The sequence below is a fragment of the Bradyrhizobium sp. JYMT SZCCT0180 genome (assembly GCF_018130165.1).
GTDB lineage: Bacteria > Pseudomonadota > Alphaproteobacteria > Rhizobiales > Xanthobacteraceae > Bradyrhizobium.
Genome location: NZ_JAFCLZ010000006.1, coordinates 1 through 57,356 on the forward strand (window position 1 = coordinate 1; position 57,356 = coordinate 57,356).

A 57,356-nucleotide genomic window follows, 5' to 3' on the forward strand; every position below is an offset into this window, starting at 1 on the left:
GCGTCGAAGCTGTAGCTGCCGTCGGCGCTGATGGTCAGCCCGGCGATCGCACTGGTCTGCGCATAGCTCAGGATCGCGCCGTCATCGACGTCGCTGTCATTGGTCGCAACCGTGCCGGTGATAATGGCGTCCTCGAGCCCTGCATTGGTGTCGGCGACCGCGACCGGCGCGTCGTTGGTGCCGGTGACGGTCAACGACACCGTCGCAAGACTGCTCGCCGCAATGCCGTCGGTCGTCACATACTTGAAGCTATCTGCGCCGGTTTGGCCATTGGCGAGACTGTTGAACACCCCGTTCTGCACATAGCTGAAAGTGCCGGTCTCAGTATCGAGCGTCGCCGTTCCACCCGCCGTGGTGGTGAACTTGATCGAGCCATTCATGACTCCATCCAGATCGCCTGCTCCGCCGTCGGTGATCGTGTTCATACCTACCTTGACGGCCGCAACATCCAGATCCCCACCATCGAAATCCGTGTCGTTGCCAAGCACGCTAGCCAGAGAGGCTGCAACGTCCTCGGTCGCAGCACGGTTATCTGCGTTTGCGACCGGCACATGGTTAGTTGTCAGGTCAACGCTAACCGGAGCGATCTTCTCGATCGCACTAACCTTCAGGTTGATGCTCTTGAACGCATAGACGGTCTGATCCGCTTGCCCCGTCTGATTGTTCTTGTGAGCCGGATACCACACCGTATTGAAGTAGTTGATTTCGTCGTTAAGCGCCTGCATGAACGCGGCGTCGTTCTTTTGTTGAACGCTGACGACAATCTTAAGAGTGTCGATGTCCGCGGTTTTGCCCGACACCGAACCGTTGCCACCGTCGTAATCGTCGAATCCCTTGAATGAGATTCCGCTCTGCAGCACTCCGTTGTCATAAAGCGCGCCGCCAGTGAGAGTGCCGGGCAGCGCACCTGACCCTGCAACGTATGTGCCGCCGAGCTTGTACTCATTCTCGTATGCCTTGAAGATAAGCGTATCCGCGCCCGACCCGCCGAGGACGTTGTCAAAACCACTCCCCCCATCGAGCGTATCGCTCCCGGAACCGCCGTTGAGCCGATCATCTCCAGCGCCTCCGGAGAGATTGTCGTTGCCCGACCCGCCGACGTAATTGTCGTTGCCGCTGGTGCCTGTGAGGGTGGTGGTGCCGCTGGCGCTTGCCATGAAAAATACTCCAATAATTTGGTACAATTCGCGCGCAATTACTGTGTCGCCTGCCTGTTCGATGAATCGGACATCGCGATCGCCGCCTGGAATCTTGCAATGATTTCTGGAGAAGGTGGGAGCGAAACGACGCCCCTGCCTGGCGCGATCACTGACGGATCATTCACGACAGCCGCAGACGACGCGATTGGGAGGACTGAAGAAGACGATGAAGCTGAAATGTCCTTGAGGGGCGTCACAATACGGAGCCAGTCGACCCGCTCCGCACTCTTCGTAAACAAAAAGCGTTCCAATGCTCACTCCCCAACTCTGCTGACGCAGAGCAGGCGTGACTGCACCCGAAAATCAGTTCACATGAATTCAACGCTCGTCTAAACGATCGCGCTGGCGTTCGACCGAGAACGACACCGTCACTGACGTGTTCTTCGGCTGAAGTGAAACGATTCCGACCACTGCAATGCTAACCCTGCCCGTTTTCTGCCGTTCCGCCCCTCATTTTTTGCTCAAATCCTTCGTAATTTTCTTGAGGATCTTGACCGCGCCCTCCCCGGGGTGATGACCAGTTCACACGCAGCATCGATCCTGACTTACGAGCAAATTGCCGAAAATTCCCGAAAAGTCCACACGGCGGAGGAGGTACCCCGAAATAAAGCGGGAAAACTTAGCTGGCAATCGCCCCGAACGAAGTGTCCGTAGTGCGCATCTGAGCCGACAGCAGACCCGATGCGAGCCGTTTGATCCACCCACATACCTTCGTTACGTTCCCATCTTGAAGGCGTGAGAGCTCTTTTCCCACAAGGATCTGCTTAGCGAATACAGACACGCCGCGTAAAGCAAAGCGCCTCCTCCATAGACACACACATAGGCGACGATGAACGTGTCGACGTTCCAATGAAACAGGAACATAAGAGCGCTGATCAGCACCATCCCCGCAAGGGTGATGCTGGCGCGACGGGCGAGCGCCTTCCGAAACTTGCTCCTCAGAAAAGCAGACCCTTGAGAAACACTCCACTCTGCAATGCAAAGCCGTGCGGGCGGGCGAGCCAGACAAGAGCCGCGATCGACGTCACCCATATGAACAAGCTCAGCGCGCCATATGCGACGAACGAAGGGCCAGAAAGCATCGCGACCGTCACCGCCAGGATCGCAACGCGTCTCACCAGATCAACGCCCTCCGTCCAAACAAAGCCATCCCTGGCGTTGATGGCCGCGCGAAGCGGCATACGCGGCAAGGGACAGACGGCTCCGGCGAAAATCAGGAAGTACGCGATGCCGTGATGTGCGACAGGAACAATGCCGGCAATGAACGCCGCACCCAGAATTGCGACGGCGATGGGGGCGATCGCGGTGTAGATCGTCACGGTTGCTCGCACCAGGTCGTGGTCGCCCCGGCTCGCCTTACGTTTGTGAGCCTCGCTCAGGTAGTGAGACCGCAGTTCGGAAAATGTCAGAACGGTAATTCCGAGATCGCATTGCACCACAAGAGCAGCGACCGCCAACAAGCCCGCAATAAATGCATACGACTCGAGGCCAATTGTTCGAATCAGCACATACGCCAGGACAAAATTCGATACCGCCATAAGTGCGGCATTGAGCCCCTTCAGCACAAGAAGAGCCGGCCAGCTATGCGTGCCGCGGCCCAGGCCCGCGAGTATTGCGCTTCTCAGGCCTCGTTTGCGAACTGCTGGTAGCGGGTGAAACCGGAATAGCGACATAGCAATTATCCGCGCCCATCCGGGCCTGGCCGGCGACACCTGTTACATGACGAATCCTCGCCCGGAGAAGTCGGCACGTATGCAAAGCAACGCCTGCCTGCGAGCATTTTCGCAGGTAAGGCCCTGCGCCTACCAGAGCTCTATCGCCTGCCCGATACGCTGCCAACGGATACAGAACTCCATAGGCAGAATTCACCCACCCGTCCGAGGTACTCATCATTGCCAGTTGTCCAGTCAACTGGGAGGCGTGTGTAATCTTTGCCACTGGCGATTGCAGTGGCTTGGTGTAGCGGCGGCACACAGCGCTCACATTTTGTGGTCACGGGAGGCTCGTGTGACGCATTTGCTCCTGGAGAACGCGACCTCGGCTCGCGTGATCTGGCCCGAGGGAGCCTCGTCCGTCCGCGACGGCGCAGACCCCGAACTCCAATTCACGCTGGGCCAGGTCATCGGTCGGACTGCCAGCCGGTTACCAGACCAGCCTGCGATCGTCTCCACCAGGTTTGCGCCGCTGACGTACCGCGATCTTCAGCGCCAGTTGGACGGTATCCGACGGCAGCTTCGTTTGGCCGGGTTCGATTGCAATGCCCGTATCGGGGTACTCATGCCGAACGGCGCGGAGGCGGTTCTCGCCATCGTGGCCGTGGCCTGCTGCAGCATCGCGGTTCCTCTCGATCCGCGACTGTCCGAGGCGGAATTCGATCAACGTCTCGACATGCTGCGCCTGGACGCTCTTCTCGCGCCGCAAGGCAGGGCCTTTGAAGCGCGTCACGCGGCCGAGCGGAGACGGATTACCGTGATCGAAGCCGTTCCGATCGGACACGGTCAGCTTGGACTAAATATCGCCGTGCAGGCCTCCGACTCCCCTGCGATCGACGCTGAGCCTGATCCGGGCTCACCTGCCTTCATCCTGCAGACGTCGGGCACGACCGCGCAGCCAAAGCTCATTCCGTTCAGTCATAGCAATATGCTGGCGGCGGCCGCACGGCTTCAGGCCTGGTTCGGCCTTACGCCTGAGGACCGCTGCCTGAGCGTGTCGTCCCCTCATTACTCCCATGGGCTCAAAGTAACGGTCTTCACACCACTGCTGACGGGCGGCAGCATTGCTGTGCCGGCGAACTTTGCCATCGTGGCGCTCGATGAATGGCTCGATGCCCTGCGGCCGACCTGGTACTCAGCGGGTCCCACGCTCCACACGGCTGTGCTCGACAAGGCAAAAGGTCTTGAGGATGCGCAGGCTGCGCACACTCTGCGGCTCGTTGTATCGGGCGGCGCGCCGCTTCCGAACGAGGTGCAGAACGACCTGCAGCGCATTTTGGGCGTGCCGGTGCTGGAACATTATGGCTCCAGCGAAGCCGCGCAAATCGCCACCAACCAGCCGCCACCTGGTCCAAACAGGCCAGGGACTTGCGGGCAACCCTGGCCTGATACCGTGGCCATTGTTGGTGAGGATGGACATCCTTTACCAGCTGGCGAGCGGGGCGAGGTCTGGGTTCGTGGCCCCACCGTGATATCTGGCTATCTCAATGCGCCGGAACTCAATCAAGCTGCGTTCAAAGAGGGTTGGTTTCGCACGGGCGATATCGGCAGCCTCGACCAAGACGGCTTCCTGTCGCTGCACGGGCGCCTGAGCGAACTGATCAACCGCGGCGGTGAGAAGATCGCCCCTGCTGAGGTCGAATCCGCACTACTGCGCCATCCCGCCATAGCCGAGGCCGCTGCTTTCGCAATCCCCCATCCACGCCTTGGCGAGGACGTCGCAGCCGCCATCGTTCCCCATCCTGGTGCGCAGGCGACACCTGCGGAGCTTCGCCAGTTCCTGCAACGCGGGTTGGCCTCGTTCAAGATTCCGCGGCGCATTCTGATCCTCGACCAACTGCCAAAGGGGGCGACGGGAAAGGTTCAGCGGCGACGGCTGCGCGAGTCGTTCGACGGGCTGTTGGGCGATCAGGGCGCGATGCCCGTGCCTGCTGTGAACAAAGGGCCATTGGATCTGGAAGCTGAACTGCTGACCCTGTGGCGGAGGCTGCTCAAGTCCGAGGCTGTGACGGTCGACGATGATTTTTTCGCCAGCGGTGGTGACTCCCTTCTGGCGATGGAAATGCTCATCGAACTCGAGCGGCTCATCGGCCAGCGCGTACCGGAAACGATTCTGTACGGGGCAGAAACGATCCGCCAACTTGCCCCAAGAATCGCCATGCAAACAGGCACCCCGGCGACGCCGTTCTTCCAGTTCGGTGCCAGTGGCGATCGGCCTCCCCTGTTCTTCTTCAATGGAAACCTCGTTACCGGCCACTCGGGTATGCGGCGGATAGTCGAGCTTTTCGGGCCCGATTACCCGATCATTTCCATCGATCCCCATGGTCTTCGTGGGGAGCGGATTCCGCCGTCGATCGAAGAGATGGCCGCCGACCGCCTGCCGCTTGTTCTGGAGAGGCAGAGCAGCGGTCCTTTCCTCCTGGGCGGCAAATGCAACGGCGCCATGGTGGCGTTTGAAACGGCCCGCCTGCTGATCGCAGCCGGCCACAAGGTTGATTTGGTTGCGATGGTCGACCCGCCGACCGTCAGTGCCCGTCCGGTGCCGCGGGCGATCATCAGGCTGATGAAGCCCCTGCTCCCGCCTTACCTTCTGAGCCGGGCATTTGAAAAAATGGCGGAGCTGGAGCGTTACGCCAAGGCGTCGACGAGCGCGCCGATTACGACCGCCGAGCTCGAGATTCCGCCGGCGTTGTGGCACGCTTATTCATCCGCAATGGCGCAATATCTTCCGGCACCGCTTGAGGTCCCCGTGACTTTTTACGCAGCCGAACACGACGGCCGGGCGTGGCGGCATCTCAGTTCCCAACTCGACGTCGTCGAGGTGCCATGGGGACATCACGGCTGCCTGACTGTCGGCGCTGAATATCTGGTTGATCATCTGCGGGGAAGAATTGACGTTCTGGTTGACGGCGCGCGCTCTGCCGTTGAACCGCACAGGTCGCCGATCGGCTCTCACGGGACGCAAATCGGTGGCCCCGTACTGGGCATCGAGACCTAAGGATCGGACCAGGGCGGCAGCGACGCAAGTTGCGCCGCGCCGGCGCCTTGCGACGTTCAGCCAACTGGTCCGGGGATCCAATAGTCGCCGGAAAGCGGCCTGACGCTTACGCCATGAATTACCCCGAGCTGCAGGCTTGGATCGAAATGGCGCATCGTCCGCTCATTGAGGTCAATGATGCGGCCAGGCGTTAGTGGACCTACGTCATTTATCTTGACGATGACCTTCTTGCCTACAGCCTCAACGAGGGCATATTTCGGCCTCGCGCCATATCGGACCCCACCAAATTTCTGGCGCAAACTCGTCTTGATGGCAGCCGCCCATGCGGTGGGCTCATAGCGCTCGCCGGAGGCTGTGTTCGGGCCGCCCTCCCGCCATCCGGGCCGGAACGGATTGTACGTGGATGCTGCGCCAACGATCGCATCCCCCGAAGCGGCATTGACGACGGCGCTTGAATGAACTGCAGCCATTTCACTTCGAGCAACGGTAACAGAAATGGCAAGCAGCACTACGACACCGCAAATTGCGGCGCCCGAGCGAAACAACATCATAACTCCTCGATTGATTTTCTGGATCGTTCAGTTCCCGATCCCACAGAAAATGGTCAAGCGAACGCGGATGCGTTGACGAGCTTGCGCCGATTTTTGCGGGTTCGTGCCGACACTGGCGACGGAACCGTTGTGGGAACCAAAGTGGTCCTTCCACAGCTGTCTTTCCCACCGACTAAGAAAGAAATTGCGTCATCAGCATGACTGAATAGAGGCACTTGGTGAGCGCGTGAGCAGGCGCGCGCCTGACCGATGTCGGCCCGGGTCAACAGCAGACGTTCCAGCTGATCCATGAGCAAATCTTGCGACCTCACCAGCGGACATACGCGGCGACGGCTCCACGTGATCAGGTAAGCGTCGAATCCGGATGTGAGTAAGTGAGGTTTGCCTCTGTCCATTGAGAAACGGTCGACGACGAATTGAGAGGCATCACATGATCGGGGAATTCTTCGGCCCGATTCCACTGCCGGCTCAGCGCTCGGCGGGATCGAAATTTGTCTCCGTTGAAAGCCTCCCTAAAAACGGGCGTTTCCGCGGTTAGCTGAGTGGAGCACTCCTGCGGTCCTTGGCTGCCCTCGTGTGTCAACGTCCGCTTTGCATCGTAGGCGGGCAAGCCAAACATCAGTCGCATGGTGTCACTTCCAGAAGGGTACGGGTTGCTGCAAACTGCATCCGTAATCTCGCGATTCGTAGATGTCTTGAGGACCCATGAACGAGACCTTGATTTCCGCCTGCACGATGTTTCTCATTCCAGCAACGCTCTTGTTTGGCGCTTTAGGTGTCGCGAACTCGTCCTTTCTCAAGATGCTGGTCTGCTTGCTCGGCATCGCCACGACAGGGTTATGGCTTTACCGGATATGGTGGTGGACCAACCTGTCTTTGATTGATCGCAGAACGGCGCTTGGTCTCGCGGGCATGTTTGCGTGCGCATGGCTGGTGACATTCCTGGTGCAGTTGAAGAATGTGTTCTCGTCGCGCTGACCGGCTTCGTTCTGTGAGGCGCATCGGCTGACAGCAGCCTGGCTCACAACGTCGTCGGCGAGGGCGGTGTAACCGTTTCGGTCGACAGCATCCGTTATCGCGCGCATCGATCCGCGCCACCGCCGCCTTGCCGAATTGCGGCTCGTTATTGGTGCCCGGCAAGGATTTGCGCGGCAGCCCCGATGCCTTGACGGAAGGCCTCGTCGAACGTGACAGCCGCAAGCTGCCATTGCTGCGACCTGCCCTGCCAATCGAGCTGCCAGTCCGAGTTCCACCGCAGCTCCTGATCGTCCCAGACGAGGCGGGCGATCAGCACAACCTCTCCGCCCCGCCCGGCCACGGCTTCAGCGATCTTCGCGGGCGCAATGCCCGCAAGCGGAAGCTCATTGGCGCCGACGCCGGCCAATGCTGCGGCATCGGGCAGCACGATGGGCATTCCCCGCTTGGCCGCGGCCGCCAGAAGGGCAGCCCGCTGCAGATCCGTCTCTTTCGAGTCGCCTGCAACCACGTATCGTCGCGCGCCCGGCTGCATCTCCACGAAGACGCCAAGCACCGGGCGGCGGGCAAGCCATGGCTTGACGCCCAGCTTGGCCAGCATGCCGTTGATGGCGGCCTCGTCGAACTCGGCCGTCAGAATGAAGGAGCGGTCGCGGGTGCCCTGCTCGTCGTTCTTCGGCTTGCCGCCCTTTTCATCGCGGTAGGAAAAGTCCCGAACCAGTTTTGCAGCATCGGCCTTGTATGGGTCGAGACGCGGATCGCCTGCGAGCCGCAGCATGCCGCTTACCTTGATGAGAACGTCTTCCAGGCACGATGCGAAGCCGAGGATACGGTTTGTCTCGCCCTGCCCCGTCACGATGGTCTGCCCGCGATAGAGTTCTGCCGGTGGAATGGCGTTTGCCGCGTTGGCGAGCCCCGGCGCGGGTTCGGCGGCGACGGCGGGCAGCGCAAGCAGCACTACCGCCGCGATTGCCGCCAGCAAGCAGGGAATAGAGCGTGTCGTCGCTGGATGCGTCCTCAAGGCCAAAAGCCCCCACTTGATGCTGGCTGGCGACGCAATGCTGATCGCACCCGTCTCCAGGCAAATTCCCTCCTGGCAGGGTATTCTACAGGGAAACGGACGATATTGGGACCAGCGTGAACATGAGAGTAGCCCAGCAGCTGGCTGCACTGCAGCCGCCTTTGGGCCAATTCCCCCTTCAGTTAACAGGGAAATATTTCCCGGTAACAGGGAGCTTTTCTGAAGAAACAGGAGAAAGAGCGCCGCCGAACGGTCTTCGAATGTGTCGCCGCGGTCGTACCAAAAACCTGAATCTGCTCCGGGTCACGGAGCGCAGAGCGAATGAAGGACCTTATTCCCTGACCGCGATCAAATGTGCATCGAAGCCAGCCCACTCGTCGTGAGGAAGCCGGCCCTTGATCTAGATCAAGGGCGGCCTCCGCGATGTTGAGAGCCTCGTAAACCAGCAGCCAAGCGCTTGTGGCAAACGCGCACTGAAGCACCGGCTGTAAAGCAGGACGAAAAAATGGCGGTTCTCGGCAAGATAAGCCACACCACCACTTACCGGTATGCGAAGCCTGTTACCTTCGGTACGCACCGGGCCATGTTCTTGCCAAGGCGCGGCGCATCGGCGCGTCTTGTCAGTTGGTCCGCAACAAGCAGCATTCCTGCGAAAATGCACTGGACCACCGATGCTCGCTCCAACACGGTAACGGTGATGGAATTCAGTGAACCTGCCAGTGAGCTGACGATCGTTTTTGAAGCTCGCGGCGTATACTACGGCGTAAAAGGGATCGAGGCGTTTCCGCTCGAATCCCGGGCCGATGAAGTGCCGGTGCAATACACTCCCGACGAATGGACCGATCTGGCCGGTTATCTGCGCCCTCATGCCGAGGATCCGGACGCAACCCTGGCCGCGTGGACCAAGAGCTTCGTTGCCGGCGACCAGGATCGAACCATCCATGTCTTGCACCGGATGCTGCACATTTTTCGCGACACGTTCACCTATCGTCCGAGGGACGCCGAAGGAACCCAGTCGCCCGGTGAAACCCTGCGCACCAGATCCGGCACTTGCCGCGACTATGCCTGGCTCATGATCGAGGCCTTGCGCCGGCTCGGGTTCGCGTCCCGCTTTGTGACCGGTTACCTTTACGATGCGGCGCTGGATGGCGGCGCAGTCGGCGTGACCGGGTCCGGCGCAACCCACGCCTGGCTCCAGGTCTTTCTCCCAGGTGCCGGCTGGCTGGACTACGATCCGACCAACCAGATCAGTGCCGGTTTTGATTTGATTCCGGTGGCGGTGGCCCGACATCCGGCGCAAGCAATCCCGCTGGAAGGCTCGTGGTTTGGTGAAGCGAACGACTACCTGGGCATGACGGTCAACGTCGCCGTGCAAAAGATCGGGAACGCGCCCGATCTGTCGGCGCGATAGAAGCAATTCCAGCACCGCGCCGCACGAACCAATACAATGCCGGCAAGCGGCCTTCCGTGGAATGCGCCGCCTTCTACACTCCGGCTTCCGAGAGTATCACCGCCGGGAACGCGATGATTCCGCAGCCATGCGACTCGAAGGCACCAAAGGGCTGCGGCTTGCTGATGGCGAAACCCTGGACGTAGTCGACGCCAATCTCACGAAGTGCCTCGAGCAGGGCTGGGGTTGCAACGAACTCCGCAATCGTTGCGATCCCCATGACTTTCCCGATCTTATCAATCATCTCGACCATGGCGCGATCGACGGGACTGGTCAGCATGTCTCTTATGAATGCGCCGTCGATCTTGAGGTAGTCGACCGGCAGGTTCTTCAGGTAAGCAAATGACGACATGCCGCTTCCAAAATCGTCCAGCGCAAAGCGGCAACCCGAGCTTCGCAACGCCGAAATAAAGCGCCGTGCGCTGTCCAGATTCGAGATGGCGCTTGTTTCCGTTATCTCGAAGCAAACGACGTTGCCCGGAATACTGTGGGCATCCAGTTCGCGTCGAACAAATCCAACGAAGCTGTCATCGCCAAACGTCTGGCCGCTGAGGTTGATGCTGCACTGAGAAATCGGCATCGACCGCCGCCTCGTCAACTGATCCGCCAGCTGGCTGAAGGCGCTCCGGACAACCCAGCGGTCGATGAGCGGCATCAAGCCATATCGCTCCGCTGGCGGAATAAACTCTGCCGGCGCAATGATGCTTCCCGATCTATCCTTGAGGCGTAACAGCAACTCCAGGTGCCGGCCACCCTTGTCTCCTTCACGCACCGGAATGATCTCCTGTTCGTAAAGACAGAAGCGATGGTTTTCCAACGCCTCCTGAATGCGATGAACCCACTTCATTTCATCCACCCGCTGCTGCAGCTCGGTGTCTCCGCTGTGGAAGACCTGTACGCGATTTTTGCCTTTTTCCTTCGCGCCATAGCAGGCGATGTCCGCCTGACGTAACGCTACCTCGGCCGAAACGCCGGGCTCGTCGATACACGCGCTGCCGATGCTGGCTGTCACGCCAAATGACCGCCCCTCCCAACTGAAGCTGAAGGTCTCGATGGCCACGCGCAGACTTTCGGCGATCTCTGTAGCACGTGCTGGTTGGCAGTGAGGGAGCAAAAGACCAAATTCGTCGCCGCCCAATCGGGCAAGCACGTCGTCGGGCCGAACCTGCTGCTTTAGAATATCCGACAGCTCGCGCAACAGCTGATCGCCGGCCAGATGACCACATGTGTCATTCACTATTTTGAACTGGTCCAGATCGAGGAAGATGAGCGCGTGCGCCACGTCGCCGTTCCTGAACCCATCGAGACGCTCCTTGAGCCGCGCCTCGAACTCTCGCCTGTTCGCCAGGTTTGTCAGCGGATCATGGGACGCCTGCCAGGCGAGCCGCCGCTTTTCTGCGTACAAGGCCGCCTCGAACGCCTGACGCTGCAGTATCAGCCGCCGCGTATGCCAGATGATCAGCAAGACCAGAAGGGTTGCCGTCGCCAGATTCACGAACGTCAGCATGACCTTCACGGCTCGCGACCCGGCGCCAAGAACGTCCGAGAAAGCATTGGCCCGAACAGTCAGCTCGCTGTTGAGTTCGTAAAGTCGTGACGAGAGAAACTGAAGCCGGGAACTGTCCGTCGGCCGACCTTCGTTCATTTCGGAATGAATGGCATCTCCAAAGATAGCCAGCTCCAGCAGCATGGAGTCGGTCGCGGCCCATTGCTGTATCGCACTTTTCAAATACGTTATTTGGCCGAAATACCGAAACAGCCAGATCATGCCGGAGATGTCGTCCGGATGATTTGCGCCTTGCAAAAATCCTGCCCTGGCGACCTCAAGGTCTGGCTGGTCCTGCTCCAGTGCCCGTCGCGCCAACTGATCGCCCAGCGGAACAGCCAGCGCAGCACGATACTCATCAAAAAGAGATTGCCGCCCCGAATGCAAGTAAAGATGCAGGAAGTACACCGCGTTCTTCTGCGACCTCGACCAGCTTGCCTCGCCCGCGACGTATGCTCTGACCGCCGACAGAATATCGAGACTGAGCCCGGCAACGAATGCCTGGAGCAGAACGACCGCCACGAATGGCGAAACCAGCCTCAACAGGCGGTAACGGAAGTACTGCTTGAGCCAGTTCATCGGAAACCAGGACTCGATGGCAAATCCTTTCGTTCAAGCCAGGGCTGCCGCCGCGCGCTGCATATTGGCCGACATGTCGCCTGTCACCGTGCTCTGCTCGTTCACGGCAGCCGCGGTACTCGTCACGTATTCATTGACATGTCCAATAGCCGCTTTGATTGTACCCAGAGTGCTGACGACGTCGGTGGATACGCTGTTGAGCGCATCGATCTCGGTCCGGATTTTGTCGGTCGCTTGTTTGGCCTGGTTGGCGAGGCTTTTTACCTCGGATGCCACAACCGCGAATCCCCTGCCGGCTTCGCCAGCCCTCGCCGATTCGATCGTTGCGTTGAGCGCGAGCAGATTGATCTGGCCGGTGATGCCGTTGATCAACTCAATGATGCTTCCCATCGATTCCGCTGCAGCACTCAGGCGCGTGGCCTGAGCGTCTGCAGATTCAACGTGGCCGACGGCGGAAACCACGACGTCCTTGGATTTCACCATCGTTTCTGAAATCTCGCGTATCGATGCGGTCATCTCCTCACTGCCGGCCGCAACCGACTCGATCAACCCCCGAGCCTCCTCCGCCTTCATCCTGGCGACGGCCTTCACCGTGACGTCGGTCGCGTACTTGACGACTTTGAACGGCTTGCCATTCAAATCGAGAATCGGATTGTAGGACGCTTCTATCCAGATATCGCGCCCGCCTCTGGCCAGGCGCTTGTACTCGCCGGCCTGATATTCACCGCGGTTCAGATCCTGCCAGAACTGAGCATACGATGCCGACGCGCGGTCGGTCGTCGCCAGGAACATGCTGTGGTGCCGGCCTTCTATTTCAGCGCACGAATATCCCATCGCATCGAGGAAGTTCTGGTTGGCGCGTATGATCGTGCCGTCCATCTGGAATTCGATCACGGCCTGTGATTTCTTGATAGCGTCGATTTGCCCCCTCGTATCGGCCGCCAGCAACTTCTGTTCCGTAACGTCGGAAGCGAACTTGACGACCTTGAACGGCGCTCCGGTCTCGTCGAGGATCGGATTATACGAGGCCAGGATCCAGACCTCCTTACCGCCCTTGCCGAACCGCTTGTATTCTCCCGCAAGAAATTCTCCCCGATTGAGCTTCGCCCACGACTCCAGATAGGCCGCACTGGCGCGAAAGCCGGGTTCGACAAACATGCCGTGATGATTGCCCCTGATTTCATCGAGTGTGTACCCCATGACTTTCAGAAAGTTGTCATTTGCGGTGATGATCGTTCCGTCCAGATTGAACTCTATCATGGCCTGAGCGCGACCGATCGCGGCGATCTTGCCGGCATCCTCCATCGCTCTGCGTCTCTCCACTGTAATATCCGTAGCGAACTTGATTACCCGGGTCGGTTTGCCTTTGTCGTCGAGAACGGGATTGTAGGACGCCTGAATCCAGATGGCGTTTCCGTCCTTGCGGACACGCTTGTACTGCGCGGATTGAAACTGGCCTCGATTGAGCTTCGTCCAGAACTCGCGATAGGATGCGCTGTCCCGCTCAGCCGTCGGCACAAAGATGCTGTGATGCTTGCCCTTGATCTCGGCGAGCGAGTATCCGAGGGCTTGAAGAAAGTTCTCGTTGGCCTCGACGATCGTGCCGTCGAGATCGAATTCGATGACGGCTTGCGATCGGCTGATCGCATTGGCCTGAGCCAGCGCACTTTCAATGAGCTTGCCTTTGCGTCCGAACATGAGTATCCCCCAATCAAAAGAAGCGGTGCGTAACGTCTCCTGCCTGATCCCGGACGTTGACGGTCGACATCCGGCAGCGGAGCAAATCGTCTTCAGTTGAATTAAACCGATTCCAAATCTTCAAATCATTAAGCGTTTTTGCTGGATTTCAGCGCACATCCTGCACCACAGCGACCGAATTAGCGGTCATTGCAGGTCAAGGCACGCTTACCGCGACAAAAATTGTGCGCGATGTACAAAGCTGCGGCTCTGATCCGCAAATTTTGCTGTTTGAGAAGCGCCTCGCGGCCAAATCGAAGCGGGGAGAATCCGTTCTATCGGAACGTGACAGTCGGCTTCAGGCTATTCGGAAAGATGAAGACCGCTCCTCGATCCTCCAGCTCGGCACGAAGACGCCCGCTTTCGGCCGAACCGTCTCTCGATATGCCGTCCAACTCCTCCAGGCGGCGTATGACCGCGATCGACACTCCCGTCAGCTCGCTGAGCCGTTGCACCGACATGCGCAGCATGGTGCGTGCCACCCGCAATTGTGTTCCCGTCGCAGGCCTGGCGGGGTTCAGCAATGCCTGGCCCGTCCTGTCGTTGTCGATATCGAAGCTGAGGGCAAGCCATTCCGCTATCGCCCCCTCGGCCGATCGGATCGGCGCGACATGAATTTGACGCCAACTCAGCGCCCCATCGGGAAAGCGAACCCTGACCTCCGTCCTGAATTCCTCTCCACGGCTTACCGCGTCTCGCCAAATCTTCAGCATGCCGCCGCGGTCATCGGGATCGACCCAATCGATCCAACGCGTACCCAGGACGCTCATACTTCTGCCAAAGGGCTGCTGATACAGCACGTTGGTCACTTTGCCGTCGGGAGCCGCGACGGTTACGGTAGCCTTCGACAACCTCGCAATTGCTTGCAGGTATCTTGCTCCGGCGCATAGCAAATGGTTTCTGTTTTGGTCCGCGGTCGCATCCGCCATCAATACGAGGAGCGCGTTGGCCCGTCCCTGGTCATCGACGAGGAACTCGCCATACGCGCGCACCCAGCGAACCCGGCGGTCCCCGAGGATGATGCGAAAGGTGTCGTCAAATGAGATCCGGTTCTGCAGGGCGACATTGACCCTCTCCCGATCTTGCCGATCCCTGGGATGCATCCTGTCCAGCAATGCCTCGCGCGAAGGCCGTACGCTACGCTCGAAGCCGAACAGGTCGAATATCCCTTCCGACCAGGCCATTCGCTTCTCTGCGAGATTCACCCAGCAGACGCCGACCTTGAGCTGCCGCTCGAGGAATCCGAGGACGTCGTGGGGAATTGTCTGGTGCTGCGCAATAACGCTCATCTCATTGATCTGGGCTTCGAAAGATTCGGCGACCCGGAAGGCCTGATCGCGAGGCTACTGATTTCGGCAGTCGCCGCCCACGAGACGATTTCGCGGTCAAGACGCAAGAAGCACCCATGCAGCGGCACTGCATAGGCCAAAGAACCAAACAATCGAAAACCAGAACAATGCATCGTCGCGTGACATGAAGCTTCCGGCAATTCCAGCCTGGTGCGGCGCCTGTGCGGATATACCGGAGCGCTGCCATGCAAATCTTGTTATCGCGCGCCAAGAACTTGGGATTCCGCGCCGAAAACTTTGCGAAGATGCCTTTTCAACGATGCCCGTGGCTTTGAATGAGGGGTCGGAGCAGCCCGACCTTAGTTGTCGCCCTGTCGCTCGTCGTCGGCCTTTTCACGGGCTTCCAACGCTATCGGTGCGCCTCTCGCCGGAACGCAATTGGACAGCCGGAACTCTCTTGGCGTGGTTCCTGTCCAGCGCTTGAATGCGTGAGTGAAGGAGCTGACTTCCTGATAGCCCAACAGCCACGCTATTTGAGTGACAGGCAGTTCGCGATCACTGAGATAGCGTTGGGCAAGAGCTGATCTCAGCCTGTCGAGTATTTCGGCGAAGGTTACACCCTCGTCTCGAAGCTTCCTCGATAACGTACGCGAACTCATGCCAAGCTGACGGGCGACTTCCGAAAGTTCGACTCGCCCGTGCGGAAGCAGTTGCGGTATTATTCCCTCCACCCGTGAATGATTACTTCCGCGCAATCCCGGTCGGTGAGCAAGCGCCTCCTCCGCATACTGCCGCAGCAGATTGTTCAGATGAGGATCGTGTCCGACAATCGGCATCGAAGCGGCCAGCGCCGGAAGCATTATCACATCCGTATCGGCGTCAAATTCCACTTCGGTTCCAAAGAAGGCATTGAACGCCGCCGGCGAGCCGGCCCTGGCATGTCTCACCTTCAATCGACGCGCGGCTATTCGACTGCCGGTAAGCTGTCGGCATATGCGCATCAGCGCAACCAGCCAAAACTCGATCTGATGCCGATCGGAGCCTCGGTCTACGTTTACGTAGTCGATCGCGATGTTCGCCGTTCCGTCCAGTTTGAAGCCCAGGCGCGCTCCGTCAGTGTTGATCCTGCTATAGCGTTCAGCGTTGCGAAACGCATCCGCAAGATGTTCTGAGGATGCCATCACATAGTAAACCAAACCAATCTCGCGCAGGTCGAAGCTGCTTGCCAAATGAAACCCGAGAAGGTCATCCCGAAGTTCTTCGGCGGCCAGTTCCAGGAGCTTGATCTGGGAATGCACCTCGAGACGAACCGTTGGATCGGTAATCTCCTCAGGTCTCAACCCCGACTTCGACAGAACGGTTTTTACGTCCTTGTCTTGCTCGCGCAGTCGCGCGCATGCCAGGCGAGCGATTCGTCCGGTGGCACTCGGGATCGAACGAAATCCAGCAGATCCATTTGAACTCATGAGGTTGGACCTCATTTCCCTTCCGAACTTGCGTTCTCAGGACCAACATTTTCCCGATAGAAGGCTTGCCTCTGACAAGAACCGGGTCGTCGCGGGCGACCGACCTTGATCTAAATCAAGTAAATCAAGCCGGATGCCTCCAATGGTTCCAAATCAGACTGATCCCCTTGGTCACCGAGCTCATCCGATGCAACCCTTTGCTCGAACGTTGATCGCGATCGTCGTGGCGCTTACGTCGCTGGGCGCGATCACCGAGCGCGTGCGCGAACCGGGCGTGACCGACACCGAAATTCGTATCGGCAATGTTATGCCCTATAGCGGGAGTTTGGAAGCATTCGGAGCGATCGGAAAGGCCGAAGCGGCGTATTTTGAGATGATCAACGAGCGTGGCGGGATCAACGGCCGCAAGGTGCGCTTCATCTCCCATGACGACAAGTCCGATCCGTCGACCGCGCTGGAACTTACGCGCGGCCTGATCGAGAAGGAGGACGTCCTCCTGATGTTCGGTTCGTTCGGAACTCCGGGCAATTTTGCCGTCCGCACATACTTGAACGAGCGGCAAATTCCTCAACTCTTTGTCGCCTCCGGAGACGATCATCTGAGCGATCCATCGCTGTTCCCCTGGACAATGAGCTGGCAGCCCTCGATCCGGGAAGAGGGGCGCATCTACGCCAACTACATCCAGGCGTTCTACCCCGGAAAACGGATCGTTGCGCTTTGGCAGAACGATCATTTCGGCCGTGAACTATTCAGGGGACTGCAGGACGGTCTCGGTGACATCGCCCGGATGATCAGGCTCGACATCGCGCACGATGCCGCAGACGATAATCTGGGCAAGCACGTATCGGTCCTGAAGCGATCAGGCGCCGAGATTTTTGTATTTGCGGGCGCGCCCGCAAACCTGACGAAAGTCATCCGAAGCGCGGCGGATCTGAACTGGCACCCTGTGTTCATCCTGAACCACATGTCGTCATCGATCGCGACGGCGCTAAAGCCTGCCGGCCCGGAAAATGCCTTGGGCGTGATTACGGCGACCTTCCTGAAGGACGCCAGTGATCCGGCCTGGAAGGACGAGCAAACCGCCAAGGATTGGCCGACATTCGTCGAAAAATACAACCGGGCTGGAGGCAAAGACGACAACGCCGCCGTGTTCGGATACGCGGCCGCCGAGACACTGGCCCAGGTGCTCAAACAATGCGGCAATGACCTGTCTCGCGACAACGTCATGAAGCAGGCAGCGGCCCTCGAAAACTACCAGAGCTCGATTTTGCTGCCTGGAATCAAGATCAACACCGGACGTTGGGACTTTAGGCCAATCAAGCACCTGCGACTGGTTCAGTTCGACGGCCGTAGCTGGCAACCGATCGGCGACGTGCTTGAAACCGCTTTCTCCAGATCCCAGAAGTAGCGGCGTCCGGGCAAAATACAATCGGGGAGAGGCGGCACGCGGCTATGGCGGTTATTGCCCGCCCTATGGCGGCTACGCGGCCGCGCGCTATTGCGGCTGGTGAGATCGGTTCGCCGACTTTATTTGGGAAGGCATTCCACATTGAAGGCAATGATGATCTGCGCCGGGTCGCCCTTGCCGATGCTCTTCAAGTCTTCCAAACCACTTTTCAGCTTGGCTCCCGCTTCCTTCAAGCTGCCCTCGAGTGTCGACTTCGCCGCCCTGCATCGCTCTTCATTCGAGAACTCCTGAAACACCACGGTTGGGAGGAGCCTCCATTCCGCCCTGTCGTTGGTAGCGGCCGGACTGACCGAGTAGGAGAACACGTACATCAGGATCCACATCTAGCTTTGTCCATGAAATGCTGCGCGTTGGGTAACATCGCTCGCTGACGAACTCGCGGTCAGCTAAACCGGGAACTGCGAAGCGGCGGCGGTAAAGAGCGTCCAGACCGCCGCTCGCCTTTTTCCTGCGCACATCAGTACGGATATTGATACTGCCCGGGGCAAATCCAGTTGCCGTAGGTATCGTAGTAGCAGCTGTTGTAGCCACCGTAGTAACCATAGGCTCCGGCAGCGGCTGCTGCCCCGACGGCCGCCGCGCCATAAGCCGCACCGCGATAAACCCGGCCTGGATACCGCCCGGGGTAGCCAGCTATCGGGCGACCAGCTATCGGATGCGCCGGTCGGACGCCTCCGGCGTGAATACGTCCAGCGTGAACGGCGCCGCCTCGGAAGTGAGCACCGCCACCCCCGTGGAAACCTCCACCACCACCACGGACACCAGCACCACCGCCTCCTCGGCGCGCGAACGCGTCATCGGGAATAAGACTGGCGGCGACAAGAACGATTGCAGCGAGTATAGCGAGAGCAAACCGAAACATGGTGCTTCCTCCCTACTAGGTGCGTTTCGCCTCGCATGGCGATTTGACGCGAACGTGCCGAACTTGCGGCGCACTCATGTTGGCTGCTTGATCTAGATCAACGGCAGCAGGGCTAACTTGGCCTGCAGGCGCGCACGGGCACCACGGCATCGATCCGCTCGGCCGGTCAGCATCTCACCGCTTGATGGAAAGCCAGGTTCAAAACGACATCAATAATATCGCTGGTGGCACTGAAGCCAGGCAGATTGAAGCCATCACGACAAACGTGCTGGATTTGCGCCTGGTAGTCAGCCGCGCGGTCTCGGCATAGAGACGGGCGGCTCTCTCGCATGAAATCCCACCGCTCCCGAAAGCGTCATAGTATCTGTTCATGCCCAGACGGCGCACGTCGTCAGGCAATCCTCGCGCAAGCCGCGATCGAACGAGGTTGCTTTCGCGGTAGACGCCATCCACGCTTCTTGCCAGCGAAGGGACCGGCAAGAGCTGCGTCAGCGACACACGTATCGGCCATTGACAAGAACGCGGACGCAAGCGGTTCCTGCAGCTGCGGCGCCTACAGCCGCTCCGCCGACGACCGCCCGGCGCGTTGTTCGGCGTGCAACACCGGCAACGCTGGCGGGGGTAGCCGGGCGTCCTATCCTGGCTTCGGCGCTTTGGATGGATAATTTCGGGCCGTCGCCTGACGAAAAGTCGATCGAGCCGAACATTCCAAAACCCAGGACGGCGACGACCAGCAGCATCCGCTTCGTGCGCAAGGATTTCATGGCGACCTCCATTGGCGGCTTGAATCCAGTGGGGTCAGTCTTTGGATGCAGTAGGTCCCCGGCTTGATCTGGATCAATCAAAAGCGGGGAACAGTGAAGCTGCAGCAAAGTGGCACAAACTGCATAGTCCAGAGCGCGATCATCAAAGCGGCGTGGTGGGCAGCGCGGACGAATGCCTCTAGTGGCGGCCTCAAATCTTGATTGATCCGACGCGTGCACACTTCTTCACCGTAGAATCCCTGACCAGATTTGTGCGGGGCTGACCTGACCTTGCAGGAGTGGTCAGAGCCTCTCCTGACGCCGATGATGCGCTGCGGCGTGGGGCCGACCGGAAATTCGCGCATTGACTGTTTGGGAATGGACTAAAATGGTGGCGCTGGCGCTTCTCATTTCGAGCGTATTGGCCATCCCGCTCGCGGTTTGGGTGTTCACACGATAGAGCCTCGTCGGCCGCCTCTCCTGACGGTCCCAATAATCTGGGCCGTGGCACAAACTGCACTGGGCGGCCCGCTGATCCGGGCATATTCTGACAGGTCTTATGAGAGACGATCGCGCATTCCAGATTGGCGTCATCGGGCTGGGGTTGGTGCCGATCGCACTGACATTCGCCGTGCTTTTCATGCGCTAGCGTCCCCGGTGCATCACATGCCCGACTCTCGTGCGCGTCCGGCACCATTGCTTCTTGCCATCGAGCGCCCGCGCTGTTCGAGGTGCCATGCCGGTCGCATGGTGCTGACAGGGATCAGGCCCCTCCCCAATCACTCCGATCTGCGGACCTTTCAATGCCCCAACTGCGAGCATGTTCACAAAGTGGAAGCCGAGGACCCGCTGACATCCGCTGGCAGCAGGGGCTGGCTCAACGGCGACCTCAGCCCGCCAAAGTAAAAGCTTCGGGCCAATAATGCCGCGCCTAGTCAAGGAGCCCGTCGATGTGAGCAATCTCGATGCTGAGGCAATTGCGGCACTGGAGGAAGCCCGCAACCTCCCGCCCGGACCAGATCGAACAGAGGCATTGAAGAAAGCCGGCATTCTGCGCAAGGCCGCCGATCTCCAACGTCCGCTGTTGCCAAAGCGCGGCAGACCACGAAAGTAGGCAGCTCAGTTTGCATCCATTCAATAAGCCGGGCGATTTGGCTATTGCCAGCCTGGAACGCCGCGCATGTCGGGTAGATGGTGGGCGATACCCTTGTGGCAGTCGATGCAGGTTTTCTCGTTCGTGAACAGAAAGCGCTGATGCGCGGTGGCCGCGCGTGGCGATTGCCGGGTGATGTCCATGGACTCGGCGCTGTGGCAGTTGCGGCATTCCAGCGAATCATTGGCCTTCAGGCGCGCCCATTCGTGCAGGGCCAGTTCGAGCCGGTGATCGACGAACTTCTCTCGCGTATTGATCCTGCCGAACAGATGACCCCAGACCTCCTTGGAGGCCTGCATTTTGCGCGCGATCTTGTCGGTCCAGTCGTGCGGCACGTGGCAATCCGGGCAGGTCGCGCGCACGCCGGAGCGGTTGGAGAAATGGATCGTGGTCTTCAGTTCCGCAAACACGTTGTCGCGCATCTCATGGCAGCTGGTGCAGAACTTCTCGGTGTTGGTCAATTCCAGCGCGGTATTGAAGCCGCCCCAAAACACCACGCCGGCGACGAAGCCGGCGAACACCAGCACGCCAAGGCCGAACACCGAACTCGGCCGTCGCAGGACCTCCCACAGTTCGACGACAAAGGCCCAAAACCGGGCGAGCCAGGATCGTCGCGACACGCCTTGGTCAGCAGCGCTCATCGCCGCCCCCCGGGTGCGGCGCGGCTGAGCAGGGTGTCGATATCGACGAAATCATTGTCGACTGGCGGCTTCACCACATTCTGCGGAACGTGGCACTCGGTGCAGAAGAAGCGCCGCGGCGACACCGAGGCAAGGAACTGGCCGTCCCGATCCATGAAGTGGGTGATGCTGACCATCGGGGCCTGCGACTCTCCGGTCCGCGCTCGGGCGTGACAGGAAAGGCACTTGTTTCCGTTCATATCGATCTGATAGCCGTCGGTGGTATGGGGGATCACCGGCGGCTGCTCGGGATAGTTTCGCACCTCCTTCTCGGTGGTGTTGCGCAACGGCGTCATCGGCGCCGCCGGCCCCTCTTCATTGAGCGGCGTCGAGCCACGCAGCCCGGAACTGACGGTTTGCGCGACCAGCGAAGTCGAGGCGCTGGCGGAGAGAACGGCCAGTGCCACAAGCCAGTGTTTTCCGGTCATGTGCTTTGCACCCGCTCGATACGCACCGCGCATTTCTTGAAATCGGTCTGCAGCGAAATCGGATCGGTAGCGTCCAGCGTCACCTTGTTGATCATCTGCGCTTCGTCAAACCAGGGCACGAACACCAGCCCGCGCGGCGGCTTGTCGCGGCCGCGCGTTTCGAGGCGCGTCCGGATGTAGCCGCGGCGGGATTGCACTTTCACTTCGTCGCCACGCCGCAGCTTCAGTTCGGCTGCGTCGTCCGGGTGCATGAAGCACACGGCTTCCGGGAACGCCTTGTAGAGTTCAGGGACGCGGCGCGTCATGGTGCCCGAATGCCAGTGCTCCAGCACGCGGCCGGTGGAGAGCCAGAAGGGGTATTCGCTATCAGGCACTTCCGGCGGTGGTTCATAGGGCAGCGCGAAGATGCGCGCCTTGCCGTCGGGAAAACCGTAGAACTCGACGCCCTTGCCGTTCTTCACATAGGAATCGCTACCCTCGCGGAAGCGCCATTTGGTCTCCTGGCCGTTGACCACCGGCCAGCGCAGGCCGCGTACCTGATGATAAGTGTCGAACGGCGCCAGATCGTGCCCGTGACCGCGGCCAAAGCCGGCATATTCCTCGAACATGCCCTTCTGGACGTAGAAACCGAACGCCTTCGACTCGTCGTTCAGATAACCGTCCTCGATATCGGACACCGGGAACTTGTCGATCTGTCCGTTGGCATAGAGCACGTCAAACAGCGTCTTGCCGCGGTATTCGGGCTTATTGGCAATGAGCTCCTCGGGCCACACTTCCTCGATTTTGAAGCGTTTGGAGAACTCCATTAACTGCCAGAGGTCCGATCGCGACTCACCCGGCGCGGTGACCATCTGGTGCCAGAACTGTGTGCGCCGCTCGGCGTTGCCGTAGGCCCCTTCCTTTTCGACCCACATCGCGGTCGGCAGGATTAGGTCGGCGGCAAGCGCCGTCACCGACGGATAGGCGTCGCTGACCACGATGAAGTTATCGGGATTGCGGAAGCCGGGATAGGTTTCCTCGTTGACGTTAGGCCCGGCCTGCAAATTGTTGTTGACCTGAACCCAATAGGCATTGAGCAGCCCGTCCTTGAGCATCCGGCTCTGCAGCACCGCGTGATAGCCTGGCTTGTCCGGAATGGTGCCCTCCGGCAGCTTCCAGATCCGTTCGGCGATGTCCCGATGCGCCTTGTTGTTCACGACCATATCGGCCGGCAGGCGATGCGAGAACGTGCCGACTTCACGGGCGGTGCCGCACGCCGAGGGCTGGCCGGTGAGCGAGAACGGGCTGTTGCCGGGCTCGGAGATTTTCCCCGTCAGCAAATGGATATTGTAGACGAGGTTATTGCACCAAACGCCGCGGGTGTGCTGATTGAAGCCCATGGTCCAGAAGCTCGTGACCTTGATCTTCGGATCGGCATAGAGTTCGGCCAGCGCCTCAATCCGGTTGACCGGCACGCCCGACATCTCGGCCGCTTTCTCCAGCGTGTAGTCGGAGACGAACTTGGCGTATTCCTCGAAGGTCATGTCGGTCGCGTCATTGGCCTTGGCCGCGCCAGTTGCTTTTTTCTGCAACGGATGTTCGGGGCGAAGGCCGTAGCCGATGTCGGTCTGGCCGCGTTTGAAAACCGTATGCTTCGCAACGAAGTCCTTGTTCACCCGGCCGGTCTTGATGATGTGGTTGGCAACGGCATTGAGCAGATAAAGGTCAGTCTGTGGTTTGAACACCATGCCAATATCGGCGAGGTCGAACGAGCGGTGTTCGAACGCCGACAACACGGCGACGCGAACATGCGGCGCGCTCAGCCGACGGTCTGCTATGCGCGTCCACAGGATCGGATGCATCTCGGCCATATTGGAGCCCCACAGCACGAAAGCGTCCGCAGCCTCGATATCGTCGTAGCAGCCCATCGGCTCGTCGATGCCAAAGGTACGCATCATGCCGGCCACCGCCGACGCCATGCAGTGCCTTGCATTGGGGTCGATGTTGTTGCTGCGCAAACCAGCCTTGAACAGCTTGGCCGCGGCGTAGCCTTCCCAGATCGTCCATTGCCCGGAGCCGAACATGCCGACACCGCTCGGCCCGCGCTTTTTCAGGGCGTCCTTATACTTCTCCGCCATGATGTCGAAGGCTTCATCCCAGGACACCGGCTCGAACTCGCCGTTCTTGTCGAATTTGCCGTTGGTCTTGCGCAGCATCGGTCTGGTCAGGCGGTCATGGCCGTACATGATCTTTGAAAGAAAGTAGCCTTTCACACAGTTCAGCCCGCGATTGACCTCCGATTTGATGTCGCCGTGGGTTGCGACCACGCGGTTATCCTTGGTCGCCACCATGACGCTGCATCCGGTGCCGCAGAACCGGCATGCTGCCTTTTCCCACTTCAATTCGCTTACGCCACGGTCGGTGACGAGGTTGGCGGCGGCAGCGGCGGCAGGCATCCCGCCGGCGAGAGCGGCCATCGCTGCTGCCTCGAGCTTGAGAACCTGACGGCGGTTCAGCCTGGATTCGGTCATGACGGTCCTTCCGCAATCAGGAGGTCGCGTCGAGCGCGTGGAAAACGAGCGAGGCGGAGTAAACGTCGGGCAGCCGTGCGATGTTGTTGAGCGTGGTCCCGAGTGAGCTGGACTCCGGCGAATCGATCACGACGACGAGCTTGCCTATGGGATCACGGCCATGGATCTCGCATCCCTCCATGGTCAGGATGGCAGCCTCCACGGCCGCCAGGCGCTCCGGCCGGGCCTGCACCAGAATGCCGGCGATTTCGCCACCGGGCGGCGCTATCACGCGGTCCGGCTTGATCAGTCGGCCGGTCATCAGTGCACGGCGGTCGATAGCGGAGTGAGACGTGGCCATGTACCTACCTCCGAAAACCCGGGAGTCATCGATCCGGTGGGCCCGGCGGGCCCGTAACGATCTGAGTGATCCAAACCGCGAGCCCATAACTGCCGACAACGGCGACGGTCAGCGCGGGCATCAGCACGGCGGTCAGAAATAGAAACGCGAAGATTTCCATGCGCCTGCGGCGCGAACGTCCGCTCGTGTCATCGCTCGCCAAAGACATGCGTGATCCCACTCAGGATTTTTAGGATTGGCGGCATCGGGGCCGCTGCCGGCACCCAGCATGGCGCGCCGAGGGTGACTAGCTTTGATCTAGATCAAGGCAACCCGCGGAGTCTTGAAGGCACCGGGTGGCTGGTCTCCAAGCTGTTCGAAAAGCCGGCTCACTTCAGCGAGATCGCAATCCTGCTGACGTTGGCGGCGAACTCCATTCCCGCCTTTGGACCTCGCAGCGCGAGGACCACGCCCTTCTCATTCCCGAGTTGGACGCCTCCGGCGCCACCAACGAAGGCGCCGCCGGCCCCTATGGAGCTGTAGGTACCGGCAAAATCGCCGACCTGCTTGATGCCTGACGCCCAACCTTCGAGACGATTGACAGATCCTCCCGCCGTGACACCGAGGCTGAGACCGGACACTCTGAATGGATAGTCGCGGCCGCGATAGCTCAGGACGCCGCTGCCGCCGCCGGCGCCGAGCATCAGACCTGCCTTGGCGAACTTGAGCCTGACATATCCGGAGGCTTGCGCGAGCGATGATGTTGTCGAAACGATAATTGCGAACACCGCGATCGCGGCGACCCGGACTGTAGACGGCATTGCTCCAACCTTCCTCCGCTCAAGGGGCCGCCACATCCACCTTCTTCCAGGTCTGATCCGGATCAAACAGGATGATGCGCGCGACGATCCTCAACGTCCGATCTCCAAGGTCCTTCTGGTAGACGGTACCGGCATGATTGACCATGAAGGTCATAACGCCGGAATTTCCATACTCTGCGGGATATGCGATCAGCGCGAAGCCGCCGATCATTTTGCCCTTGACGACATAATTGAACGCACCGCCCGGCGCATCCGACCCCTGTCCCCGCAAAATTCGAAAATAGTATCCGTGATAGGGCTCCGCCTGCTCCGCCTTGTATCCCTCGGCAGAGGCTTGCGCCATCAGTTCGCCAAGCGGGCTGGGGTCGCTGTCGTCGCGCCAGAACAGCCCATCCTTCTTGCCAGGGCTACTGACAACACGTTGCGCGTAAACGCCTGCTCCCTCGCCGGTGCGATCCTTTTCGGCATACTCGTTCTGGGCATCCACAAAGGCCAGGCTGGTCTGGATCGCGTCCAGTTCATTGCGTCCGATACGACGGTATAGAACTTCACGACGCCCGGCAGCCGTGTCGAACTCCCAGCCAGTCCTGCCATTGACCAACGGAATCGGGAATGGAAAATCATCTGCGCCCAGTATCAGCGTTGCTTTCTTGTTCCCCTCGGTCCGAATGGAATTCCTGGCGTCATAGGCCGACAGAAAACGCTGGCGCATCTCCGCGTCCGCAACATCATCGCCGGACTCGACAATGTCGGCCCCGGCATTGCCAAGGACCTTCAGAATAGCGCTCTTGGTGCCGGTCTTGACCGCTGCAACCAAAGCCGCCGCAGCGTTCTCCGGCGTGGGATAGGCCTGTTGCGCCTGAGATGCCGAAGACAGCAGCGTCACCGCCACGATTGTGCCGAGAACCGCCGAAGTTATCCGACAGAGCGATTTGCGGATGATCATGGCAAGACCTCCCGTGGCGTGGGAATCCTTGCGCCGCCGGCAAGCCAGTCGGTGTAGGAGCCGAATTTCAATCCCAGCTGTTCATAGTAGACGCGCAGATAGCCGTCCCGGCCGCGGGTCACCGCTTCCGGCATCAGGCTCTGCACTTCCTGCGCGATGACGCCGACATAGGGCTTGGTGCTGCCGAGATAGCTGAAGCGGTAGTAGCCGAGACCGTTGGCGAGATGACCGAGCAACACGACATCGTGCTTTAAAGCGATATCCGAGCGCCGTCCTCCGCCGCCGCCACCACGGAAGCCACCACCGCCGCCACCGCCGCGGAACCCGCCGCCGCCTCCCATGGCGGCCCTGCCGCCAAAGCCGCCTCCGCCGCCTCCAGCAAAGCTCGCACCGCCACCGCGCGGGCCCATGCTCGCCATGCTGGCCCGGCCGCGGGCCGCTTGCGCAGCGGCGGCCCTGCCCGACGACACATTCATTGCCCCGCCGCGAGCGCCTCCACCTCCGCGATTGGCTGCCTTGGCACGATCTCCGCCAGCCTTGGCGGCCTTAGCACGATCGCCGCCACCCTTGGCGGCCTTGGCACGATCGCCGCCGCCCTTGGCACGATCACCGGCCGGCCGATCACGCGTGCCCGCGCGGTCGCCAGTACGATCACCTGCACGATCCCCGACCCGGTCACCGGCACGATCACCGGCGCGATCTCCCACGCGATCGCCGCCGCCCGGACGGTCCTGCCCCGGTCGAATCACCTGCTGCCCGTCGCGACCGCGGAAATCCATGCGGTTCGAGGCACCGGCCTTCAGATTGTTGTTGCCGAAGCGCTGCTGAACATTGACGTTGTTGTACCGCACGCCCTGGCGATGCGCCGGATTGTGCTGCCAGCTATTTCCGATGTTGGTGGTCCTGTTGAAATGGTTGACGTAGAGATTGCGGTTGCCCCAGTTGAATCCGCCGCCCCAGTAATTGCCCCAGCGGCCGATGGCCCAGGCCGCGCCGAAGGCAAGACCCGTCGCGATGACGCCCGCGCCGATATAGGACGGATAGCCGAAATAGTACGGCGGATATTCCGCGTAGGGCCAGTCTCCGTAGACCGCCGCCGGTTCGTAGTACGGCACATACATCGTATTTGGATCGGCCGACTCGATGACAATCGCCTGCTTGTTCTCCTGTGTCTGAACGCTGACCTTCTGTTGCTTTGTGGTGACCAGCTTCTTGTTGTCATAGGCCTTGGAACGAAGGCGCTGGATCGCGTCCATCACATCCGGTTGCTGCGCGAGCACGGCATCGCCAAGACTCTTGGTCCAGTCGACCTTGTCGCTCATCATCGAAATCACGGCCGGCGTGCTGGCAAGTGCCTTGACGCTGTCATCCCAGGATTGCTTGTCGACTTCCTTTTTCAGGGCATCGCCCTTCAGCGTCTTGCGCTCCTTCAGCCAGCGATCGGCCTGCACCACTTCCAGCGGGTAGGTCGACGCCGCCAGCACATTCGCCAGCAGTTCGTCGGGATAGAGCGCGATCGGTGCCACCAATGCTTCGAGCTGGGCAGGCTTCAGCAGCTCTGCGGTCGGCTGAGGCTGGCCGGCCGCCGGCTGCGCCGTACTGCCGGCGGCAGGTGGGTTATCCGACGTCTGCGCCGAGACGGCGAATGGCATCGCCACCATCAGCACGAACGCGATCAGGGTCTTGCCGCAGCGAAACATCACACCCTCCTTCGGGATCCATCGCCGCAAGCATCGGTCCGGGGCCGGGTCGTTCTTTGATAAAGATCAAGGAATCGAGGAGTGGGGCGCGGCCGGCCTGGGTCAGGCCGCAATTGATCGACCGCGGGCGATCGGCAGTCTGATCGTGAATAGCGTGCCACCTGCCGGCTGGTTCTCAGCCGAAATCTTGCCCTGGTGCGCTTCGACAATGGTGCGAACAATGGCAAGCCCCATGCCCATGCCCTGCGGCTTTGTCGTGAAAAACGGATCGAAGACCTTCTTCAGGTTCTCCGCTTCGATACCGGGGCCGGTGTCGCCAACCCGGATTTCCGCGGAGGCGCCGGAGAGGTTCGTGATTACGCTGATTTCGCGCTTCCTTGGCTCGGCTTCGGATATGGCGTCCATCGCGTTGATGATCAGGTTCAGAATGACCTGTTGCAGCTGAACGGGATCGCCCTTGATGCGCAGATCAACCGAGGTTGAGGCATAGCTCAGTTGGATTTCGCGCCCATGGGCCAGGGCCGAGACAAGTCCGATAACTTCCCGAACCGTCTCGTTCACGTCGAGTTCTATCATTTCGAACGGTGTTTTCTTCAGCACGCCGCGAAGCCGGCGTATCACCTCGCTGGCGCGCAAATCGTCACGCCGGATGTCAGCCAGAATCTCCCTGAGCTCATCCAGATTCGGCGAAGCGCCCTTGAGCATCGCTTCTGCCGTTTCGGTGTTGGTCAGGATGGAACCGAGCGGCTGGTTCAGTTCATGCGCTAGAGATGTCGTCAATTCTCCAGCTGCCGCATAGCGGTTGACGTGCGCAAGCTCGGCCATGCGCTGGCGCGATTCGACTTCGGCAAGACGGCGGCGCTGCCGCTCATGGAGCAATCCGCCGATCAATACGCCCTGGACCAGGATGACGCCGCTGATCAACGCCAATTGCCAGCCAAATTTTTCCCAGATGCTGGGCTCACGAAACAGGATCGCGCTCCCTGGGGGCAAATTGCTTCGGCTGATGTCCCAGCGCTGCATCTGCCGCCAGTCGTACTTCGGAGACGCAAAACCGATCGGCTGTGCCTTGATATTGCCCGGCTTCTCGCCACCGAGAATGCGGATCGTTGCGCTGGCGGTCTGCCGGCTGGATTCGGCGATCGAATGCATCGGACCGCCAACGGTAGCTCCATCGAAAAACGCTTCCTGGAAGGAGAAGATCGGAGCGTTCGCGACCGCATGGAGGCTACGCAAAGCGAGATCGCCTTCATGGGCAACACCCGCCGCATCGACTGACATCAAGCCCCAGAACAGGACCGTGTGCGGTGGGAGCACTCTTGCCTGCTTCAGAATTTCCTCAAACGGGAGGTCCGCGTACCAGGCGAATCCGACCCGATTCTCGAAGGCCTTGGCTTCCCGCTTTGCTTCATCGAGCCAGAACTTCTCCAGCGGCGACGCACCGATGACGACGGCAATCGTCTGTGTGTCCGGCAGGACCTGAAGAATGCTGCTGAAAAAGGCTGAGAAGTCGTTATAGACCGAGACGACCGTATCGTTGTCGGTCAGCAACGAGCGATCAACCAGTCGCTGCTCGATCGCCGTCAGCACCATGGGTGCGTCAGGGAAAAGCTGTCCGCGATATTTCTGGACGAATCGGGCCGCGGGCGCCCCAATGCTCAGCACGATATCCGGCTGACGGCCAGCGTACAGCGACCGTAGATAGTCGACAAACGGTGCTTCCGGTCCCGGGTTTTTAAACCGTGCCGTCAGCAAACTATGCTCCTGAATATCCAGCGGCCATGGCGATTGCTGCTCGAGCGCCCCTTTGATGCTTAGGGCATATGCGCTCCAAGGCCGAAAGTCGTGTCCGAAAGAATGCAACATCAGGACGCGTTTGGGTTCGCCCTGCGGCGCACTGCGAGCCGATCCAGGCAACATCGCAGCCAGAACCAAGAGACAGACGCATAGACGAACGGCCAGGACTGGCCAGATCGCTCCGATCTGGAGGCGTCCACTCATGCTGTTACCCCCGGTAGTCCGAGCGGTGCATTCGAGCACAATTCGAGCACGAATCATACTGCAGCGGACGGTCTCACCCGAGTGGAAACGCTGCCTTCTGCAACGCGTCGTGATCGGGACGTTGCACCCTAGATCTGACAGCGGTGATATTTTACTTCCATTTCTTCCATCCCCGGAAACTGCCGGGAGATGGTGTTGTCATCGAGTATTTTCAGGAAAAACTGGACGTTTGAAAGCAAGATGCCTGAGGCACAAGCGGCGACCATATTGACGCTTTGACTGGTTTCCTTCTTCGACTTGATCGAGCATTTCTCGAACTTTCCCCTCAGGCGATTGGCCTCGACGATGAAGCCGCCGCCGTAGACGCCGGAAAAGTTCGTAAAGGTGACCTGGTTCGCGCGACCTTTCCGGGCGAACACTTTTTTGCATTGCTCCGCACTGGTAGCCCATGCGCCGGTTAGTTCGAACGCCTTCACCTCCTGCGGCGACAATAAGCCGGCGCCGGCCGTGATCGCCGTGGCAAGCATGAGCTTTCGAAGTGCAGCCATCGGCTTCCCCTTGAATCCCAATCAGTGGCCGCTCAATAGAAGGGCAGATGATGCTTGCCCATCAGTTGAAACTGCGCGTTCAATGTTCTCTCCCCGAAACGACCCAGGCAGCTCGAGATATCCCGTGCAACGTGCGTATGCCGGCTGCCGATTGCTTGATTTGAATCAAGGAAACGATGTCGACGCCGCCTAGCCTTCAGAGCGCTGATCCAAGATAGCCGTTCAGGAGCCTCGGCCATGTCGCGCAACATCGATGACCTGATTCCCAGTGCGAAGAAGATCCAGCAGGAAGCCGCCCTCAAGGAGGCCGAAAAGGCAGAGCAGTACGCGCGACTTGCGGCTGCGGCCGAAGCCGAGAAGCGGGCGCTGATCGAGCGGCTTGCCCGACCGTCAGGCAAGTCCGAGGAAGAGAAGGTTCAGCTTGCTTCGACCATTATCCAGCGGGCGGTGCGAAACGGACTGACGGAAGTGCAGGTGTATCGATTCCCCAACTCGCTATGCACCGACAAGGGGCGCGCGATCAATCAGCAGGAGCGGGGTTGGGAGAACACGTTGACGGGGATTCCAAAGGAAATATTCCAACTCTGGACCGACTACCTGCAACCGCGCGGCTATCGCATCAGCTACCAGATCATTGACTACCCGGGAGGTGTGCCGGGCGACATCGGCATCACCATCGCCTGGGGCGACTGACGGTAACTCGAACAGATCTGATCTGACGGCAGGTTGGTATGTCAGCCAAGGCGCCCACCGCGGGGATGAAACGCAAGGCCTATGAGAAAGAGCTGGGAAAGCTCCAGGTCGAACTTTGCCAACTCCAGGAATGGGTGAAGGCGAACAATCTTCGGGTCATCGTCCTGTTCGAAGGCCGGGATGCCGCCGGCAAGGGCGGCACGATCAAGGCGATCACCGAAAAGGTCAGTCCTCGCGTGTTTCGGGTGGTCGCCCTGCCCGCACCGTCGGACCGTGAGAAGACGCAACTGTTCCTTCAGCGGTACATGCTGCATTTTCCGGCGGCGGGCGAAATCGTCATCTTCGACCGGAGCTGGTACAATCGCGCCGGCGTCGAATATGTGATGGGTTTCTGTACGCCGGCAGAACACAAGCGATTTCTTTCACTGTGTCCTCAGATGGAGAAATACGTCATCGAAGGCGGCATCATCCTGATTAAACTCTGGCTCGAGGTCGGAATGGACGAGCAGGAGCGCCGTTTCAGGGCCCGCATCGATGATCCGCTACGGCAATGGAAGCTGAGCCCGATGGATACGGAATCGTACCAGCGATGGTACGATTATTCGCGGGCGCGAGACCTGATGCTCAAGGCCACCAACACCAAACACGCGCCTTGGTACATCATTCGCTCCAATGACAAGCGCCGGGCACGCCTGAACTGCATCGCACATCTGCTGAAAATGATCCCGCACAAGCGCGTGAAAAGAGCCAAGGTCGAGCTGCCGAAGCGTTCCGACAAGGGGCGCTATAACGACCAGACCGGGCTGCGGGGGATGAAGTTCGTTGCGGAACGGTACTGAACGGATCGGGCGCGCTTTGGCGCGGCCCGATCCGTTCAAATTTCATTCTCGAAACACTACTTCAGGCGTACCGTCACCCCGCCGACCGCAGCCGATACTTCAGCGCCGACCCTCGGGCCACTGAGTTGCAGGATCACGCCGTTGGCGTTGCGCAGTTGAACGCTCCCCGCACCGGCCGCGACGGCCCCGCCGGCTCCGACCGCGCTGTAGGCGCCTTCGATCGAAGCTGGTCCTTTCAGATTGAGCGCCCGACCGACAAACTTGGTGGTCGAGGCGCCGATCGTAAAGCCGACGCTCATGCCCGATACGGTGAACGGATAGCGCTTGCCGCGGAGAACCAGCACGCCCTCGCCGCCACCTACCCCAACGATGAACCCGCCCTTGGTGAAGACGACGGCGACCTGGCCGGTCTCGGCCCGCGAGGGCGTACTGAGACCTGCCACGCCAACGGCAAGGGCAATCAACGCAACGCTGAGGCTAAACCTTCTCATGTTTCTTCCTCTCGTGAGACGCAGTGCAACACGCACTATTGGGCCAGGAGCATCGCGAAATATCCGAACACCGTGAGCAATATTCCTGATACGGCGTAGGCGACCGGGAACCCGATCCAGGGCACGCTGCTCTGGATTTCCACGGCGGCTTCGCGGCAAGGACCGGAGTGCGAGCGCGCACCGGCAACGCCGCCCATCAGTACGGCCGGGTTGATCTTGAAGACGTGATAACCGATCGCCCACACGATGAACGGCGGGATCGTGCAGGCGATGAACCCGACGAGGAAGATCTTCAGTGCGAGCGCCCCGGTCAGTTGCGCCAACAGTCCGGCTCCGGCATTGACGCCGACGATGGCGACGAAGACGACGAGGCCGAGATCCTCCAGCACGTTGCGTGCCGCGTTTGGCGTGTTGCCGAAGAAACGCAGCCGCGAGACGACGGACGACACGATCACACCGGACAGCAGCAGGCCACCGGCGTTTCCGAGGCCGATCGAGGCGCCGAACGCCGGAAACGAAATCATACCGATCAGAAGTCCCAGAATCAAACCTGCGGCGAGTGTGAGGAGGTCGGTGGCCGTATTGGTCCTGGCGACACGGCCCCACATTTCAGCGAGTTCATTCACGGCGGATTTCAAGCCGACGACCGAGACGATATCCATCCGCTGCAGTTCGGTCTTCAGTCCGGCCGGAATCGGCACGCCACCACGCTCGACCTTGGTGACCTGAAGCTGACCTGCCATGGCTTCGCTGCGGAACGATTCGAACGTGCGCCCGACGACCGCCTTGTTGGTGACGAGGATTTCGGCCTGGTCCAGGGGAATGCCGAGCGTCTTGGCGTCGGCAACCTCCGGGCCGATCAGCCCCATCTTCTCGGTCAGGTGTCCGGTCGCACCACCAAGCGCGACGATATCGCCTTTCTTGAGCACGAGATCGGGATCGGCGCCGAGCTGTTCGCCGCCGCGGGACACATTGACGATACGATATTCGGGATTGCTGACGCGAAACTTGGCAATACTCATGCCGACCTGAGCCTGATTCTCCAGCCGGTAGGCACGAAGGCCAAACTGCCGGAACCCGGTCAGACCACCGCCTTCGAGATCTCTGACGCCGAACTCGGTTTCATATTGCTTTGCCGCCGCCTTGGCATCGACACCCCACCAGCGCGGCAAATATTTGCAGATCAGGATGATGCCGACGGTACCCCAGATATAGGTGATGCCGTAGGACAGCGCGATCATGCCGGTGGCGTCCTCGGGCTTCACGCCCGCCGGCAACTTGACGACGCCCGATGTGATGGCCTGCTCCGCCGAGCCGATCGCGGCAGACATGGTCTGTGAACCCGCAAGCATGCCGCCGGCCGCGCCGGGCGGCAGCGCGAACAACTTTGCACCGAGGACGACAAGCGCAAGCCCGAGCACGCTCGACACCACTGCGAGAATGCAAAACTTGAGACCGTCTCCCCTCAGGCTGTTGACGAAGGACGGCCCGACGCGCAGGCCGACGCCATACATGAACAGGTAATAGAACAGGCTCTTGGCAAAATTGTTCAGCTCCAGCTTCACACCATATAGCGACGCCGTCACCGACAGCGCCGCACCAACCACGATGGCGCCGGCAACCATGCCAAGGCCATAACCCTTGATGTTGGCGCGCCCGATCCAGACGGCGAGGCCGACAACAAAGAACAGCAGCAGATAAGGATTCTGCTGCAGGAATGTGAAAAAGCCCTGCATGGTCGTCGTCCCTTGTTATGACGCAGCTTTCAGTTTCGGTGCGGCGCCAGGCTTCGGCCTGCCGATCTTCGCCAGGGCTTCGGTGCGCACCAGCTTCAGGCCTTCCTTGGCGTCGTAGCCGTGGATTTCCTTCACATCGAGCTTGCGCATGAAGTCGATGGTTTCCTGGGTAATGACCTGGCCCGGCACCATGATCGGGAAGCCCGGCGGATACGGGATCACGAAACTGGCGGAGACGAGATCGGGACCCGCCTTCAGGCGCCGGTCGATCTCGGCGTCGCCGAGGCGGATGTATTCGCAGCCTGGAGCGTCATACGCCGCATAGAAGCCGCTGCGGATGTCGCCCTCGTTTGTCTTGGCGCCCGCATCGCCGCGGAAGCTCGGATGGAAATGCGAGAAGTTCGGCAAGTCGGGCACATCGGTCATCAGGCTCTTCACCCGCGCCTCGAACGTCTTCTTCGCATTGGCGCCGCCCTGCGTCAGGCCGCGGTCCACTTCACCGGCGATCTCCGCGAGCACCCGCACGAGGTGAGCCACGTCGCTGCGCGTGTTGTTGATGTTGGACTGAAGCAGAACCGAGTTGCGGGACGTCTTGTTGATCTGGATGTTGTACTCGCTCGCCAGAATGCCCTTGAATTGCGTCCCGTCGAATCCAGCCATGCCACAGACCAGGGTCATGCGGGTCGGATCGAGGCAGAACTCGTCGTCATCCAGGCTCTTCAGGGCGGTTGCCCAGTTCGCGCTCGGGTCCAGATAGTCTTTGAAGCCGCTTTGCCGGTATTGCGCAGGCACCATGGCGTCCGCACCCAGAATCCGGAAATATTTCGAGATCAGCGGATTGGTGTTGACCGCCCGGCGAATGGCGACCGCGATCTCGATCGCATTGGCCACGAGCCCATAGCCCTCGAGCTCCATCTGGCGTCTCGAGACGTCGAGGCTTGCGATGAGCTGCTGGTTTGGACTGGTCGAAGCATGCGTGAATACCGCCTCCTTGAATTGCTGCTCGACGGTGTGGAATTCGACGTCCTTGACCGACAGCATCGAGCCCTGCCGGATCGCCGACATCGACTTGTGCGTCGAATTGGTCTGGTAGACGCGTAGCCGGATCTGCCGCGGGTCGGGGATCAGCCGGGTCTTGAGCAGCACTTCGTTCGACGGATTCTTGCCAAGTTCGGACTGCTGCTTTTCATAAGCCGCAACCGATTTCGGGTCGTGCATCCACGCCTCGATCTCGTTGGCGGCCCCCAGTCCGGTGCGCCGCCTCAGGAACGGCGAAAACCGCGCGAAGCCGAACCAGGCCTCATCCCACAGGAAGATCAGGTCGGGCTTGATCGCGAGACATTCCTCCATCACCCGGCGGGTATTGTAGATATGGCCGTCGAAGGTGCAGTTGGTCAGATCAAGCATCTTGACCCGATCGAGCCGGCCGTCGGCCTTGGCATTCAGCAGCGCGTGCTTGATGGTGTTCAGCGGCACCGCGCCATACATCGAATATTCCGTCATCGGGAACGCCTCGACATAGAGCGGCTGCGCGCCTGCCAGAACCATGCCGTAGTGGTGCGATTTGTGGCAGTTGCGATCGACGATCGCAATGTCGCCCGGCGCGAGCAGCGCCTGAACGGCCATCTTGTTCGACGTCGAGGTGCCGTTGGTCACGAAGAAGACGCGATCCGCGCCGAGCGCGCGGGCCGCCTTGTCCTGCGCCTTCTTGATGTTGCCGGTCGGCTCCAGCAGGCTATCGAGACCGCCCGTGGTCGCACTGCTCTCGGCCAGGAACAGGTTCAGGCCATAGAACTCGCCCATATCCCGGATCCAGTCCGATCTGAAGACGGACTTGCCGCGCGCGATCGGCAACGCATGGAACGTCCCGATCGGGCGCTGCGCATATTTCTTGAGATTGTCGAAGAACGGGGTGTCGAAGCGATCCTGGATTCCTTCCAGAATCGACAGATGGAGCTCCAGAAGCTCCTCGATCGAATAGAAGATCCGCCGGAACACGTTGGCGTCGGGGCTTCCAGCCATCTGCTCGACATCTCGATTGGACATCAGATACAGGTCAAGCTCGGGTCGCACCTGGTTGATGATATGGGCGAGCCGCAGCGCTGATGCATCCGACTCTTCGTTGAGGCCGATGGCAGTCATCATGGGGCGGAGCACGGACGCGTCATGGCGCGAGCGAAGGGCAAAGCCTTCATTGATGACGACGGACGCGATGTTGGGATTCAGCATCACGGCGCAGAAGGCGTCTTCCAGGCTGCCGACGATGACCGGCTCATAGATGAACGCATCGACTGAACGACGCAGCTTGCGCCATTCGGTCGCAAGCGCCGGCCAGTCGCTGGTTGAAAGACCGGTGACGATCAATGTTTCGAAATAGGGACGGCGGCCGGCTTGCTGCACGAATGCCGTCGGCACCAGGTCGGGATCCTCGCCGTTGCCGTCATCTTTCAGGCTCCAGTCGCTGGCGTGCTGACGGAACGACCTCGTCGTCAGGGCCTGCATGATCCGTGTCGCCAAGGCGAGCGAGGCCGCCGCGTCTCCGGCCGAAGCGGCTTCCCGCAACGTCGCCATCAGTCGCAGGCCGGGATAACCGTGAAACTCCTCCGTCACCGACAGAACGGCCAGCGCGGCATCGTAGTTCGCTCGATCCCCGCCTCGAGCCCACACCTTGGCGCCTTCGACCAGATCACGCCAGTCGTCCGCCCGTCCACCGGGCCCGGAAAGGAACTGATCGATGCGCTTCTGTGCGGGCTTGGTGTCCTTCGACATACTCTTCTCCCGATCCTTGCAGGGGTGATGGCTCTTGGGAACGTGCCCGGCCTGCCCGTCCACTCCCTTGATCCAAGTCAAGGGTCGGACGCTCACGGACTCTTCAAGCAGCCACGAATGCCGCGTGTCGCAACGCGATGGGCGGGTCAGGTTGTGACTTTGGTATCAGCACCGCCTCGCCTGGATCGGTGCCCAGCCGCCCGCTCTTTACGGTGCAGTCGGCCGCTCCAACGGGAAATCGGTTCGTTCCCCGGCCTTGCTCTCTTCCAGCACGCTGTCGAGCGTCCGGAGCCATGCGCCGCTGTCCGTTTTGTCCGCCAACCCTTCCGCCCTTAACAGATCGCGCAGCTGCGCATGAGCGCCGACGATGCAGAACGTCACATGACGCGATGCCAGCTCGTCATGGAGGTCAAGCAACATGCGCGCCCCGGCGAGATCGATGTAGGGGGACGCCGAGAGATCGCAGGCAACCAGCCTGACGTCAGGCGATTTTCGGAACGCCGTCACAACCGTATCCAGTATCGTCTCGGCATTGATGTAGAGCAGCGAGGCTTCAGGCCGGAAAGCGATAACACCGACCAGCGGCTCCACGCCTTCGTGCCTGGCGCTGTCGGAATAGCGGCCGGTCCCGGGAAGCCGCCCGAGAAACGCGATGTTGGGCCGCGACGCACGGGCAAGCAGCAGGAAGATGGATGCAAGGGCGGCAAGCAGCACACCTTGCAGGATTCCGAGCAGCAGCACGGAGACCAGCGCGGTCGCCGCGGCGTAGAAGTCGATCCTGCTGACCCTCCACATCCAGATCAGCGCGCGGACGTCGACCAGCTTGTAAACGGCAACCAGGACAATGCCGGCCAACACTGCTTTGGGAAGATTGGTCAACAATCCCGTAAAGAACAGCAGGCAAAGCGCAAGGGCAAACGAGCAAACCACCAGTGCCAGCGGCGTGCGCGCTCCTCCCGAGTCGTTGACGGCGGATTGCGACAACCCGCCGGCGACGGGATAGCCATGGCCAAACGCGACTGCGAGGTTAGCGGCGCCCAGGCCCAGGAATTCCTGCCGCACATCAAGGCTGTATCCATGCTTCGCTGCAAAACTCCGGGCCGCCGAAACACCTTCTATGTAGGCCAGCAGCAGACACCCGGCCGCTAATGGAAATAGCTCCTGGAATTCGAGCATCCCGAAAGTCGGCACCTGGAAAGCCGGCAGTCCTTCCGGAATGCTGCCGGTAACTTGTATGCCCAGCGACGGAAGACCGAACAAGGTTGCCAGGAAAATTGACAGTGCCACCACGGTCAATCCGACCGGCCTGCCCGGCAGAAACCGGCCGCCGAGGAGCAAGAACAGGATTGCAGCAACCCCAATTGCCAATACGAGCAGATTGCTGTCGCCGAGTTGACTTGCAAGCCGGATGGCCCGGTCGAAGAAGTTGTGGCCTCCGCCCGCTACGCCGAACAGGCTCGGCAACTGACTCATGATGATTGTCAGTCCGGCCCCTGCCTTGAAGCCGACAAGGATACTGTCGCTGACCAGGCGGACGAGAATGCTGAGTTTGAAAAGCCAGGCAATCAGGCAAAGCAGCGCCACAGCGCAGGCTGCAAGGCTGGCGATCTGCGCGAATCGAACCGCGTCGCCCCCAGCCAGGGACCCAACGGTGCCGGCAATCATCAGCGAGATCGCGGAGGTCGGGCCGACCGCGAGCTGGCGCGACGAACCGAGCAAAGCATAGCCGATGCCTCCGAGCATATAGCCGTAAATGCCGACCTGCGGCGGCAACCCGGCCAGGCCTGCATAGGCCAGCGATACCGGGATCGCATAGGCGGCGAGCGTCACACCGGCAATCGCATCGTGGCGCAGCCAGGACGGCTGATACTCGGCAAGCCAGATCGACGGAGGAAAAATCCGTATCCAGCCCGTTCGCTGAGACGAGCATGGTTTCATGGACGCTCCTCGTTGGGGCGAATCTCGCAGCGAAGCAAAACGATCAGCAGTGCGACTACCGGCAAGCCAAGCGCGAGGTCCGGGATGAACTTCGTTGCATAGGCGCCGACCGCCGCCCCTACGCCAAAGGCGACGCACAGCGCGGCGAAGATACCCGGGCGGCGAAGCGAGCCAAATTGTCCGGACACCACGGCGAACAGTCCCTCAATCGCCTGGCGAAGATTGCCCGTTATCATCACCGAGCTGTAGATCACGCCTTCGACCTTGGTGAAGATCGCGGCTTGCATGGCGGCAACGAACGAAATGCCAAGCGTGCCCGCCAGATCCGGCAAGCGATTGTGCAGGATGCCGACCGTGATAAGCATCACAATCTCGATAAGCGTGCTGATCGCACTGGCACGCTCTCCTGTCGCGCTGCGCAGAAATGTGGCCATCACGATCCCCACCGCGAATGCCAGCATCGGAGGAACAAAGTGAAGCGCCCGCGCCCATTCGCCCGTGGTGCCATAAACCCAGAGCAGGACGAGGTTCGCCGTCTGCGCGTTGGCCATCACGCCGTGGATGATCCACGTATAGGCGTCGAGATAGCCGCCGGCGAAGGCAAGCAGCAGCGCGACCTGCACCGTTTCGTCGCGGCGTATCGGCGGACTTGCGGCGATATCCATTGAAGTCATGTCAATACGCGGGCTTGTCGCGGGTCCGGCTCTGCTCGATAGGCAACGCCTCAACCCCGACGGGGCTTGATCTGGATCAAGCCTTCAGGGAGTTCCCGGCAATCAACTCGGTACGCAATCGAACCGTGTGCCCGGGAATGCGAGAATGGCCAGTGTCAGCGGGATCACCGTCCCGGAAAGCTCTCTGCTGCCGGCGGAGACTCGCGTTCTTCTCCTTGCGCGTACCGACGTCGGCCATCTGAACCTTCGTTGGTTGAGCATTTGCTTCAGGTGCTACATCGAGGGAGACGCGCCATGAGTCAGCAAAGCTTACGTAGCCTGATCGCCGCGCTATTGCTGCTATTCGCTACCCTGATCACGCCGTCGCACGCCGAAGATCAGGCCGCCGCATCCCGTCCAATCCAGGAAGAGGTCTGGGCGCTGCCGCTGCCGCTCCCGATGTTCGCCTATGTGGTGCGGCCGGTCGGTGACGGGCCGTTCCCGCTTGCGATCATGAACCACGGCGTCTCAATGACTGCGACCGGCCGCAGCTTTTTCCCGCTTGTGGAATTTCGCGACGCCGCCAAGTGGTTTGCCCAACGCGGCTATCTCGTGGTGGCCCCCGTCGGCACCGGATACGGCGCGGCCGCCATCGACATCCCCGAGCATGGGCTCTACGGCCCGTTCTTCTCGAAAGTCGGAAAGTGCAGCAATCCCAACTTCCACGCTCCCGGCCTTGCGGTCGCTCAAGTCGACCTCTGGATCATCGACTATATGGCGGCCGAGAAACGCACCCTGCCCAAGGACGTCATCATCGTCGGGCAGTCCGCCGGCGGCTGGGCCTCGATCGCGCTTTCAAGCCTGAACCCGCCCCAGGTCAAGGCAATCATCACCTTTGCCGCGGGCCGAGGCGGCCGCGTCGACGGCAAGCCGAACAACAATTGCGCGCCCGACAAACTGGTCGAAGCAACCGGCGAGTTCGGCCGCACATCGCGGGTGCCGATGCTGTGGATCTATATCGAGAACGATACCTTCTTTGGCCCCGCCCTGTCGAAACGCATGCACGAGGCCTTTAGCGCGGCAGGCGGCAAGGCCGAATACCATTTGGTACCGCCGTTCGGTGGTGATGGACATTTCTTTATTGGGTCTGCCGACGCCATCCCGATCTGGTCCCCGATCGTGTCGAAATTTCTGAATGAACAAAGGTAGGGAACGGCCATAGCCTGGAGGAGCATCAATGACGAGCTCACATCGCGCCGAATCGCGGTTCAATTATGCGAAGCCCTGCTTTAGACTGCTTGTTCTGGCGGCGGTCGCGAGCACCGCGTTCGGCCAGTCAGCCGTATCACAACAATCATCGACGACCGCGCCGGCGGGGACCGAAATCGCGCCCCGTGGGCAGCGCGAAGTCAAGGATCTCACCTATAGTGACTGGAAGAAGCTCTGCTTCAGGCCCGGCGGCGCGAAAATGATCTGCCGGACCTCGATCACCGGAACGTTCCCGACCGGTCAAATGGCGGTCCGCGTCGATATCATCGAGCGTGAAGGCGACGCCACGGCGCGGCTGCAGGTGTTCTGCCCCGTGGGCATGTATCTGCCGAAGCCGGCCACGCTTACGATCGACCAGGGCAAGCCTCATGATGTGCCCTATACCTGGTGCCTCACCAATGCCTGCATCGCAGGCGCCGCGGCAGACCCGAAGATGGTCCAGGAAATGAGTTCAGGGCAAATGCTGCGGCTGGAATTCGTTGATTCAGGCCTGCTGTCGGTCTCGACGTCGCTCCCGCTCGGCCAGTTCGCGTCCATCCACAAAGGTGCGCCGGCGCAGACGTTCGAACAGGACATCGATGAATGAGACAAGTTTGCCTAAGCGGCAGCGCTTACTTTTTGGATGGGCTCGATGAGCGAAGATGCGGTAAACGGCTTGATCAGGTATGCGATGCAGCCCGACCCTATTGCCGCTGCGCGGTTCGCCTCACTATCGTTTCCGGTGATGTAAATAACTGGCAGGACGCACCCATTGTCGGCGAGGTAACGCCGCAACGCGATGCCGGATTCCCCCTTCAGGTCGATATCCAGGACAATACAAAATGCTGCGCCGAAATCCGCGTAACTGAGCAGCTCCGCACCAGACTCGAAGAGGATTGCGTTGAAGCCGTGCTTGCTCAGCAACCGCTTCATGCCCTCGCGCATTGAAGAATCATCATCAACCACGAAAATTGACTTGCGGATCGACACAGTGCTCGGCCTTCAGGTTTCATACAATTCAAAACCATTCGGCGACCGCGCCAAGTATACGGAAGTATGAGTAAGCCGCGCGAGCGCCACTGGGGCATCCCTAGTTAGACATCCGCCCGCAAACTTTCATATTGTCCTCATGTGCAAGGTGGTCGGAACGGGATCCAGCGGTACCCCAATCTGCCTATTTGCCGGAGTTGGTGTCCGGAAGCAGCACGCCCATCCGCACCGCCCTCGAAACCAATTCCGCAAGCGAATGCGCTTGCAGCTTTTCCATCACCTGATGGCGGTGCGCTTTCACGGTGCGTTCGGTCGTTCCGAGATCGTTGGCAATCTGCTTGTTCATCTTGCCGCGCACGATCAAATCGAACACCTGTCGCTCGCGCGGAGTCAGTGTTGCAACGAGGGCGAGAAAGGAATCGAGGTCAGTCTGTTGGCTGCGGGCCAGGTCGCAACGAGCCAAAGCACGCTCGATTGCGCCAATCATTTGTTCTGACGGTATCGGCTTGGTCAGAAAATCCTCAGCCCCCGCCTTGATGGCTCGCACGGTCGTCGGGATATCGGAATGTCCGGTGACGAACACGATGGGCAGGATCGATCCGAGTTCGACGAGACGATTTTGCAGCTCAAGACCGCTCACCCCCGGCATCTGTACATCGAGCAGGATACATCCCGGTATTTCTGCGCTGCCCGGCAGGCAATCCAACAAATGCTGCGCCGATGAGTGGGTTTCTACTAGATAGCCCGCATGCCTCAGGCGCCGTTCGATCGCCGTTCGAAACGAGGCGTCGTCATCGACCACGTGAACAAGGCCAGGCATTTCCCCTCCTAGCCGCCGAACCAAACCCGGCGATCCGAACGGGTTCAAGCAACTTCGCAATCAATGTGCAAATGCCCCCTAGCGGACATATGGTTTGGCGCGGCAATGTGCGCGTCTCAATGGCAGCAACATACTGCCGGTTGTCCTTTGGTACAATGAACATTGGGACAATAGTTTCAGGTAGGGCTTTCGTCCAAGGTGAACTGCGGTCGAAAACGAAGGGCAATGCCCGCATTCTCTGCGACGAACTGCTTCACCCAAACGTGGCACCACGTAGCGCCCAGTACAGGAGTTGGCCCATGTTTGTGCGGATCACGGCCGATTCGGCGTCCCGTCCCAACACGCTCGATGCGCTCGGCATGGAGAGCTATTCAAATCCGCTCGTTAGTTTAAGCGAATTCAATTACAAAAAAGGGACCGAAATATTCGGAGAGAAAGAGCCTGCGGAATACGTCTATCAGGTGAAAGCCGGTGCGGTGCGGAGCTACAAGTTGCTTTCGGACGGCCGTCGCCAGATCGGCGCGTTTCACCTTGTGGGCGACATCTTTGGACTCGAGAACGGAAGCGAACACCGGTTTACCGCGGAGGCGATCGTGAACACCACGGTTCGCCTGATCAAGCGGCGCAGCCTTGAGATCGTGGCCGAGAGCGATGCGATGGTCTCGCGCAACCTGCTCAGCATGACCACGAGCAACCTGCAGCATGCCGAGGACCATATGCTGTTGCTCGGCCGCAAGACTTCGCTGGAGCGGGTCGCCGCCTTCCTGATCGAGATGGATCGACGGCTTACGGCGGCGGGCGTCATGCCGCTACCGATGTCGCGCCGCGACATTGCAGATTATCTCGGCCTGACGCTCGAAACGGTCTCGCGTGCGCTGTCGCGGCTGCATGAGCTCGGCATCATCGGCTTCATCGGCACCAATCAGCGCCAGATCGTGCTTATGGACCGCCAGGAGCTGGCCAATCTCGACCTGCAGCACTGAACCCCGGTGCGCCGGTTGAGGCGAGATGCTCGTGCGTCTTGCGCAGCACCTCGAACAGGACGGCGGTCGACCAGCCGAACATCAGGATGCCGTTCATCGCGGTCATCGGTCCGCTCAGCCGCCACGCCTGCACGGGCGTGATGTCACCGTAGCCGAGCGTGGTATAATTGACGAAAGAAAAATAAAGCAGATCGCTGCCGGCAGGCGCTGCACCGACGATCGCGTAGGCCAGCGCCCAAACAAAGATCTCCAGCGTGTGCGCCACCATCAGGGCCACCGCAGTCGCGACCATCACGGCCATCAGGTGCACTCTCGGCCACCTCATGTGCCGCTGCCCGGCGGCGCGGGCAATGCCGGCCGCGCCGACGGTCACCAGCGCATGGATCATGATGTTGAGCACGCTGACGACGAAGCCTACCAGCAATTCAAGCGCCATCGCCGTCTCTTGGATCGGCAGAGGCGCGACCCATCCTCTGATTACAGTGCAGCCGATCTCAGCTCTTCGGCGTGAATGCGCTGGTCGCCGCCTTCATGGCGGATTCACCCATGCTCCTGGCCTGCTCGGTCAGCGCCCGCATCTGGTCCTGGTAGAACTCGGACTGGATCTTGAAAGCGTCCTGCGCATCCTTGGCTTGAATCAGCCTATCGCCGAGATCGAATGTCGCAGTCACATTACGCTGCACCTGACTGCAGAACTGCTTGACCTGATCGGAAGCCGGCAGCTGCGAAGCGCCCTTCTCGAGCAATTCAAAATACTCCACCATGGCCTTTCGAATGCGGCCGTTGGCTTCGGAAAGCATCGCGCGAACGCTGTCAGCGGAGGGATTGATATCGGCCATGACACTGCTCCTTGTGAGAGAACGGACTAAACCTTATCGCGCAAGCCGCCAAACCAGGCGCCGAAATAGCCGGCGTAGAGCGCAGGCAATTCGAGATTCATCGAATGCCCGATGCCGGGCACAACCACCAGGCGGCAATCCGGCATTGCAGCCGCCATCGTCCGAAGGTCGCTTGTTGGAATCCAGCCGTCCCACTCGCCCCACAGCACCAGATGCGGATGTCGGATCTCGGGCATTCGGCGCTCCAGCTCGCCGCTTTCCCGTTCGTGGGTGAGATTGACGGGGGTCCCGATCCAGATTCCTTCGGAGACGCCAAAGGTCTGCTCCAGGATCCGTTCGAACAGCGCTTCGATCTCTCCAAGTCCAACGCGGAAGCGCGGGACGGTGTTCGGCGCAAGGCTATCCGGCACGAACAGCGAGGCCGCCGCAGTCGCCATGATTTCCCGGGTCAACTTCCTGCTCGCCATCATCGAACGGAAGAGACCGATCTGATCGGCATTGAACGCCATGCCGAGCGGCGTAACCGGATCGAGGGCGAACACCCGTCCGAACCGCTGCGGCTGCATCAGCAGCATCCGCGCGGCGATGATGCCGCCGGTCGAATGGGTCGCCAAATGACAGAAATTGATGTCGAGCGCATCGAGTGCAGCCAGCATGTCCTGCGCATGCTGCTGCATCGAGTAGTTGGAATAGCCCACCGCAGGCTTCGGGCGGTCGCTTTCGCCGCAGCCGCGCCAGTCGATCCCGATCACACGCAGGCCGCTGGGAAATAAAGGCGCGGCCAGTTCGATCCAGTCCTTGCTGGCGAGATTGCCGTGGATGAAGACGACGGTAACGTCGCCTCCACCCCACTCTCGCCAGCCCAGCTGGACCTCGCCTGCCCGTACCCGCGCCATGACAGCTCTATTTGTTCAGGCCGGCCGTCGGGTTCGGCCCGCTCGGCGTCGGTGCCTCCGGCATCGCCGAAGCGACTACGCCGTTGATCACGCGGTCGATCTCGACCGGCGAACTGGTGTCGAGATAGCCCGTGGATACGAAGTCGGTGACGTCGGCCGAAAACTCCACCGGATTGTCGGTATGGATGAAATGTCCGGTGTCCGGATAGATCTTCAGGATCGGGCGGTTATTGGCGCCCGTCATCCGTGTCATGAACGGCGTGATGATGTCGCGGCCAAGGTCTTTCAGCCCATTGAATGCCGTGCCGGGGATAAAGGGCTCCTTGTCGCCGAAGGCCAGGAAGATCGGCGCCTTGATCTCCGTCAGGCGGCGATAGAGGTTCTTGGGATCATCCTGCTGCAACTCCGACACCATGCCGTAGATGTCGAAGATGTACACATTGGTCCACTGCTCCAGCTCCTTCGGGTTGCCCCTGGTCAGGCCGACACGCTGTTCGGTGTGCAGCCGCGCATACTGGCTGTCGTTCATGAAGTAGCCGCTCTTGCTGCGTCCGACCACGCCGGTGACCGGATCGCGCTTCTTGAAGTAGAAGAACTCGCGAATGTTCTGCTCCGGCCGGGCCATTTCGCTCGCAAGTACCTGGGTCGGCCCCCAGACGTCCTTCCACTTGTCGAAGTCCCGCGCCAGGGAGGCGTCGAACAACTTCGCGGTCTTGCCGGGCGCGATCGTGACCTCGCGCGGATATTCCTCGAGCCCCGCTGGCGCCTCGAGGATCAGGCTCTGCACTGCGTCCGGATAGGTCAGCGCGTAACCCATGATGAGCTGGCCGCCAAGCGAGTGGCCGAGATAGGCGGCTTTGCCGACCTTGAGCTGGTTGACCACCAGGTCGTGGACGACCTCACGCATGTCCTGCATGGTTCGCGCCGGGCTCTTGTCGATATTGCCCGGACCGGACATGCCGTAATGCGGCAGATCGGGCGCAATCACGCGCAGGCCGCTACGCAGCGCATACTGCATGATGTTGCCGTAATGGCCGGCGAACGCGCCCTTGCCGTGGACGATAACGAGAACCTTCGGATCCTTGTCGGTGCCGCTGTACTCGTCCATGTAGCCGATCTGCCAGGACGTGCCGCGGCTGTCCTTTGCGGTGGCGTACTTGACCGGGTAGGGGTAGGTCACAAAATCCTTCCAGAACGACTTCTTCGGATCGATGTCCGACGCAACGCCGGGTACGCGGTAGTTCTTGTCGGCGAACTGCTGCGCCCTGTCGAGGCTCGCCACGTCATCCATGAACGAGACGAATTTCGGATCATTCTTTCGGCGGTTGATGATCGAGAACACGCCGTAGTGCGCGACCGGGCTCTCTTCGGCGATCAGGTCGGCACCCGGGATGCGGTCGACCGCCTTTTCCGCGAGCTTGAAGTTGAGCCAAAGGTCGTTGGTGATGTGCATCACCATGGTCCGCGCCTGGATGCGGCCGAGTTGGTCATTGATGTTGTGAAGCTCTCCGACGCGGTTGCGCCAGACCAGATCGACCGCGTCGTACATCTTGGACCGGTTGATCACGTTCAATCCGGCCTTCTCGTTCGGAGGATTCCAGTAGAAGATTTCCGGCTGCACGGAGGTGAAGGCCTGCGAGGTCCGGTATTCGAAGTCATACCCGGTCAAGCCGAGAACCGACCAGCCGAACGCCATGCCCATCAGCGGGTGCTTTTCCTTCGGCATCTTGTAGTAATCGCCCTTGGTCTGCTGCCAGACCGGATCGGACTCGATCGCGGCTGTCATCAGCTGGAAGGTCCAGTTGCCGACGGGATCGCCGGCGTCCGATTGCGTGGTGCCGCCAATCGGCATGATGGCGCCGACATATTGCGGGTGCATCACGCCCCAGACGTAGGTCTGGGTGCCGCCCATCGAGACACCGGCGGCCAGCGCCACCTTCACCACCTTCAGATGGTCGCGCAGCATGCGATAATTCGCCTGCACCATGTCGAAATAGGTGTATTGCGGAAACTTGATCCCCAGCCCGTCGGACGGTTTGCTGGCGCCCCAGGTGCCGAGCGGGTCGACCATCACGACATAATAGCGATCGGTATCGATCGGTCGGCCCGGCCCGATGATCGGCGTGGTCCCGGAGAGCGCGGCGCCCTTCACCCACTGTTCGTACATGTCGGTGGAGTCGCCGGAATAATAGGAGCTGATGACGACCGCATTGGTGATCTCGCCCGCGGTGTTGCGGCGCGGCGTGCCGATCGCGATGTAGGCGGTACGCAGCTTGCCGCCGCCGAGCGATTCCAGCGTTACGCCGCCCTCGCCGCCGTTTTCCCATTTCGAGGGATTGGCAAGGTCGTATTTGCCGCCGAGCTTGAAGTCGCTGATCTCGTAATATTTCTTCAACCCATCGTGCTGCACTTGCGACGAACGCCGCGTAAAAGGCTGTGCGACAGCGAGCGAGGTACCGACCAGAAGCAATAGCAGGCTGATGAAGCATCTGCGCAAAGCTTGTTTCCCGATCATGGCTCATTCCTCCCAATCAGTCCTTGCTGGGAAGCTAGGTGCGGTGGCCGCGCGTTCCTTGATTTAACTCAAGGGAATTGAGACGCGGCGGGTAACCCTGCCAGCACAAACTCGCACCGGGTCGCAGCGATGCCCTTCCTCCGCCACGGATCGTATCGAATCCGCTACGAGCTCGACGGCCCCGCCAACGCCCCCGCCTATGTTCTGGTGAATGGGCTCACGCAATATGCCGAGCTGTGGGCAGCCTATCGCGACGCGCTGGTCGCGAGGCGATTTCGCGTCGCAACATTCGACCTCCTCGGCCAGGGTACTTCAGACAAGCCGGCCCTGTTCATCAGCCAGAATGACCAGGTCGCGGCCCTTGCTCTCCTGATCGGCGAGCTCGGCGACGGTCCTGTCTTTCTCAGCGGCATCAGCTTCGGTGGCCTGATCGCGCTACGCTATGCCATTACGCATGGCAAGCGGCTCTCCGGACTGGTGCCGATGAGCTGCTTTGCAGAACTCTCGCCGCAGCTTCTTCTGCTCGGCAACGCCATGCGCACCGGGCTGATCCTCGGCGGCACCAGCTATCTTCAGGATCTTCTGCTGCCGATGAACCTGTCGGACCAATGGTTGAAGCCGCTGCTGGACAAGCTCGACAGCGTCAAGCGACAGGGTTGGCTGGTCAACGACGTCTACGCCCTGCAGAACCTGATGGAATCCTTCCTCGATTTCGAGCCGTTGACGCCGCAGCTTGCTTCAATCGCGGTGCCGACCATGATCCTGAACGGTGAGTTCGACTTTCTGACGCCACGCGCCCTGCACGAAACCCTGCGCGTCCACATTCCCAACAGCTCGCTCGTGATCATACCTCGCGCCTATCACGCCTTCACCCTGGAGAAGCCGGCGCTTACGGCAGATCTGCTCGCGCGTTTTGCCGAGGACGTCCTTGCCGGCCGTTGGCACGGCAACAAGGCCGTGTGGATCGCCCCCGAGGAAGCAGGTGGCGTGCTTGAGCCGTTTCCGCCCGGTTACGATCATCTGCGCGCGATCCCTACGCCGAGGCCGACATCATGAGCGGGTTCTTCGGACCACTCGACCCCGGCGGCCGTGTGCCGCCGCGTCAGCAGACGCGGGTCGCGACGTTCCTGATCTGCGCTCACGGCGCATTGGCGAGGCAGTTCGCGTTTAGCCTGCCGACGAAACTCGAGTCCGCGTGGCAAACCGAATTGAATGCGCAGCTCTATCGCGAGACCGAAATCATTTCGCTGCTGCTGCGCGCGACCTCGTGGGTGCCGGACCTGGCCGTGGGTTACATGGCGGCGGCCTGGGAGACGGCATGGCTTCCGGCGCCGATCGAAGGGATCTCGGACCGTACGTTGGCGGCAGCGACCGGCCTTGCGACGCTCGCGCATGCCGTGCATGCCGGCATTCGGCCGGCCGCCCTGCTCCCGGTGGAAGCCAACGCCGACGATCCCTTCGTGATGGCGCTGCGCCGCATCGAATTCGAAAGCAGCCGCCTGCTGCAGGCGCAGATCGTCTTCCTGAAGGGTGTCGAGCTCGCACCGTTTCGCGACACCGTGAGCGCAGCCCTTGAACGGCGTCATGCCGAGATTGGCAAGCTATGGGCGGAAGCGCTCGAAAGCGTCGGTATCACCATCCACCGCGCGGAATAGCGGAAAGCCTTGATGCAGATCAAAGGAGCGCTGGCGGCCGTCATCAACATCACCGTTGCGTCCGCCCTTTCATGGATCGCTTGCTGATCGGAGTTTCATCATGAGGGCCGTTTCCGTTGAAGAAGCCGTTGCGATGATCCCCCCCGGCGCAAGCATCATGGTTGGCGGATTCATGGGTGTCGGAACGCCGGAACGCCTGCTCGACGAAGTCGTCAGACAGAACAAGACCGACCTTGAGGTGATCAGCAACGACGCAGCCGTCCCCGGGAAAGGCGTTGGCAAACTGTTCGATGCGATGCTCGTATCGCGCCTCACCGCGACCCATATCGGTCTCAACCCGAAGGCGCAGCAGCAGATGCTGGCCAAGCAGGTCGCCATCGACCTCGTACCCCAGGGGACCTTTGTCGAGCGCATTCGTGCCGGTGGTTGCGGCCTCGGAGGTGTGCTCACGCCGACCGGCGTCGGCACGCTGGTTGCCGAAGGCAAACGCCAGATCGAGGTCGCCGGAACGACGTTTCTGCTCGAAACCGCGCTGCGCGCAAAGTTCGCCCTGGTTCACGCTTTCCTGGCGGACTACCTCGGCAACCTCACCTACGCGCTGACGGCACGCAACTTCAATCCCATCATGGCGATGGCCGCCGACACCGTGATCGTGACGGCAGAACACATCGTGCCCGTTGGCGTCATCGCACCCGACCACGTCGTGACCCCGGCGCCGCTCGTCGACTACCTCATTACGAACGGGTGAACCATGGATGCACAAGCAATCATCGCCCGGCGTGTCGCACAGGAACTCCGTAGCGGCGACCTTGTGAACCTGGGGATCGGTATTCCGACGCTGGTCGCCAACTACGTTCCGGCCGGGCTCAAGGTCTTCTTCCAGTCGGAAAACGGATTGATCGGCACCGGCCCCATACCGGAGCAAGGGTTGGCTCATCCGCTGCTGACCGATGCCGGCGGCCGACCGATCAGCGCGCTGCCGGGCGCCAGCACTTTTGACAGCGCGATGTCCTTTGGATTGATCCGCGGCGGCCATGTCGATGTGACGGTGCTGGGCGGCCTGCAGGTCGACGCGCACGGACTTCTCGCCAACTGGATGATCCCCGGGAAGATGGTCCCGGGAATGGGCGGAGCAATGGATCTCGTCAGCGGCGCCAAGCGGGTCATCGTCGCCATGCAGCACGCCGCGAAGGGGAAATCGAAGATCGTCGCCAAATGCACCCTGCCATTGACCTCGGCAAGACCGGTCCACCTGGTCGTGACCGACATGGCGGTGATCGCCTTCGCGGACGGCAAGGCGACCCTGGTGGAAACCGCGCCAGGCGTCAGCGTCGGCGAAGTCGTGGCCGTCACCGAGGCCGATCTCGTCATTCCCAACGCCGTTCCGGAAATGCAGATCTGACGAGGCAGGAGATGCGGATATTCAGCGACTTCAGCGAGATCAAATCCACTATCGGCACCGAGATCGGCGCCAGCGACTGGATCGAGATCACGCAAGAGCGAATCAACCAGTTTGCGGAAGCAACTTGTGACGAGCAGTGGATCCATGTCGACCAGGAACGTGCGAAGAAGGAATTGCCTGGTGGCACCACCATCGCCCACGGGCTGTTGTCGCTCGCGCTCGCGCCGCTCTTCATTCGGTCGGTCATTGGCCTGAAGGGCTTGCGTAATACGCTGAACTACGGTGCGGACAGGATACGGTATCTGTCACCCGTCCCGGCGGGCTCGAGGTTGCGTGGCCGTGTCACGGTCGCCGAAGCGGAGGACGTGCCGCCGGACGGGCTGCGCGTCAACTATCACCTCGTGATCGAGATCGAAGGCGGCAAGCGCCCGGCCTGCGTCGCCGAGCTGATTGCCCTGCACTATCGCTAGATAGTGCGCCGGTACGATCGCGCTCAATCGATGATGTTGTAGCCGCCGTCGATGTAAAGGACACCACCCGTGATCAGCTTGGCGCCATCGAGCGCCAGGAACGCGGTGGCGTTGCCGACATCGTCGATGCTGACGAGACTGCGCGCCGGCGCCTTGGATTGCGCCTTGTCCATCAGCTCGTCGAACTCGGGAATCCCCGATGCGGCGCGCGTGGCGAGCGGCCCCGGAGAGATCGCGTGAACCCGGATGCCTTTCGGGCCCAGTTCCGCAGCCGCGTAGCGGACGGCAGCTTCAAGCGCGGCCTTCGCCACGCCCATCACGTTGTAGTTCTCGACCACCATCTGGCTGCCATAATAAGTCATGGTGAACATGGTTCCACCATTCTTCATCAAAGGTTCGGCCAGATGGGCCATTCGCAGGAACGACCAGCACGAGACGTCCATCGTCTTGAGGAAGCCGTCGCGGTTGACGTCCACGACGCGTCCGTGAAGTGCCTCCTTGGGTGAGAAGGCGATCGAGTGCAGCAGGAAATCGAGCTGACCCCATTCCTTCCCGATCCGTTCGAACACCTGCTCCGTCTGGCCTTCGACCATGACGTCCATGGGCATGAAGATCGGCGCCTCCAACGCCTGTGCAAGCGGCTCGACGTGCTTCTTCGCGCGATCGTTCAAATAGGTGACGGCGAGCTCCGCCCCGAGCGCACGAAATGCCTTCGCGCATCCCCAGGCGATCGACTGGTCGTTGGCGATGCCGACGATCAGGCCTTTCTTGCCCTTCAGGGCAACCTTGGAATCCGGAAATACGGGGATCATGACACCCTCTCATGTCTGGGGTTGGGCGACGGCCTGTTCAACAGCAGGGACAAGGTGTGCTGCGCGATCATCAACTCCTCGTCGGTCGGCACGACATAGACCGGAATGCGGCTGTCGGACCGCGAGATCAGCCGCGCGTGGCGGGAGTTCTCGGCCGGATCGAGCACGACGCCGAGCCATCCAAGCTGGTTGACGATACTGGCCCGAATTCGAGCCGAATTTTCCCCGATACCGGCGGTGAAGACGAAAGCGTCCACGCCCTGCAATGCGGCGGCAAGCATGCCGGCATTGAGACCGATCCGGTATACGAAATAGTCGACCGCCAGCTTTGCACGTGGATCTGGATTTCCCTCCAGCTCGCGCATATCGTTGCTGATGCCGGAAAGGCCCTTCAAGCCGCAATCGCGATACAGAAAATCCTGGACGTTGGATGCCGACATTCCCTTTTCGCTGATGAGATAGAGCACGACGCCGGGATCGATCTGTCCCGGGCGCGTTCCCATGGAAAGCCCGTCGAGGGCCGTGAATCCCATGGTGCTTTCGGCGCTGCGTCCTTGCTTCAGCGCGCACATTGAAGCGCCGCTTCCGAGATGCGCGACGATCACCCGCCCCTTGGCGATATCAGGCGCGATTTGCGGCAGCGCTTTCGCGATGTATTCGTAGGAAAGACCGTGAAATCCATAACGTCGCACGCCCTCCGTGTACAGCTGATGCGGGATCGCATAGTGGTCGGCGACCGCGTCATGGGTACGATGAAACGCGGTGTCGAAACAGGCCACCTGCGGAAGAGCTGGAAAATTGGTGAGAAGCGAGCGGATCGGCGCCAAATTGTGCGGCTGATGAAGCGGGGCCAGGGCAATGAACCGCTCCAGCCGAGACACGACACCATGGTCGATCAACACCGGCCGGTCATGGTCCGGACCGCCATGAACGACACGATGTCCGACCGCCATAGGATTGATGCGAAGTTCATTCCGCAACCAGTCACCCGCGGTAGCCAACGCGGCTGGAACGTCCGGCATGCTCTCGATCGGGTAAGCGCGGTCGGCCAGCGAATCGCCATTCGCGCCGCTCGCTCGAAGTCGCGGACGGCTGCCAATGCCATCCACCTGGCCCTTGATCTGCCGCTGTAGTCTTCCCTCTCCCTCGACCGAAAATATCTGGAACTTGACGCTGGAGGAGCCTGCATTGACGACAAGGATCGTGTCCATGGCGATCACGCGGCAACTGTCGGCGCATGTTGGCGCCTTGCATGTGCATAAAGCGCGGCCACCGCGCAGGAAGCCATTCGCGCGCGCGCTGTGTCCGCACGCGACGTCAGGACGACCGGCACCCGGGCGCCGAGCACGATACCGGCACTATCCGCCTTGGCGAAGTAAGCCAGATTCTTTGCCAGCATGTTGCCGGCTTCGAGATCGGGAACGAGCAGGATCTGCGCCCGGCCGGCGACCTTGGATTTGATCCCCTTGATCCGAGCCGCTTCCATGTCGATCGCGTTGTCGAAGGCAAGCGGTCCGTCGAGCACGCCGCCGGTGATCTGCCCGCGATCCGCCATCTTGCAGAGCGCCGCGGCCTCGATCGTCGACGGGATCTTGCCGGTGACGGTTTCGACCGCCGACAGGATCGCCACACGCGGTGACCTGCCGAAGCCGGCTTGCGTATAGAGATCGATGGCGTTCTGGATGATGTCCCGCTTGGCATCGAGGTCGGGAAAGATGTTGATGGCCGCGTCGGTTACAAACAGCGTCTCGGCATAGGCCGGCACGTCCATCACGAAGACATGGCTGATCCGGCGGTCGGTTCGCAGGCCACCCACCTTGGCCGTGACGCTGCGCATCAGTTCGTCGGTATGCAGGCTGCCCTTCATGAGCATTTCGCCCTTGGCCGCATGAATGAGTTCGACGCCCTTTGCCGCGGCCTCCTCGCTATGTGCGGCATCGACGAGCTCGAAGTTGGAAATGTCGAGGCCGCTCTTGCTGGCCGTATCCCTGATTTTCTTTTCGGGACCGACCAACACCGGCAGGATGATGCCCGCTGCCGCGCTGTCGGTGACGCCGCGTAGCGAGGTTTCATCGCAGGGATGCACAACGATGGTCCGAGCGGCCGGCACAGCCTGGGCCGCTACGATCAAGCGGTCATATTTGCTGGGAGACCGCGCTCCGCTCGAATCGGCCGCCGTGACGCTCATGGTGCTGCTCCGATCTCGTCCAACCTTCGCTACGAGGCCTTCGCCTTGGGATCGAAAGGGGCAACGTTGGAGGTCCTCTCCAACATTTCCGTGGCGTCGACGCCGAACAGTTCGGCGACACGCTGCAGGCGGCTGGCGACCTCACCCGATATCGCGGCGCTGGCGGACAGCACTTCGCGGATCGCGGCGAAGGCCGCACGCCGGGCGTCGGCGTTATCAGGCAACATTTTCGGGATGGCGGCCAACGCATTCTCACGATCCAGCAGCAACATGAAGAACTGCTCGCGGACCAGTGTCTTGAACTCGGACAGCGTCAGCCGCGCACCCTTGTCGTTCCGGCGAACGTTACGCAGCGCTTCAAGGCTGCGCTCGTCCACCATGCCTCGCGCCGACCCGACATAGAGCAGGCCCCGAAGCGCCGCTTCTCGAAGACCTCCTTCGCCGATCCTGGATTTCAGTTCGGCGATCCGGGCCTCCAGCATCTGGCGGTGCTTGGCCGACATTTCCTGCCGCCGCGACGGTACCGACTGCGGATCGATACCGACGGCCGCTTGAACCCCCGGCGAGCCATAGACGGCAAGGAAGATCGCCTCGCTGAGCGCCTCCTGCGAATCACGCCAGCTGTCGAGCGCATGAACGATCTGCTTGGAGACTTGCTCCTGGAACGCCATGAACGGATTGTCCGTCGACACCGGCTTGCGCTCCTCAGTCGCCCTCTCCGCAAGCGACTTGATCGCGGACATGAAAGGATTCAGGCTGCTGAAAGCCTCATACTGCATCCGCAGAGGGTGCAAATTGCGCATCGTCTCCGCCATCTGTGGTGTCACCAGGCGCTTGATCAACGGCTGGAGGAACTTCTGGTAGGCGGCGAGATTGATCTCGGACACGCGTTTGGCTGCAGCAAAACGCCGCTCATCCTCGGGCGAATTGCCGCCCATGGCGCGGATGTCGTCAAGCGTCCGCGCCTCACAGCGCATCACCCATTGACCGACGACCATATCGGCGCTTGTGGTATCGTCACCCTTGGCCTCGAAAGTTGCCTCATAGAGCCCGGGCGGCAGCACGTCGATCAGGTCGATGTTGCTGGAGAACTCCGCGTGCTCCTTCTTGGCAATGCCGCCGGAAACGAAGATGCCGAGATGGCCGACACTTTCGTGAACCGTATAGACGATCGTCTGCCCGTAGGTCCGGATTTCATCGACGTCGGCATAGAGATCGAGGATCCAGTCCAGCGCCTGCTGCGGCGGCGTGATGTTGTCGCCCTTGGAGCAGAAGACCAGGATCGGTGATCGGATATTGCGCAGATCGACCATCTGTCCGTCGGACATTTGAATCCGGCCGGCGGCGAGGTTGTTGCCGACGAACAGTTCATCGACGATGAACTGGATCTCCTCGGCATTCAGGTTGACGTGTCCACCCCACCAGCGCTCGAATTCGAGGTATCGCTCGGCCTCGGTATCGACCTTCGAGTAGACGTTGTACTGCTTGGTCCACAGCGTGTTGGACGGATTTTGGCTTTCGAAATTTTGCACCAGCCAGGCGCCGTCGAACTTGCCGGCTCCGAGATCGCTCGTCAGCGCGGTCAGCCAGCTTCCTCCCAAAAGGCCGCCGGAGTAGCGCATCGGATATTTGCCGTGCACGCCCGCCCAATAGGCAAGCGGCGCACCAGCGATGATCACGGGCCCGAACAGCTCCGGCCGCAGCGACGCCAGGATCATGACGGCCCAGCCGGCCTGGCAGTTGCCGATCACGCACGGCTTGCCGTCGGCTTGCGGATGTCGGCTGATGACTTGCTCGATAAAGACAGCCTCGGCGCGCGCGATACGCTCGATTGTCTGTCCAGGCATCGGTTCCGGCAGGAAGCCGATGAAATAGCAGGGATGACCCGCCTTCATCGCGACGCCGATTTCGCTGTCCGCTTTGAACCCGCCAATTCCCGGACCATGCCCGGCGCGCGGATCGACCACGATGAACGGTCGGCGGTCGAGATCGATCTCGACGTCTTTGGGCGGAATGATGCGCACGAGCGCATAATTTACCGGCTCATCGAGCTTGCGGCCGTCGATGATCAGTTCAGCCGAATATTGCAGAACATGCGGTGCGGTTTGGGCAAGGTGTTCCCGGTACTGGTCGCCCCGCTGACGCATGACGTCAAGGAAGAGAACGCTCCTTTGTCCGGCATCGACCATGTATTCTACGGCTGAAGCGACAACCCCTGAGATGGGGCCGCCAGCTGACGTTGCAGTGTCTGTCGACATGTTCGGACCTCATTGTCTGCTTCATTCAACGGGTCTTGCGCCAGGGAACGTTGATTTAGGTCAACGTTCGACGATCAGCCGGCGATGACGCTGCGGCCGCGCGATCGGCGTGTATCCAGGCCACCGTCAGTTCCCAGGCGAGCGAGAGAATGATCGGTCCGATAAAGAGGCCGACAATTCCGTGCGCGAGCGTTCCCCCGATCACCCCGACGAAGATGACGAGTGTCGGCGTTGTCAGGCCCCGCCCCATCACCAGCGGTCTCAGGATGTTGTCGAGCACGCCGACGATGCCGAGAAACAGCGTCAGCAGTAGCGCCGTGGTGAAATCCTTGTCGAACCAGATCCAGATGATGACAGGAAGCAGGACGATTGCCGCACCGATCTGCACGATCGTCAGGAGCATCACCACGAAAGCCAGCAGGCCCGCGCTTGGAACGCCCGCCAGCTTGAATCCGATGC

At 60.6% G+C, this 57,356-nt stretch carries 52 protein-coding genes (1 of these 52 running past the window's edge); 15 read left to right on the top strand and 37 right to left on the bottom strand.

The features are described from left to right. Both JQ641_RS38450 and JQ641_RS10165 read right to left on the bottom strand, forming a co-directional pair. A partial coding sequence (locus JQ641_RS38450; RefSeq protein WP_283815182.1) for a cadherin-like domain-containing protein occupies positions 1–1,157 on the bottom strand: 1,157 nt, incomplete at its 3' end. 980 nt (positions 1,158–2,137) lie between these two features. Then, positions 2,138–2,872 carry a hypothetical protein gene (locus JQ641_RS10165; protein ID WP_211995839.1) on the bottom strand — a complete coding sequence of 245 codons (735 nt, stop codon included), beginning with the start codon at positions 2,870–2,872 and terminating at the stop codon, positions 2,138–2,140. A 334-nt stretch (positions 2,873–3,206) separates the two neighbouring features. Between JQ641_RS10165 and JQ641_RS10170 the strand changes: the two genes are divergently transcribed. Beyond that, on the top strand, positions 3,207–5,909 hold the full coding sequence (locus tag JQ641_RS10170) for an AMP-binding protein (RefSeq protein WP_349628526.1): 2,703 nt from the start codon (positions 3,207–3,209) through the stop codon (positions 5,907–5,909). A gap of 56 nt (positions 5,910–5,965) precedes the next feature. On the opposite strand, the gene JQ641_RS10175 is transcribed toward JQ641_RS10170, so the two are convergent. Continuing rightward, positions 5,966–6,460 carry an RlpA-like double-psi beta-barrel domain-containing protein gene (locus JQ641_RS10175; RefSeq protein ID WP_211995840.1) on the bottom strand — a complete coding sequence of 165 codons (495 nt, stop codon included), beginning with the start codon at positions 6,458–6,460 and terminating at the stop codon, positions 5,966–5,968. 705 nt (positions 6,461–7,165) lie between these two features. Between JQ641_RS10175 and JQ641_RS10180 the strand changes: the two genes are divergently transcribed. Further along, positions 7,166–7,438 carry a hypothetical protein gene (locus tag JQ641_RS10180; protein WP_211995841.1) on the top strand — a complete coding sequence of 91 codons (273 nt, stop codon included), beginning with the start codon at positions 7,166–7,168 and terminating at the stop codon, positions 7,436–7,438. 145 nt (positions 7,439–7,583) lie between these two features. Here JQ641_RS10180 and JQ641_RS10185 read toward each other — a convergent pair whose 3' ends face one another. After that, positions 7,584–8,456 carry a DUF2066 domain-containing protein gene (locus JQ641_RS10185; protein ID WP_211995842.1) on the bottom strand — a complete coding sequence of 291 codons (873 nt, stop codon included), beginning with the start codon at positions 8,454–8,456 and terminating at the stop codon, positions 7,584–7,586. Positions 8,457–8,961: 505 nt separating this feature from the next. On the opposite strand from JQ641_RS10185, the gene JQ641_RS10190 reads away from it, so the two are divergent. Then, on the top strand, positions 8,962–9,867 hold the full coding sequence (locus JQ641_RS10190) for a transglutaminase family protein (protein ID WP_211995843.1): 906 nt from the start codon (positions 8,962–8,964) through the stop codon (positions 9,865–9,867). Positions 9,868–9,940: 73 nt separating this feature from the next. Here the strand turns inward: JQ641_RS10190 and JQ641_RS10195 are convergent, their stop codons facing one another. From JQ641_RS10195 to JQ641_RS10210, 4 genes are all read right to left on the bottom strand, one after another. After that, positions 9,941–12,031, bottom strand: a complete 2,091-nt coding sequence (locus JQ641_RS10195) for a putative bifunctional diguanylate cyclase/phosphodiesterase (protein ID WP_211995844.1) — start codon at positions 12,029–12,031, stop codon at positions 9,941–9,943. 33 nt (positions 12,032–12,064) lie between these two features. Then, a complete protein-coding gene (locus JQ641_RS10200; RefSeq protein WP_211995845.1) occupies positions 12,065–13,729 on the bottom strand; it encodes a methyl-accepting chemotaxis protein in 1,665 nt (554 codons plus the stop codon). A gap of 314 nt (positions 13,730–14,043) precedes the next feature. Beyond that, positions 14,044–15,057, bottom strand: coding sequence for a PAS domain-containing protein (locus JQ641_RS10205; RefSeq protein ID WP_211995846.1), 1,014 nt, complete (start codon positions 15,055–15,057; stop codon positions 14,044–14,046). A gap of 359 nt (positions 15,058–15,416) precedes the next feature. Further along, positions 15,417–16,538 carry an AraC family transcriptional regulator gene (locus JQ641_RS10210; protein ID WP_211995847.1) on the bottom strand — a complete coding sequence of 374 codons (1,122 nt, stop codon included), beginning with the start codon at positions 16,536–16,538 and terminating at the stop codon, positions 15,417–15,419. 172 nt (positions 16,539–16,710) lie between these two features. Here JQ641_RS10210 and JQ641_RS10215 point away from each other — a divergent pair, with 172 nt between their 5' ends. Then, a complete protein-coding gene (locus JQ641_RS10215) occupies positions 16,711–17,931 on the top strand; it encodes an ABC transporter substrate-binding protein (protein WP_211995848.1) in 1,221 nt (406 codons plus the stop codon). 119 nt (positions 17,932–18,050) lie between these two features. Here JQ641_RS10215 and JQ641_RS10220 read toward each other — a convergent pair whose 3' ends face one another. From JQ641_RS10220 to JQ641_RS37790, 3 genes are all read right to left on the bottom strand, one after another. Continuing rightward, positions 18,051–18,314 (bottom strand): hypothetical protein, encoded by a 264-nt coding sequence (locus JQ641_RS10220; protein WP_211995849.1) that lies wholly within the window; start codon positions 18,312–18,314, stop codon positions 18,051–18,053. A gap of 325 nt (positions 18,315–18,639) precedes the next feature. Beyond that, entirely contained in the window at positions 18,640–18,789 is a 150-nt protein-coding gene (locus tag JQ641_RS10225; RefSeq protein WP_211995850.1) for a hypothetical protein, read from the bottom strand. Positions 18,790–19,341: 552 nt separating this feature from the next. After that, the gene (locus JQ641_RS37790; protein ID WP_502754948.1) at positions 19,342–19,617 is read right to left on the bottom strand and encodes a hypothetical protein; all 276 of its coding nucleotides are present in this window, start codon (positions 19,615–19,617) and stop codon (positions 19,342–19,344) included. A 931-nt stretch (positions 19,618–20,548) separates the two neighbouring features. Between JQ641_RS37790 and JQ641_RS10230 the strand changes: the two genes are divergently transcribed. Continuing rightward, positions 20,549–20,710: a hypothetical protein gene (locus tag JQ641_RS10230; RefSeq protein WP_211995851.1), complete on the top strand. Its 162-nt coding sequence runs from the start codon at positions 20,549–20,551 to the stop codon at positions 20,708–20,710. Between the two features lie 41 nt (positions 20,711–20,751). Here the strand turns inward: JQ641_RS10230 and JQ641_RS10235 are convergent, their stop codons facing one another. The 10 genes from JQ641_RS10235 to JQ641_RS10280 all read right to left on the bottom strand — a co-directional run bounded on the left by JQ641_RS10235 (position 20,752) and on the right by JQ641_RS10280 (position 30,702). Continuing rightward, a complete protein-coding gene (locus JQ641_RS10235; RefSeq protein ID WP_192734988.1) occupies positions 20,752–21,390 on the bottom strand; it encodes a NapC/NirT family cytochrome c in 639 nt (212 codons plus the stop codon). Then, complete coding sequence (locus JQ641_RS10240) at positions 21,387–21,857, bottom strand: nitrate reductase cytochrome c-type subunit (RefSeq protein ID WP_502754945.1); 471 nt, start codon at positions 21,855–21,857, stop codon at positions 21,387–21,389. Before JQ641_RS10240 ends, JQ641_RS10235 begins: the two co-directional genes overlap by 4 nt. Further along, on the bottom strand, positions 21,854–24,367 hold the full coding sequence (gene napA / locus JQ641_RS10245; RefSeq protein ID WP_211995853.1) for a nitrate reductase catalytic subunit NapA: 2,514 nt from the start codon (positions 24,365–24,367) through the stop codon (positions 21,854–21,856). Before napA ends, JQ641_RS10240 begins: the two co-directional genes overlap by 4 nt. A gap of 16 nt (positions 24,368–24,383) precedes the next feature. Beyond that, entirely contained in the window at positions 24,384–24,707 is a 324-nt protein-coding gene (locus JQ641_RS10250; RefSeq protein WP_211995854.1) for a chaperone NapD, read from the bottom strand. Positions 24,708–24,732: 25 nt separating this feature from the next. Beyond that, the gene (gene napE / locus JQ641_RS10255) at positions 24,733–24,915 is read right to left on the bottom strand and encodes a periplasmic nitrate reductase, NapE protein (RefSeq protein WP_192734992.1); all 183 of its coding nucleotides are present in this window, start codon (positions 24,913–24,915) and stop codon (positions 24,733–24,735) included. Between the two features lie 160 nt (positions 24,916–25,075). Next, on the bottom strand, positions 25,076–25,507 hold the full coding sequence (locus JQ641_RS10260; protein ID WP_211995855.1) for a hypothetical protein: 432 nt from the start codon (positions 25,505–25,507) through the stop codon (positions 25,076–25,078). Between the two features lie 19 nt (positions 25,508–25,526). After that, positions 25,527–26,453: a DUF2950 domain-containing protein gene (locus JQ641_RS10265; protein ID WP_211995856.1), complete on the bottom strand. Its 927-nt coding sequence runs from the start codon at positions 26,451–26,453 to the stop codon at positions 25,527–25,529. Next, positions 26,450–28,153: a DUF3300 domain-containing protein gene (locus JQ641_RS10270; protein ID WP_211995857.1), complete on the bottom strand. Its 1,704-nt coding sequence runs from the start codon at positions 28,151–28,153 to the stop codon at positions 26,450–26,452. Before JQ641_RS10270 ends, JQ641_RS10265 begins: the two co-directional genes overlap by 4 nt. Before the next feature lie 102 nt (positions 28,154–28,255). Beyond that, entirely contained in the window at positions 28,256–30,154 is a 1,899-nt protein-coding gene (locus JQ641_RS10275) for a sensor histidine kinase (protein WP_211995858.1), read from the bottom strand. A gap of 128 nt (positions 30,155–30,282) precedes the next feature. Next, on the bottom strand, positions 30,283–30,702 hold the full coding sequence (locus JQ641_RS10280) for a hypothetical protein (RefSeq protein WP_211995859.1): 420 nt from the start codon (positions 30,700–30,702) through the stop codon (positions 30,283–30,285). A 237-nt stretch (positions 30,703–30,939) separates the two neighbouring features. Here JQ641_RS10280 and JQ641_RS10285 point away from each other — a divergent pair, with 237 nt between their 5' ends. After that, entirely contained in the window at positions 30,940–31,395 is a 456-nt protein-coding gene (locus JQ641_RS10285; RefSeq protein WP_192734998.1) for a hypothetical protein, read from the top strand. Positions 31,396–31,433: 38 nt separating this feature from the next. Then, entirely contained in the window at positions 31,434–32,234 is an 801-nt protein-coding gene (ppk2, locus tag JQ641_RS10290; RefSeq protein WP_249150327.1) for a polyphosphate kinase 2, read from the top strand. A 56-nt stretch (positions 32,235–32,290) separates the two neighbouring features. Here the strand turns inward: ppk2 and JQ641_RS10295 are convergent, their stop codons facing one another. The 5 genes from JQ641_RS10295 to JQ641_RS10315 all read right to left on the bottom strand — a co-directional run bounded on the left by JQ641_RS10295 (position 32,291) and on the right by JQ641_RS10315 (position 39,842). Beyond that, the gene (locus tag JQ641_RS10295; protein WP_211995860.1) at positions 32,291–32,725 is read right to left on the bottom strand and encodes a hypothetical protein; all 435 of its coding nucleotides are present in this window, start codon (positions 32,723–32,725) and stop codon (positions 32,291–32,293) included. Positions 32,726–32,760: 35 nt separating this feature from the next. Beyond that, positions 32,761–34,461, bottom strand: a complete 1,701-nt coding sequence (locus tag JQ641_RS10300; protein ID WP_211995861.1) for an aspartate:alanine exchanger family transporter — start codon at positions 34,459–34,461, stop codon at positions 32,761–32,763. Between the two features lie 15 nt (positions 34,462–34,476). Further along, positions 34,477–37,230, bottom strand: coding sequence for an aminotransferase class I/II-fold pyridoxal phosphate-dependent enzyme (locus tag JQ641_RS10305; RefSeq protein ID WP_211995862.1), 2,754 nt, complete (start codon positions 37,228–37,230; stop codon positions 34,477–34,479). Positions 37,231–37,437: 207 nt separating this feature from the next. Further along, positions 37,438–39,168 carry a SulP family inorganic anion transporter gene (locus JQ641_RS10310; RefSeq protein WP_211995863.1) on the bottom strand — a complete coding sequence of 577 codons (1,731 nt, stop codon included), beginning with the start codon at positions 39,166–39,168 and terminating at the stop codon, positions 37,438–37,440. Next, complete coding sequence (locus JQ641_RS10315; RefSeq protein WP_211996113.1) at positions 39,165–39,842, bottom strand: YoaK family protein; 678 nt, start codon at positions 39,840–39,842, stop codon at positions 39,165–39,167. Before JQ641_RS10315 ends, JQ641_RS10310 begins: the two co-directional genes overlap by 4 nt. Before the next feature lie 294 nt (positions 39,843–40,136). Between JQ641_RS10315 and JQ641_RS10320 the strand changes: the two genes are divergently transcribed. Then, on the top strand, positions 40,137–41,030 hold the full coding sequence (locus tag JQ641_RS10320) for a dienelactone hydrolase family protein (RefSeq protein ID WP_211995864.1): 894 nt from the start codon (positions 40,137–40,139) through the stop codon (positions 41,028–41,030). 28 nt (positions 41,031–41,058) lie between these two features. Further along, positions 41,059–41,676, top strand: coding sequence for an invasion associated locus B family protein (locus tag JQ641_RS10325; protein ID WP_211995865.1), 618 nt, complete (start codon positions 41,059–41,061; stop codon positions 41,674–41,676). 11 nt (positions 41,677–41,687) lie between these two features. Here the strand turns inward: JQ641_RS10325 and JQ641_RS10330 are convergent, their stop codons facing one another. Both JQ641_RS10330 and JQ641_RS10335 read right to left on the bottom strand, forming a co-directional pair. Beyond that, positions 41,688–42,059: a response regulator transcription factor gene (locus tag JQ641_RS10330; RefSeq protein WP_211995866.1), complete on the bottom strand. Its 372-nt coding sequence runs from the start codon at positions 42,057–42,059 to the stop codon at positions 41,688–41,690. 184 nt (positions 42,060–42,243) lie between these two features. Continuing rightward, positions 42,244–42,879 carry a response regulator transcription factor gene (locus tag JQ641_RS10335; RefSeq protein WP_211995867.1) on the bottom strand — a complete coding sequence of 212 codons (636 nt, stop codon included), beginning with the start codon at positions 42,877–42,879 and terminating at the stop codon, positions 42,244–42,246. Between the two features lie 299 nt (positions 42,880–43,178). Here JQ641_RS10335 and JQ641_RS10340 point away from each other — a divergent pair, with 299 nt between their 5' ends. Continuing rightward, positions 43,179–43,862, top strand: coding sequence for a helix-turn-helix domain-containing protein (locus JQ641_RS10340; protein WP_211995868.1), 684 nt, complete (start codon positions 43,179–43,181; stop codon positions 43,860–43,862). Here the strand turns inward: JQ641_RS10340 and JQ641_RS10345 are convergent. The 4 genes from JQ641_RS10345 to JQ641_RS10360 are packed head-to-tail and all read right to left on the bottom strand — an operon-like array spanning position 43,819 to position 48,112. Next, a complete protein-coding gene (locus JQ641_RS10345) occupies positions 43,819–44,298 on the bottom strand; it encodes a potassium channel family protein (RefSeq protein ID WP_211995869.1) in 480 nt (159 codons plus the stop codon). The genes JQ641_RS10340 and JQ641_RS10345 overlap by 44 nt on opposite strands. Positions 44,299–44,356: 58 nt before the next feature. After that, positions 44,357–44,701: a phasin family protein gene (locus JQ641_RS10350; protein ID WP_211995870.1), complete on the bottom strand. Its 345-nt coding sequence runs from the start codon at positions 44,699–44,701 to the stop codon at positions 44,357–44,359. A gap of 26 nt (positions 44,702–44,727) precedes the next feature. After that, positions 44,728–45,597 (bottom strand): alpha/beta fold hydrolase, encoded by an 870-nt coding sequence (locus JQ641_RS10355; protein ID WP_211995871.1) that lies wholly within the window; start codon positions 45,595–45,597, stop codon positions 44,728–44,730. Positions 45,598–45,604: 7 nt separating this feature from the next. Next, positions 45,605–48,112 (bottom strand): alpha/beta hydrolase, encoded by a 2,508-nt coding sequence (locus tag JQ641_RS10360; protein ID WP_211995872.1) that lies wholly within the window; start codon positions 48,110–48,112, stop codon positions 45,605–45,607. Between the two features lie 129 nt (positions 48,113–48,241). Here JQ641_RS10360 and JQ641_RS10365 point away from each other — a divergent pair, with 129 nt between their 5' ends. From JQ641_RS10365 to JQ641_RS10385, 5 genes are all read left to right on the top strand, one after another. Then, positions 48,242–49,168, top strand: a complete 927-nt coding sequence (locus tag JQ641_RS10365; protein ID WP_211995873.1) for an alpha/beta fold hydrolase — start codon at positions 48,242–48,244, stop codon at positions 49,166–49,168. After that, complete coding sequence (locus tag JQ641_RS10370; RefSeq protein WP_211995874.1) at positions 49,165–49,767, top strand: hypothetical protein; 603 nt, start codon at positions 49,165–49,167, stop codon at positions 49,765–49,767. The genes JQ641_RS10365 and JQ641_RS10370 overlap by 4 nt, the downstream gene beginning before the upstream one ends. A gap of 100 nt (positions 49,768–49,867) precedes the next feature. Then, entirely contained in the window at positions 49,868–50,515 is a 648-nt protein-coding gene (locus JQ641_RS10375) for a CoA transferase subunit A (RefSeq protein ID WP_211995875.1), read from the top strand. A gap of 3 nt (positions 50,516–50,518) precedes the next feature. Further along, on the top strand, positions 50,519–51,169 hold the full coding sequence (locus JQ641_RS10380; RefSeq protein ID WP_211995876.1) for a 3-oxoacid CoA-transferase subunit B: 651 nt from the start codon (positions 50,519–50,521) through the stop codon (positions 51,167–51,169). An 11-nt stretch (positions 51,170–51,180) separates the two neighbouring features. Beyond that, entirely contained in the window at positions 51,181–51,639 is a 459-nt protein-coding gene (locus tag JQ641_RS10385) for a MaoC family dehydratase (protein ID WP_211995877.1), read from the top strand. A 23-nt stretch (positions 51,640–51,662) separates the two neighbouring features. On the opposite strand, the gene fabI is transcribed toward JQ641_RS10385, so the two are convergent. The 5 genes in view from fabI to JQ641_RS10410 are tightly spaced (at most 55 nt apart) and all read right to left on the bottom strand, a layout consistent with a single transcriptional unit that may run on beyond the window. Next, the gene (gene fabI, locus JQ641_RS10390) at positions 51,663–52,451 is read right to left on the bottom strand and encodes an enoyl-ACP reductase FabI (protein ID WP_211995878.1); all 789 of its coding nucleotides are present in this window, start codon (positions 52,449–52,451) and stop codon (positions 51,663–51,665) included. Then, positions 52,448–53,662 carry an acetate/propionate family kinase gene (locus tag JQ641_RS10395; RefSeq protein WP_211995879.1) on the bottom strand — a complete coding sequence of 405 codons (1,215 nt, stop codon included), beginning with the start codon at positions 53,660–53,662 and terminating at the stop codon, positions 52,448–52,450. The genes fabI and JQ641_RS10395 overlap by 4 nt, the downstream gene beginning before the upstream one ends. 5 nt (positions 53,663–53,667) lie before the next feature. Then, the gene (locus JQ641_RS10400; protein WP_211995880.1) at positions 53,668–54,639 is read right to left on the bottom strand and encodes a phosphate acetyltransferase; all 972 of its coding nucleotides are present in this window, start codon (positions 54,637–54,639) and stop codon (positions 53,668–53,670) included. Between the two features lie 29 nt (positions 54,640–54,668). Further along, entirely contained in the window at positions 54,669–56,897 is a 2,229-nt protein-coding gene (locus JQ641_RS10405; protein ID WP_211995881.1) for a DUF3141 domain-containing protein, read from the bottom strand. Between the two features lie 55 nt (positions 56,898–56,952). Continuing rightward, positions 56,953–57,356: the final stretch of an AI-2E family transporter gene (locus tag JQ641_RS10410; RefSeq protein WP_211995882.1), read on the bottom strand. The gene runs 697 nt beyond the window's last position; only the last 404 of its 1,101 coding nucleotides appear in the window; the start codon falls outside the window, past its right edge; the stop codon is at positions 56,953–56,955.

Coding starts and splice junctions, on each gene's coding strand:
- JQ641_RS10335 (WP_211995867.1), bottom strand. CDS start 42,879: ATGCCTGGCCTTGTTCACGTGGTCGATGACGACGCCTCGTTTCGAACG.
- JQ641_RS10220 (WP_211995849.1), bottom strand. CDS start 18,314: ATGTGGATCCTGATGTACGTGTTCTCCTACTCGGTCAGTCCGGCCGCT.
- JQ641_RS10270 (WP_211995857.1), bottom strand. CDS start 28,153: ATGTTTCGCTGCGGCAAGACCCTGATCGCGTTCGTGCTGATGGTGGCG.
- JQ641_RS10320 (WP_211995864.1), top strand. CDS start 40,137: ATGAGTCAGCAAAGCTTACGTAGCCTGATCGCCGCGCTATTGCTGCTA.
- JQ641_RS10205 (WP_211995846.1), bottom strand. CDS start 15,057: ATGAGCGTTATTGCGCAGCACCAGACAATTCCCCACGACGTCCTCGGA.
- JQ641_RS10235 (WP_192734988.1), bottom strand. CDS start 21,390: ATGAGCGCTGCTGACCAAGGCGTGTCGCGACGATCCTGGCTCGCCCGG.
- JQ641_RS10325 (WP_211995865.1), top strand. CDS start 41,059: ATGACGAGCTCACATCGCGCCGAATCGCGGTTCAATTATGCGAAGCCC.
- JQ641_RS10345 (WP_211995869.1), bottom strand. CDS start 44,298: ATGGCGCTTGAATTGCTGGTAGGCTTCGTCGTCAGCGTGCTCAACATC.
- JQ641_RS10365 (WP_211995873.1), top strand. CDS start 48,242: ATGCCCTTCCTCCGCCACGGATCGTATCGAATCCGCTACGAGCTCGAC.
- JQ641_RS10310 (WP_211995863.1), bottom strand. CDS start 39,168: ATGAAACCATGCTCGTCTCAGCGAACGGGCTGGATACGGATTTTTCCT.
- JQ641_RS10295 (WP_211995860.1), bottom strand. CDS start 32,725: ATGAGAAGGTTTAGCCTCAGCGTTGCGTTGATTGCCCTTGCCGTTGGC.
- JQ641_RS10195 (WP_211995844.1), bottom strand. CDS start 12,031: ATGAACTGGCTCAAGCAGTACTTCCGTTACCGCCTGTTGAGGCTGGTT.
- JQ641_RS10300 (WP_211995861.1), bottom strand. CDS start 34,461: ATGCAGGGCTTTTTCACATTCCTGCAGCAGAATCCTTATCTGCTGCTG.
- JQ641_RS10200 (WP_211995845.1), bottom strand. CDS start 13,729: ATGTTCGGACGCAAAGGCAAGCTCATTGAAAGTGCGCTGGCTCAGGCC.
- JQ641_RS10400 (WP_211995880.1), bottom strand. CDS start 54,639: ATGAGCGTCACGGCGGCCGATTCGAGCGGAGCGCGGTCTCCCAGCAAA.
- napE (WP_192734992.1), bottom strand. CDS start 24,915: ATGTCTTTGGCGAGCGATGACACGAGCGGACGTTCGCGCCGCAGGCGC.
- JQ641_RS10265 (WP_211995856.1), bottom strand. CDS start 26,453: ATGATCATCCGCAAATCGCTCTGTCGGATAACTTCGGCGGTTCTCGGC.
- JQ641_RS10305 (WP_211995862.1), bottom strand. CDS start 37,230: ATGTCGAAGGACACCAAGCCCGCACAGAAGCGCATCGATCAGTTCCTT.
- JQ641_RS10370 (WP_211995874.1), top strand. CDS start 49,165: ATGAGCGGGTTCTTCGGACCACTCGACCCCGGCGGCCGTGTGCCGCCG.
- JQ641_RS10240 (WP_502754945.1), bottom strand. CDS start 21,857: ATGACCGGAAAACACTGGCTTGTGGCACTGGCCGTTCTCTCCGCCAGC.
- JQ641_RS10360 (WP_211995872.1), bottom strand. CDS start 48,112: ATGATCGGGAAACAAGCTTTGCGCAGATGCTTCATCAGCCTGCTATTG.
- JQ641_RS10215 (WP_211995848.1), top strand. CDS start 16,711: ATGCAACCCTTTGCTCGAACGTTGATCGCGATCGTCGTGGCGCTTACG.
- JQ641_RS10405 (WP_211995881.1), bottom strand. CDS start 56,897: ATGTCGACAGACACTGCAACGTCAGCTGGCGGCCCCATCTCAGGGGTT.
- JQ641_RS10315 (WP_211996113.1), bottom strand. CDS start 39,842: ATGACTTCAATGGATATCGCCGCAAGTCCGCCGATACGCCGCGACGAA.
- napA (WP_211995853.1), bottom strand. CDS start 24,367: ATGACCGAATCCAGGCTGAACCGCCGTCAGGTTCTCAAGCTCGAGGCA.
- JQ641_RS10165 (WP_211995839.1), bottom strand. CDS start 2,872: ATGTCGCTATTCCGGTTTCACCCGCTACCAGCAGTTCGCAAACGAGGC.
- JQ641_RS10385 (WP_211995877.1), top strand. CDS start 51,181: ATGCGGATATTCAGCGACTTCAGCGAGATCAAATCCACTATCGGCACC.
- fabI (WP_211995878.1), bottom strand. CDS start 52,451: ATGATCCCCGTATTTCCGGATTCCAAGGTTGCCCTGAAGGGCAAGAAA.
- JQ641_RS10210 (WP_211995847.1), bottom strand. CDS start 16,538: ATGAGGTCCAACCTCATGAGTTCAAATGGATCTGCTGGATTTCGTTCG.
- JQ641_RS10190 (WP_211995843.1), top strand. CDS start 8,962: ATGGCGGTTCTCGGCAAGATAAGCCACACCACCACTTACCGGTATGCG.
- JQ641_RS10180 (WP_211995841.1), top strand. CDS start 7,166: ATGAACGAGACCTTGATTTCCGCCTGCACGATGTTTCTCATTCCAGCA.
- JQ641_RS10340 (WP_211995868.1), top strand. CDS start 43,179: ATGTTTGTGCGGATCACGGCCGATTCGGCGTCCCGTCCCAACACGCTC.
- JQ641_RS10175 (WP_211995840.1), bottom strand. CDS start 6,460: ATGATGTTGTTTCGCTCGGGCGCCGCAATTTGCGGTGTCGTAGTGCTG.
- JQ641_RS37790 (WP_502754948.1), bottom strand. CDS start 19,617: ATGAAATCCTTGCGCACGAAGCGGATGCTGCTGGTCGTCGCCGTCCTG.
- JQ641_RS10350 (WP_211995870.1), bottom strand. CDS start 44,701: ATGGCCGATATCAATCCCTCCGCTGACAGCGTTCGCGCGATGCTTTCC.
- JQ641_RS10355 (WP_211995871.1), bottom strand. CDS start 45,597: ATGGCGCGGGTACGGGCAGGCGAGGTCCAGCTGGGCTGGCGAGAGTGG.
- JQ641_RS10380 (WP_211995876.1), top strand. CDS start 50,519: ATGGATGCACAAGCAATCATCGCCCGGCGTGTCGCACAGGAACTCCGT.
- ppk2 (WP_249150327.1), top strand. CDS start 31,434: ATGTCAGCCAAGGCGCCCACCGCGGGGATGAAACGCAAGGCCTATGAG.
- JQ641_RS10225 (WP_211995850.1), bottom strand. CDS start 18,789: ATGACGCGTTCGCGCGCCGAGGAGGCGGTGGTGCTGGTGTCCGTGGTG.
- JQ641_RS10395 (WP_211995879.1), bottom strand. CDS start 53,662: ATGGACACGATCCTTGTCGTCAATGCAGGCTCCTCCAGCGTCAAGTTC.
- JQ641_RS10285 (WP_192734998.1), top strand. CDS start 30,940: ATGTCGCGCAACATCGATGACCTGATTCCCAGTGCGAAGAAGATCCAG.
- JQ641_RS10260 (WP_211995855.1), bottom strand. CDS start 25,507: ATGCCGTCTACAGTCCGGGTCGCCGCGATCGCGGTGTTCGCAATTATC.
- JQ641_RS10250 (WP_211995854.1), bottom strand. CDS start 24,707: ATGGCCACGTCTCACTCCGCTATCGACCGCCGTGCACTGATGACCGGC.
- JQ641_RS10375 (WP_211995875.1), top strand. CDS start 49,868: ATGAGGGCCGTTTCCGTTGAAGAAGCCGTTGCGATGATCCCCCCCGGC.
- JQ641_RS10280 (WP_211995859.1), bottom strand. CDS start 30,702: ATGGCTGCACTTCGAAAGCTCATGCTTGCCACGGCGATCACGGCCGGC.
- JQ641_RS10275 (WP_211995858.1), bottom strand. CDS start 30,154: ATGAGTGGACGCCTCCAGATCGGAGCGATCTGGCCAGTCCTGGCCGTT.